Origin of the sequence: Streptomyces rubrogriseus (assembly GCF_027947575.1) — a bacterium.
In the GTDB taxonomy this organism is placed as follows: domain Bacteria; phylum Actinomycetota; class Actinomycetes; order Streptomycetales; family Streptomycetaceae; genus Streptomyces; species Streptomyces rubrogriseus.
Map to the genome: position 1 here is coordinate 1,937,974 of NZ_CP116256.1, position 57,432 is coordinate 1,995,405.

General features: G+C 71.8%; 50 protein-coding genes (1 of these 50 only partly in view). 35 read left to right on the forward strand and 15 right to left on the reverse strand.

Features of this window, described 5'->3' with window-relative positions; translation table 11 throughout:
* The first annotated feature begins 92 nt into the window (after positions 1–92).
* A complete protein-coding gene (locus tag Sru02f_RS08465; protein ID WP_011028137.1) occupies positions 93–500 on the forward strand; it encodes a spore wall synthesis complex protein in 408 nt (135 codons plus the stop codon).
* A gap of 150 nt (positions 501–650) precedes the next feature.
* Here Sru02f_RS08465 and Sru02f_RS08470 read toward each other — a convergent pair whose 3' ends face one another.
* The 4 genes from Sru02f_RS08470 to Sru02f_RS08485 form a co-directional block, all read right to left on the reverse strand.
* Positions 651–3,041 carry a transglutaminase TgpA family protein gene (locus Sru02f_RS08470; RefSeq protein ID WP_167469519.1) on the reverse strand — a complete coding sequence of 797 codons (2,391 nt, stop codon included), beginning with the start codon at positions 3,039–3,041 and terminating at the stop codon, positions 651–653.
* Positions 3,041–4,402, reverse strand: coding sequence for a DUF58 domain-containing protein (locus tag Sru02f_RS08475; protein WP_164270942.1), 1,362 nt, complete (start codon positions 4,400–4,402; stop codon positions 3,041–3,043). Before Sru02f_RS08475 ends, Sru02f_RS08470 begins: the two co-directional genes overlap by 1 nt.
* Positions 4,402–5,475 (reverse strand): AAA family ATPase, encoded by a 1,074-nt coding sequence (locus Sru02f_RS08480; RefSeq protein WP_373103421.1) that lies wholly within the window; start codon positions 5,473–5,475, stop codon positions 4,402–4,404. The genes Sru02f_RS08475 and Sru02f_RS08480 overlap by 1 nt, the downstream gene beginning before the upstream one ends.
* A 255-nt stretch (positions 5,476–5,730) precedes the next feature.
* On the reverse strand, positions 5,731–6,279 hold the full coding sequence (locus Sru02f_RS08485; RefSeq protein WP_003976722.1) for a beta-class carbonic anhydrase: 549 nt from the start codon (positions 6,277–6,279) through the stop codon (positions 5,731–5,733).
* A gap of 427 nt (positions 6,280–6,706) precedes the next feature.
* Between Sru02f_RS08485 and rsmH the strand changes: the two genes are divergently transcribed.
* The 16 genes from rsmH (at position 6,707) to divIVA (ending at position 24,679) form a co-directional block, all read left to right on the forward strand.
* Positions 6,707–7,663: a 16S rRNA (cytosine(1402)-N(4))-methyltransferase RsmH gene (rsmH, locus tag Sru02f_RS08490; protein WP_109031821.1), complete on the forward strand. Its 957-nt coding sequence runs from the start codon at positions 6,707–6,709 to the stop codon at positions 7,661–7,663.
* Positions 7,664–7,736: 73 nt separating this feature from the next.
* Positions 7,737–8,291 (forward strand): FtsB/FtsL family cell division protein, encoded by a 555-nt coding sequence (locus tag Sru02f_RS08495; RefSeq protein WP_167469520.1) that lies wholly within the window; start codon positions 7,737–7,739, stop codon positions 8,289–8,291.
* Positions 8,288–10,252 (forward strand): cell division protein FtsI, encoded by a 1,965-nt coding sequence (gene ftsI / locus Sru02f_RS08500; protein WP_109031823.1) that lies wholly within the window; start codon positions 8,288–8,290, stop codon positions 10,250–10,252. Before Sru02f_RS08495 ends, ftsI begins: the two co-directional genes overlap by 4 nt.
* A gap of 219 nt (positions 10,253–10,471) precedes the next feature.
* Positions 10,472–11,992, forward strand: coding sequence for a UDP-N-acetylmuramoyl-L-alanyl-D-glutamate--2,6-diaminopimelate ligase (locus Sru02f_RS08505; RefSeq protein ID WP_109031824.1), 1,521 nt, complete (start codon positions 10,472–10,474; stop codon positions 11,990–11,992).
* Positions 11,993–12,052: 60 nt separating this feature from the next.
* Complete coding sequence (locus Sru02f_RS08510) at positions 12,053–13,468, forward strand: UDP-N-acetylmuramoyl-tripeptide--D-alanyl-D-alanine ligase (protein ID WP_109031825.1); 1,416 nt, start codon at positions 12,053–12,055, stop codon at positions 13,466–13,468.
* Positions 13,468–14,559 carry a phospho-N-acetylmuramoyl-pentapeptide-transferase gene (gene mraY, locus Sru02f_RS08515; RefSeq protein ID WP_003976728.1) on the forward strand — a complete coding sequence of 364 codons (1,092 nt, stop codon included), beginning with the start codon at positions 13,468–13,470 and terminating at the stop codon, positions 14,557–14,559. The genes Sru02f_RS08510 and mraY overlap by 1 nt, the downstream gene beginning before the upstream one ends.
* A gap of 8 nt (positions 14,560–14,567) precedes the next feature.
* A complete protein-coding gene (gene murD, locus Sru02f_RS08520; protein ID WP_109032103.1) occupies positions 14,568–15,983 on the forward strand; it encodes a UDP-N-acetylmuramoyl-L-alanine--D-glutamate ligase in 1,416 nt (471 codons plus the stop codon).
* A 77-nt stretch (positions 15,984–16,060) separates the two neighbouring features.
* Positions 16,061–17,431: a putative lipid II flippase FtsW gene (gene ftsW, locus Sru02f_RS08525; RefSeq protein WP_109031826.1), complete on the forward strand. Its 1,371-nt coding sequence runs from the start codon at positions 16,061–16,063 to the stop codon at positions 17,429–17,431.
* 6 nt (positions 17,432–17,437) lie between these two features.
* Entirely contained in the window at positions 17,438–18,532 is a 1,095-nt protein-coding gene (gene murG, locus Sru02f_RS08530; protein WP_109031827.1) for an undecaprenyldiphospho-muramoylpentapeptide beta-N-acetylglucosaminyltransferase, read from the forward strand.
* A 25-nt stretch (positions 18,533–18,557) separates the two neighbouring features.
* Positions 18,558–19,352, forward strand: a complete 795-nt coding sequence (gene ftsQ, locus Sru02f_RS08535) for a cell division protein FtsQ (protein ID WP_109031828.1) — start codon at positions 18,558–18,560, stop codon at positions 19,350–19,352.
* Positions 19,353–19,640: 288 nt separating this feature from the next.
* On the forward strand, positions 19,641–20,840 hold the full coding sequence (gene ftsZ / locus Sru02f_RS08540) for a cell division protein FtsZ (protein WP_109031829.1): 1,200 nt from the start codon (positions 19,641–19,643) through the stop codon (positions 20,838–20,840).
* Positions 20,837–21,565: a peptidoglycan editing factor PgeF gene (gene pgeF / locus Sru02f_RS08545; protein ID WP_109031830.1), complete on the forward strand. Its 729-nt coding sequence runs from the start codon at positions 20,837–20,839 to the stop codon at positions 21,563–21,565. The genes ftsZ and pgeF overlap by 4 nt, the downstream gene beginning before the upstream one ends.
* Before the next feature lie 6 nt (positions 21,566–21,571).
* Positions 21,572–22,291 carry a YggS family pyridoxal phosphate-dependent enzyme gene (locus Sru02f_RS08550; RefSeq protein ID WP_109031831.1) on the forward strand — a complete coding sequence of 240 codons (720 nt, stop codon included), beginning with the start codon at positions 21,572–21,574 and terminating at the stop codon, positions 22,289–22,291.
* 128 nt (positions 22,292–22,419) lie between these two features.
* Positions 22,420–23,061 (forward strand): cell division protein SepF, encoded by a 642-nt coding sequence (locus tag Sru02f_RS08555; RefSeq protein ID WP_109031832.1) that lies wholly within the window; start codon positions 22,420–22,422, stop codon positions 23,059–23,061.
* Positions 23,062–23,142: 81 nt separating this feature from the next.
* Complete coding sequence (locus tag Sru02f_RS08560) at positions 23,143–23,427, forward strand: YggT family protein (RefSeq protein WP_003976737.1); 285 nt, start codon at positions 23,143–23,145, stop codon at positions 23,425–23,427.
* 55 nt (positions 23,428–23,482) lie between these two features.
* Entirely contained in the window at positions 23,483–24,679 is a 1,197-nt protein-coding gene (divIVA, locus tag Sru02f_RS08565) for an apical growth/hyphal branching protein DivIVA (RefSeq protein WP_109031833.1), read from the forward strand.
* Between the two features lie 268 nt (positions 24,680–24,947).
* Here divIVA and ileS read toward each other — a convergent pair whose 3' ends face one another.
* The gene (gene ileS, locus Sru02f_RS08570; protein ID WP_109031834.1) at positions 24,948–28,091 is read right to left on the reverse strand and encodes an isoleucine--tRNA ligase; all 3,144 of its coding nucleotides are present in this window, start codon (positions 28,089–28,091) and stop codon (positions 24,948–24,950) included.
* A gap of 554 nt (positions 28,092–28,645) precedes the next feature.
* Here ileS and Sru02f_RS08575 point away from each other — a divergent pair.
* The 5 genes from Sru02f_RS08575 to Sru02f_RS08595 all read left to right on the forward strand — a co-directional run bounded on the left by Sru02f_RS08575 (position 28,646) and on the right by Sru02f_RS08595 (position 33,279).
* Complete coding sequence (locus tag Sru02f_RS08575; RefSeq protein ID WP_109031835.1) at positions 28,646–29,383, forward strand: TraR/DksA family transcriptional regulator; 738 nt, start codon at positions 28,646–28,648, stop codon at positions 29,381–29,383.
* A 68-nt stretch (positions 29,384–29,451) separates the two neighbouring features.
* A complete protein-coding gene (gene lspA / locus Sru02f_RS08580; RefSeq protein ID WP_109031836.1) occupies positions 29,452–30,066 on the forward strand; it encodes a signal peptidase II in 615 nt (204 codons plus the stop codon).
* 108 nt (positions 30,067–30,174) lie between these two features.
* Positions 30,175–31,119 carry an RluA family pseudouridine synthase gene (locus tag Sru02f_RS08585; RefSeq protein WP_109031837.1) on the forward strand — a complete coding sequence of 315 codons (945 nt, stop codon included), beginning with the start codon at positions 30,175–30,177 and terminating at the stop codon, positions 31,117–31,119.
* Entirely contained in the window at positions 31,116–31,604 is a 489-nt protein-coding gene (locus Sru02f_RS08590; RefSeq protein WP_109031838.1) for a GNAT family N-acetyltransferase, read from the forward strand. The genes Sru02f_RS08585 and Sru02f_RS08590 overlap by 4 nt, the downstream gene beginning before the upstream one ends.
* Positions 31,605–31,692: 88 nt before the next feature.
* Positions 31,693–33,279: a Na+/H+ antiporter gene (locus tag Sru02f_RS08595; RefSeq protein ID WP_109032104.1), complete on the forward strand. Its 1,587-nt coding sequence runs from the start codon at positions 31,693–31,695 to the stop codon at positions 33,277–33,279.
* 21 nt (positions 33,280–33,300) lie between these two features.
* Here Sru02f_RS08595 and Sru02f_RS08600 read toward each other — a convergent pair whose 3' ends face one another.
* A complete protein-coding gene (locus Sru02f_RS08600; RefSeq protein ID WP_109031839.1) occupies positions 33,301–34,449 on the reverse strand; it encodes a mechanosensitive ion channel family protein in 1,149 nt (382 codons plus the stop codon).
* A gap of 105 nt (positions 34,450–34,554) precedes the next feature.
* On the opposite strand from Sru02f_RS08600, the gene Sru02f_RS08605 reads away from it, so the two are divergent.
* Positions 34,555–35,145: a dienelactone hydrolase family protein gene (locus Sru02f_RS08605; RefSeq protein ID WP_109031840.1), complete on the forward strand. Its 591-nt coding sequence runs from the start codon at positions 34,555–34,557 to the stop codon at positions 35,143–35,145.
* On the opposite strand, the gene Sru02f_RS08610 is transcribed toward Sru02f_RS08605, so the two are convergent.
* The 4 genes from Sru02f_RS08610 to Sru02f_RS08625 form a co-directional block, all read right to left on the reverse strand.
* Positions 35,130–36,785: an alkaline phosphatase D family protein gene (locus Sru02f_RS08610; RefSeq protein ID WP_109031841.1), complete on the reverse strand. Its 1,656-nt coding sequence runs from the start codon at positions 36,783–36,785 to the stop codon at positions 35,130–35,132. The two genes, Sru02f_RS08605 and Sru02f_RS08610, sit on opposite strands and share 16 nt — an antisense overlap.
* Positions 36,786–36,916: 131 nt before the next feature.
* The gene (locus Sru02f_RS08615) at positions 36,917–37,717 is read right to left on the reverse strand and encodes a DsbA family protein (RefSeq protein WP_109032105.1); all 801 of its coding nucleotides are present in this window, start codon (positions 37,715–37,717) and stop codon (positions 36,917–36,919) included.
* A 100-nt stretch (positions 37,718–37,817) separates the two neighbouring features.
* Positions 37,818–38,528, reverse strand: a complete 711-nt coding sequence (locus tag Sru02f_RS08620) for a hypothetical protein (RefSeq protein WP_109031842.1) — start codon at positions 38,526–38,528, stop codon at positions 37,818–37,820.
* 86 nt (positions 38,529–38,614) lie between these two features.
* Entirely contained in the window at positions 38,615–39,955 is a 1,341-nt protein-coding gene (locus Sru02f_RS08625; RefSeq protein ID WP_109031843.1) for a DUF2252 domain-containing protein, read from the reverse strand.
* A 202-nt stretch (positions 39,956–40,157) separates the two neighbouring features.
* Here Sru02f_RS08625 and dnaE point away from each other — a divergent pair, with 202 nt between their 5' ends.
* Complete coding sequence (dnaE, locus tag Sru02f_RS08630; RefSeq protein WP_109031844.1) at positions 40,158–43,697, forward strand: DNA polymerase III subunit alpha; 3,540 nt, start codon at positions 40,158–40,160, stop codon at positions 43,695–43,697.
* Between the two features lie 66 nt (positions 43,698–43,763).
* Here dnaE and Sru02f_RS08635 read toward each other — a convergent pair whose 3' ends face one another.
* Positions 43,764–43,931: a hypothetical protein gene (locus tag Sru02f_RS08635; RefSeq protein ID WP_003976752.1), complete on the reverse strand. Its 168-nt coding sequence runs from the start codon at positions 43,929–43,931 to the stop codon at positions 43,764–43,766.
* Between the two features lie 224 nt (positions 43,932–44,155).
* Between Sru02f_RS08635 and Sru02f_RS08640 the strand changes: the two genes are divergently transcribed.
* The 4 genes from Sru02f_RS08640 to Sru02f_RS08655 all read left to right on the forward strand — a co-directional run bounded on the left by Sru02f_RS08640 (position 44,156) and on the right by Sru02f_RS08655 (position 48,191).
* Entirely contained in the window at positions 44,156–45,367 is a 1,212-nt protein-coding gene (locus tag Sru02f_RS08640) for an NYN domain-containing protein (protein ID WP_109032106.1), read from the forward strand.
* A gap of 166 nt (positions 45,368–45,533) precedes the next feature.
* Positions 45,534–46,508 carry an ABC transporter ATP-binding protein gene (locus Sru02f_RS08645; RefSeq protein ID WP_109031845.1) on the forward strand — a complete coding sequence of 325 codons (975 nt, stop codon included), beginning with the start codon at positions 45,534–45,536 and terminating at the stop codon, positions 46,506–46,508.
* 107 nt (positions 46,509–46,615) lie between these two features.
* On the forward strand, positions 46,616–47,440 hold the full coding sequence (locus Sru02f_RS08650; RefSeq protein ID WP_109031846.1) for an ABC transporter permease: 825 nt from the start codon (positions 46,616–46,618) through the stop codon (positions 47,438–47,440).
* Positions 47,441–47,474: 34 nt separating this feature from the next.
* Entirely contained in the window at positions 47,475–48,191 is a 717-nt protein-coding gene (locus tag Sru02f_RS08655) for an AAA family ATPase (RefSeq protein ID WP_109031847.1), read from the forward strand.
* 131 nt (positions 48,192–48,322) lie between these two features.
* Here the strand turns inward: Sru02f_RS08655 and ybaK are convergent, their stop codons facing one another.
* The 4 genes from ybaK to Sru02f_RS08675 form a co-directional block, all read right to left on the reverse strand.
* Complete coding sequence (gene ybaK, locus Sru02f_RS08660) at positions 48,323–48,832, reverse strand: Cys-tRNA(Pro) deacylase (protein WP_109031848.1); 510 nt, start codon at positions 48,830–48,832, stop codon at positions 48,323–48,325.
* A gap of 13 nt (positions 48,833–48,845) precedes the next feature.
* Complete coding sequence (locus tag Sru02f_RS08665) at positions 48,846–49,586, reverse strand: LON peptidase substrate-binding domain-containing protein (RefSeq protein ID WP_109031849.1); 741 nt, start codon at positions 49,584–49,586, stop codon at positions 48,846–48,848.
* An 11-nt stretch (positions 49,587–49,597) separates the two neighbouring features.
* The gene (locus Sru02f_RS08670; RefSeq protein WP_109031850.1) at positions 49,598–50,668 is read right to left on the reverse strand and encodes a serine/threonine-protein kinase; all 1,071 of its coding nucleotides are present in this window, start codon (positions 50,666–50,668) and stop codon (positions 49,598–49,600) included.
* Between the two features lie 200 nt (positions 50,669–50,868).
* Entirely contained in the window at positions 50,869–52,446 is a 1,578-nt protein-coding gene (locus Sru02f_RS08675; RefSeq protein WP_109031851.1) for an oxidoreductase, read from the reverse strand.
* Between the two features lie 199 nt (positions 52,447–52,645).
* Between Sru02f_RS08675 and hisD the strand changes: the two genes are divergently transcribed.
* The 7 genes in view from hisD to Sru02f_RS08710 are tightly spaced (at most 17 nt apart) and all read left to right on the forward strand, a layout consistent with a single transcriptional unit that may run on beyond the window.
* Positions 52,646–53,971 carry a histidinol dehydrogenase gene (hisD, locus tag Sru02f_RS08680; RefSeq protein WP_109031852.1) on the forward strand — a complete coding sequence of 442 codons (1,326 nt, stop codon included), beginning with the start codon at positions 52,646–52,648 and terminating at the stop codon, positions 53,969–53,971.
* Positions 53,968–55,077: a histidinol-phosphate transaminase gene (locus tag Sru02f_RS08685; RefSeq protein ID WP_109031853.1), complete on the forward strand. Its 1,110-nt coding sequence runs from the start codon at positions 53,968–53,970 to the stop codon at positions 55,075–55,077. The genes hisD and Sru02f_RS08685 overlap by 4 nt, the downstream gene beginning before the upstream one ends.
* A complete protein-coding gene (hisB, locus tag Sru02f_RS08690) occupies positions 55,074–55,667 on the forward strand; it encodes an imidazoleglycerol-phosphate dehydratase HisB (RefSeq protein WP_003976763.1) in 594 nt (197 codons plus the stop codon). The genes Sru02f_RS08685 and hisB overlap by 4 nt, the downstream gene beginning before the upstream one ends.
* A 3-nt stretch (positions 55,668–55,670) precedes the next feature.
* Entirely contained in the window at positions 55,671–55,835 is a 165-nt protein-coding gene (locus Sru02f_RS08695; protein WP_003976764.1) for a hypothetical protein, read from the forward strand.
* Entirely contained in the window at positions 55,832–56,479 is a 648-nt protein-coding gene (gene hisH, locus Sru02f_RS08700; RefSeq protein ID WP_109031854.1) for an imidazole glycerol phosphate synthase subunit HisH, read from the forward strand. The genes Sru02f_RS08695 and hisH overlap by 4 nt, the downstream gene beginning before the upstream one ends.
* A gap of 17 nt (positions 56,480–56,496) precedes the next feature.
* The gene (priA, locus tag Sru02f_RS08705; protein WP_109031855.1) at positions 56,497–57,219 is read left to right on the forward strand and encodes a bifunctional 1-(5-phosphoribosyl)-5-((5-phosphoribosylamino)methylideneamino)imidazole-4-carboxamide isomerase/phosphoribosylanthranilate isomerase PriA; all 723 of its coding nucleotides are present in this window, start codon (positions 56,497–56,499) and stop codon (positions 57,217–57,219) included.
* Between the two features lie 16 nt (positions 57,220–57,235).
* On the forward strand, positions 57,236–57,432 hold the 5' end (the start) of the coding sequence (locus Sru02f_RS08710) for a RidA family protein (RefSeq protein ID WP_109031856.1). It continues 208 nt past the right edge of the window; 197 of the gene's 405 nt are visible here — the first part of the coding sequence; its start codon is at positions 57,236–57,238; its stop codon lies off the right edge, out of view.

Genomic DNA, 57,432 nt, shown 5'->3' on the forward strand with positions numbered 1-57,432 from the left:
CGCAGAGGGGCGGGTTTCACGGGGGCGATTCCCTGCCTATCCTGAAGGGACCCCCCGGGTCGCCCCGGCGACTGCACGATGAGGAGGACTCCGTGCCGCTCTCGGAGCACGAGCAGCGCATGCTCGAGCAGATGGAGCGAGCGCTGTACGCCGAAGATCCCAAGTTCGCGACAGCGCTCGAGGGAAGCGGGCTGCGTACGTACACCCGGCGACGGGTCTACCAGGCGGTCGCGGGCTTCCTTGTAGGTATTGCGCTCCTCATGGCCGGTATGGTCGCCCAGCAGGTGTGGCTCAGCGTGGTGGGTTTCCTGGTCATGCTGGGGTGCGCGGTGCTCGCCGTGACCGGCTGGCGCAAGGCCCCCAAACCGGGCGAGCAGCAGCAGGCGGCCGGTGCCGGACCGCAGGCCGCGCGCCGCCAAGGACGACAGAAACGCTCGATGATGGACCGCATCGACGAGCGCTGGCAGCGCCGCAGGGACGAGCAGCAGGGCGGTCAGTAGCGCCGCCCGAGCAGCCGCTCACCAGCACATGCGCGTGAGGGGGTGACCACCGTCCGGGTGGTCACCCCCTCACGCGTACCCATGAGCGCCCGTCGGCGCCCCGAGACACCGGCCGGGGCGCCGACCCGCGGGGGCCGGCGCCCGTTCGGCTCAGCCCTGCTGGTCCGACGTCCTGCGCCACTGGGGCCGGGCGGCCGCGGCCCGCCGTTTCAGGGCCGTCCACCGGGCCGACACCGTCCAGGTCACCCGGATGGCCGAACGCGGGGCGAACCGTGCGCGCAGCCGCGTTCCGCGGCCGACCGCGGCCCGCAGCCCGGCGGTCGCCAGCCGCACGTCCTCCGCCAGCCCCGCCGCCGGGCGCGGGTGGGGCGCGTAGAGGACCTGCTCCACGGCGTCCGCGACCCGGTGCACCGCCTGTGCGGCCGTCGGCTCGAGCCTGCCCAGCCGGACGATGCGGGCCGCCGCCTTGCGCGGGGTCTGCGACTCCTGGGGCAGGATGCCGAGGTCCCACGCGGCGTCGGTCAGCTCCTGCCACACCGCGAGGGTGTGCGGGCCGACGTCCGCCGCCCCCCGGCCGTGCGCCCCGAGCCGTACCGCCCTGGCGCGCAGCCGCCACAGCATCGGTGCCAGCGGGAGCAGCAGCACCACGAGCCCGGCCAGGACCCAGGCCGGCAGCGCGTACCACTTCGGTCCGTCGTCGCCGGTGACGGGCACGGCCACCGCGGACTCGTTGGAGCAGGCGTCCAGCTTCTTGTCCTGCGGGGCGCAGGTGTCGCTCGACGAGGGCGCCGCGGACGGCTCCGCCTGCGCGCTCTGCGACGGGACGGCCGGGTCGGGCACCGAGCTGCCCGGCCGGTCCGTGATGGTGTACGACGGGGTCGAGCCACGCGTCGGCGTCGGCTCGAAGCGGGTCCAGCCCACGCCCTCGAAGTACACCTCGGGCCACGCGTGCGCGTCCCGCAGCCCCACCGACACCGAGCCGTCCGCCTGCGGGGAGCCCGGCGCGAAGCCGACCGCGACCCTGGCCGGAATGCCCAGGGAACGGGCCATCGCAGCCATGGCGAAGGAGAAGTGGACGCAGAAGCCCTCCTTGTCCTTCAGGAACCGGGCGATCGCCTCCGAGCCGCTGCCGACCTTGACCTGGGTGTCGTACTCGAAGCCGCCGTTGACCGCGAAGTACTCCTGGAGCTTGACCGCCTGCTCGTAGGGGTTCGCGGCGCCGGCGGTGACCTCGCGGGCGGTCCGGAAGACCACGTCGGGCAGCGAGTCCGGCAGCTCCGTGTACTCGCGAGTGAGGGCCGCCGACGGCGGCGGCGCCGCGGCGAGCTGCTCCGCGGTCGGCTGCACGTTCAGGCTGCGTACCTCGTACTTCAGCCCGCGGGTGTTCTGGCCGTGGTCGCCGACCAGGGTCATGCCGACGGGTTCGAAGCGCCAGTTGCCCGCGACGCGCACGCCGCTGGGCGGATAGGGCATCGGCAGCCAGTCCTGGGCGTACCAGTCCGCGGCCGAGATCAGGGCCCGGGACTCCGTGCGCTTGATGTCGGGGCCGAGCCCCACCGGGGTGGGGAACGTGCCGTCCGGCACGGCGGTGATGCGCCGCTTGGACGGCTTCCAGGTGGTGCCGTCGAAGTCGTCCAGGGACACGATGCGCAGGTACAGGTCGGACAGGTCCTCGGAGTCCGTCTGGACGGAGAGGACCTGGCGGTCCTCGTTGACGTTCAGGCTGTCCCGCAGGGAGACCAGCGGGTTCACCGCGGAGATCGTGCCGCCGCCACCGGTGCCGGAGCCCACCCCGCCGCCGGCGCCGTCCAGCAGCCCGCCGTCCATCGCGGGCAGGGCGAGCGGCACCACCAGCGCGATGCCCAGCGCGAAGGCGCCGATGCGCCGTCCGGTGCGGACCGGGGCCAGGGCGCGCCCCTGCTCCGGGCCCGGTGGGCGCGGGGAGCCGCCGAAGACCCGGCCCCACTGCGAGAGCCGGTCACGTCCCTCGGCCAGGAGCAGCATCAGATAGCCGACCGCCGCGATCAGGAACCAGAGCCAGTCGGCGCCGCCCTCGGACAGCCCCGCGGCCACCGAGTAGAGGGCGAGCAGGGGCAGGCCGGCCGGGGCGGCACTGCGGAAGGTCACCGCGAGGGCGTCCACCAGCAGCCCGATCACCAGGACGCCGCCGACCAGCATCAGCCGGATGCCGTCGGACTCCAGCGGCGCCGGGATCGCGTACCGGGCGATGTCGTCGCCGCCCTGCTGGAGCAGGTCGGCGAAGCGCTGGAAGGCCTGCGGGCCGGGGACCAGCCCGGCGAGCGCCTGCTGCCGGGCGAAGACCAGGGTCAGCAGTACCAGCGTGACCAGGGCCTGCGCCGCGATGGTCAGCGGCCGGGCCAGCGGCACCCGCCGGGCCACCGCGCCCACCCCCGACTGCACCGCCAGCAGGACCGCCGCCTGGAGGATCCACGTGGCCGGTTCCACCAACGGCAACAAGGCACAGGCCGCCATCAACGTGGCCGCCCAGGCACACACCGCCAACCGCGCGCGCCCGCTCATCACGCCCCCTCTCCGCCGGCCGGCGCCGCGAGGGTGGTGCGTTCGTGGTCGGCCAGGCGCCACACTTCCTCCACGGTGGCGCCCCGGGGGACCGCCACGGCGGTCCAGCCCGCCTCGCGGAGCATCCGCAGCCGCTCGTCGCCTCCGGCCGACGGGCCGGGCACGTCGGCCGGCTCCCGGGCCCACGTCTCGCTGTCCAGGACGAAGGCGACGGCGCCGCCGCCCCGCTGCCGCATCTTCGCCACCACCGTGGCCTGCTCCTCGTCCAGGTCGCCGAAGAACGCCACCAGCAGCCCCTCGTTCCCGCCGCGCAGCATGTCGTACGCCCGCGACAGACTCGTGTCGTCGCAGTGGTCGATCACGGCGAGGGTGTCCATCATCAGACCGGCCGCGTCGGCCGTCCCCTGGCTCGCCCCCGCGAAGCCGTCGGCACCCTCGCCCGGCACCGCGTCGCCGTTGCCGGTGAGCAGCCGGACGGAGAAGCCCCGCTCCAGCATGTGCACCAGCACGGACGCCGCGCCGGACACCGCCCACTCGAAGGCCGAGTCGGGGCCCGCGCCCTCGAAGGCCACCACCCGGGTGTCGAGCAGCACCGTGCAGCGGGCCCGCTGCGGCTGTTCCTCGCGGCGCACCATCAGCTCGCCGTAGCGTGCGGTGGAGCGCCAGTGCACGCGGCGCAGGTCGTCGCCGTAGCGGTACCCGCGCGGGATCACGTCGTCGTCACCGGCCAGGGCGAGCGAGCGCTGCCGTCCCTCGCCGTACCCCTTCGCCTCACCGCTCAGCCGCACCGGCGGCAGCGCCTCCACCCGCGGGATCACCGTCAGGGTGTCGTACGTAGAGAAGGAGCGGGTCAGCTCGCACAGGCCGAACGGGTCGGTCAGGCGCAGCTGCAACGGGCCCAGCGGGAAGCGGCCGCGCAGGTCGGAGCGGACCCGGTAGGACACCTCGCGGCGACCGCCCGGCTCCACCCGGTCGAGCACGAAGCGCGGACGCGGACCGAGTACGTAGGGCACCCGGTCCTGGAGCATCAGCAGACCGGTGGGCAGCCGGGAGACGTTGTCGACGCGCAGGTGCACCCTGGCCTCGCTGCCCGCGGGCACCCGCCCGGGGGAGAGCCGGCGACTGCCCGCGACCCGGTAGCGCGTGCGGTAGAGCACGGCCGCGCAGACCAGGGGCAGGGCGCCCAGGAGCAGCCCGACGCGCAGCAGGTCGCTCTGGCCCAGGACGTACGCGCAGACCGCGGCCGCGATGCCGGCGGCCAGGAAGGAGCGTCCGCGGGTGGTCAGACCGGAAAGGGCGGTCCGGATGCCGCCGCCCTCGCCCCCGTCGGCCTCGGACCGGTCCGTCCCCCCGGCGTCCATCACAGCCTCCGCGGCGGCTGCTGACCGTACGCCGACGTGCCGCGGCCCACGCCGAAGCCCGTCTGCTGCTGGGGCTCCGCGGGCACCGCGGTGCGCTGCAGGATCTCCTGGACGACCTGCTCGGCGGTGCGGCGGTTGAGCTGGGCCTGCGCGGTCGGCAGCAGCCGGTGGGCCAGGACGGCGACCGCGAGGGCCTGCACGTCGTCCGGCAGCGCGTAGTCCCGGCCGCCCAGGGCGGCGGACGCCTTCGCCGCGCGCAGCAGGTGCAGGGTGGCACGCGGCGAGGCACCGAGTCTGAGGTCCGGGTGGGTGCGGGTGGCGGCGACCAGGTCCACCGCGTACCGCCGGACCGGATCCGCCACGTGGACGCCGCGGACCGCCTCGATCAGCTTCAGGATGTCGTGCGCGTGCGCCACCGGCTGGAGGTCGTCCAGCGGGCTGGCCCCGCCGTGCACGTCGAGCATCTGCAACTCGGCCTCCGGGCTCGGATAGCCGATGGAGACCCGGGCCATGAAGCGGTCCCGCTGGGCCTCCGGAAGCGGGTAGGTGCCCTCCATCTCGACCGGGTTCTGCGTCGCCACCACCATGAAGGGACTGGGCAGCTCGTAGGTCTGGCCGTCGATGGTGACCTGACGCTCCTCCATCGACTCGAGCAGCGCCGACTGCGTCTTCGGCGACGCGCGGTTGATCTCGTCGCCGATCACCACCTGGGCGAAGATCGCGCCCGGCTTGAACTCGAAGTCGCGCCGCTGCTGGTCCCAGATCGACACCCCGGTGATGTCCGAGGGCAGCAGGTCCGGCGTGAACTGGATCCGGCGCACGGAACAGTCGATGGACCGGGCCAGCGCCTTGGCCAGCATGGTCTTGCCGACGCCCGGCACGTCCTCGATCAGCAGGTGCCCCTCGGCCAGCAGCACGGTCAGCGAGAGCCGGACGACCTCGGGCTTGCCCTCGATCACGTCCTCCACCGAACCGCGGACCCGCTCGACCACGGCGGTCAGATCTTCCCCCACGCTTCCGTACGCTCGCGCGGCGGTGCCTCCACGGCTCGCCTGATCGTCATAGGTCGTCACCCGGCCCTCCTCGGCCTTTCCCCGCACTCCCTGGGAAGTGGAGGTACCCCAACTTGCCGGCCGGCCCCGCACCGCGGACCGGCCCACCCCAATCACGGACACCGCGCCGAAAAAGTTCCGCGCGACACCACTTCCCGCATTCTTGCCGCCGTTACCGATTCGTGTCACTCGCCTGTGGACAACTGGCCGCGATATGTCGGCGCTTACGGCCTTTGCGGAGCTTGCACGGCGGGATCGTCGGGGCGGGCCGCCGGATCAGGCGGGGTCGACCTCGCGCAGCAGCCCGGTCTTCACGTCGAAGACGAAACCGCGCACGTCCTCGGTGTGCAGCAGGAACGGCGAGGTGCGCACCCGCTCGATCGACTGCCGCACGTCCTGGTCGGCGTCCCGGAAGGCCTCCACCGCCCACGCGGGACGCTGGCCCACCTCCAGCTCCAGGTCGTGCCGGAACTCCTCGGTGATGGTCTCCATGCCGCAGCCCGTGTGGTGGATGAGGGCCACGCTGCGGGTGCCGAGCGCCCGCTGGCTGATCGTCAGGGACCGGATCACGTCGTCGGTGACGACACCGCCCGCGTTGCGGATGGTGTGGCAGTCGCCGAGCTTCAGGCCGAGCGCGGCGTGCAGGTCCAGGCGGGCGTCCATGCAGGCCACGACGGCGACGCGCTGTACGGGACGGGCGTCCATGCCGGGGTCGGCGAACGCCGCGGCGTAGCGTTCGTTCGCCTCGACGAGTCGGTCGGTGACCGTGTGGTCGGCCACTGTGGCGGATTCGGAGGCGGCGGGTACCGATGCAGAAGTCGTCATATCCATGACGTTACTGGCCGTCCCGGCCCGTGGCCCGCTGTGAAGCGGGACAAAGAACGTCATCGACGCTTGTTGTGAGCCAACCCACAGGGTGGCGGGATCGCGGCCGTACGAGTGAAAAGCCGTGCGATGCCGGTTTGCTGACACCGGTGTCCGCGACGCGCAGGCCGGTTGATTGACCGGGCGACACCGTGGACTAAAGTGACGCGAAGCGGGAGGCGAGGCCTCCCTGCTGGACTGAATTCCCCGGAGACCTGGGCGACGTCCCGCCAGATCTCCCCACGTGCGCGGCGCGTACGTACGGCTCGGCCTCCTCCCGCTCCTGGCCGGCCGACGCTTTTGGCGCCGGCAGGCCTCCCCTTCAGATGCGAGCGGGAGGGGACCCGGCAGTGCGTGACGCCGCGCCGGACCTGAGAGGCCGCCCCACTTGAGCCAGAGTCGACACGTCCCGGTGATGCTCCAGCGGTGTCTGGACCTGCTGGCACCCGCCCTCCAGGAGCCGGGAGCCGTGGTCGTCGACTGCACGCTGGGGCTCGGCGGGCACAGTGAGGCGCTCCTCGAACGCTTCCCCGAGGTCCGGCTCGTCGCCCTCGACCGCGACAAGGAGGCCCTGCGCCTGTCCGGCGAGCGGCTCGCCCCGTACGGCGGACGCGCCACCCTCGTGCACGCCGTCTACGACGAGTTGCCCGACGTGCTCGACCGGCTCGGCGTCCCCCGTGTCCAGGGGGTGCTGTTCGACCTCGGCGTCTCCTCCATGCAGCTCGACGAGGCCGACCGCGGCTTCGCCTACGCCCAGGACGCCCCGCTCGACATGCGGATGGACCAGAGCACCGGCATGAGCGCCGCCGAGGTCCTCAACACCTACCCGCCCGGCGAACTCGTCCGCATCCTGCGGGCGTACGGCGAGGAGAAGCAGGCCAAGCGGATCGTGTCCGCCGTCGTGCGCGAGCGGGAGAAGGAGCCGTTCACCAACAGCGCCCGCCTGGTGGAGCTGATCCGCGCGGCGCTGCCGCAGGCCGCCAAGCGCACCGGCGGCAACCCGGCCAAGCGCACCTTCCAGGCCCTGCGCATCGAGGTCAACGGCGAGCTGTCCGTCCTGGAGCGGGCGATCCCGGCCGCCGTCGAGTCCGTCGCGGTCGGCGGGCGGATCGCCGTGCTGTCGTACCACTCGCTGGAGGACCGGCTGGTCAAACAGGTGTTCGCGGCCGGCGCCGCCAACACCGCGCCGCCCGGCCTGCCCGTCGTCCCCGAGCAGTACGCACCGCGGCTCAAGCTGCTCACCCGCGGTGCCGAACTCCCCACCGAGGAGGAGATCGCCGAGAACCGTCGCGCGGCACCGGCACGGCTGCGCGGCGCCGAGCGCATCAGGGAGTCCCTCGGGTGAAGGGAGTCCCTCGGGCGGAGCGAGCGAGGCAGGCCGGGCACCGGTGCGGACGACACCCCCTAGGGGAGGGCGTGTGAGCAGGAAACCCGAACTGAAGGGCAGGGCGGCCCGGCTGGCCCGGCTCCTGCCCACCGGCGGGCCTCGGGGCCAGGCGGCCCGGGCGCCGTTCGTCCTCCTGGTCGTCGTCCTGCTCGGCGGCGGCCTCATCGGGCTCCTCGTGCTGAACTCCGCCCTGAGCGAGGGCTCCTTCCAGCTGGAGGACCTCAAGCAGCGGACCAAGGAGCTCACCGACGAGGAACAGGCGCTCCAGCGGGACATCGACGCCTACTCCGCCCCCCGGGCCCTCCAGCGCCGCGCCCGCGAACTGGGCATGGTGCCCGGCGGCGACCCCGCCTTCCTCGACCCCGACGGCACCGTCAAGGGCGTGCCCAGCCCCGCCCCCGCCGCGGCCACCCCGCTCGTCCTCGCCCCCGAGGCGCTGGCCTCGACGTCCGCCGGCGCGTCCACGGTCACACCGTCCCCCTACACCGAGCCCTCCGGCCCGGCCCCCACCGCGGCCCCGTCCGGCACAGCCGCCACCCCCACCACCGCGGCGCCGCCCACCCCGACCCCGACTCCCGGCAGGTGACGGAAGTGTCCGACAGGGAACCGCCGCGCCGCCGGGTGCCCGGACCCGCGAGGCCCGTCCGCCCCGGCGGCGGGCGCCGCCCGGGACCCGGCGCCCGGCCCACCCGCAGGCCGGGACCGTCCCGCCCGGCGCCCCGCGCCTTCCGGCTGGGCAGCCCGCGCCCCCGGCTGCGCATGATCGGCCTCGCACTGACCCTGGTGCTGGCCGCGTTCGTCGTACGGCTCCTCCAGGTGCAGGCCGTCGACGCCGGCACCTACTCGGCCAAGGCCGAGCAGAACCGCTACGTCGTGCACACCCTGCCCGCCGAACGCGGCGGGATCACCGACCGCAACGGCGTCGCCCTGGCGACCACCGTGGACTCCTACGACATCACCGCCGACCCCACGATGTTCACCCGCGAGCAGCTGAAGGTCGACGACGGACCCGAGCAGGCGGCGGCGCTCCTCGCGCCGATCCTCGGCCAGGACCAGGAGCAGCTGGCCAAGGTGCTCCGCCCGAAGAACAGGGAACTGCGCTACGTCCGCCTCGCGCGCCGGCAGACCCCCCAGGTCTGGAACCAGATCAAGGACCTGAAGACCGCGCTCACCACGAAGGCGGAGACCGACAAGTCGACGGTCAACGTGCTCGCGGGCGTCTTCGCCGACCCCAGCAGCAAGCGGGTGTACCCGGGCGGCGACCTCGCCGCCGGCATCCTCGGCTGGGTCGGCGCCGACGGCAAGGGCGGCGGCGGCCTGGAGCGGAAGCTGGACAAGACGCTGGCCGGCGAGGACGGCAAGATCCGCTACGCGCAGTCCGGCGGGCGCCAGGTGCCCACCGCCGGTTCCACCGAGACGCCCGCCGTGCCGGGCAGCGACGTCGAGCTGACCATCGACCGCGACATCCAGTGGGCCGCCCAGCACGCCATCAGCGAGCAGGTGGAGAAGTCCAAGGCGGACGGCGGCTACGTCATCGTCCAGGACACCACCACCGGCGAGATCCTCGCCATGGCCAACTCGCCTGGCTTCGACCCGGGCGACCTCGCCCACGCCGACCCCGCGGCGCTGGGCAACGCCGCGCTCCAGGACGCCTTCGAGCCGGGCTCCACCGCCAAGGTGCTGTCCATGGCGGCCGTGCTGGAGGAGAACGTCGCCACGCCGGGCACCCACATCACCGTCCCCAACCGGCTCAAGCGCGGCGACCGGCTCTTCAAGGACGACATCGACCACCCGACCTGGTACCTCACACTCAACGGCGTGCTCGCCAAGTCCAGCAACATCGGCACGATCATGGCCACCGGTGAGCTGGGCAAGACCCAGGCCGAGGCCAACAAGGTGCTCTACTCCTACCTGCGCAAGTTCGGCCTCGGCGGCTACAGCGGACTCGGCTTCCCCGGCGAGACCAAGGGCATCCTCGCGCCGCCCGACCAGTGGTCGACCTCGCAGCAGTACACGATCCCTTTCGGCCAGGGCGTCTCCGTGAACGCGCTCCAGGCGGCCTCCATCTACTCGACCGTCGCCAACGGCGGCGTCCGCATCGAACCCACGCTGGTCCGCGGCACGAAGGGCGCCGACGGACGCTTCACTCCGGCCCCGGAACCCAAGAAAACCCGCGTGACCAGCGAGAAGACCGCGAAGACCCTCTCGCAGATGCTGGAGTCCGTCGTCGACGACGAGGAGGGCACCGGCACCAAGGCCCGCATCCCCGGCTACCGGGTGGCGGGCAAGACGGGCACCGCCAACCGGGTGGATCCGGCCACCGGCAAGTACCGCGGCTACACCTCGTCCTTCGCCGGGTTCGCCCCCGCCGACAAGCCCCGGGTCACCGTCTACTGCGCCATCCAGAACGCCACCGAGGGCAGCTACTTCGGCGGCCAGATCTGCGGCCCCATCTACAAGCAGGTCATGGAGTTCGCCTTGAAGACCCTTCAGGTCCCGCCGACCGGGGCCGCCCCCGCGAGGCTCCCGGTCACCTTCAAACCCTGAGCCGTACCGCCCCCTCGCACCGAGCCGTACCGAACCAGCGCCGATTCAGTACCGAGCCACCAGGAACCACCCGTGACAACGATCACCCCCGACCCCGGGAACCAGAGAGCCCCCCAGGCCCCGCCCCAGCCCTCGCTTCGCCGGGAGGCGGGTACTCCCGGTACGCTCACCGCCGTGCCACACCCTGATCAGTCCCAAACCACCCAGAAGGGCCACCCCGTGACATACCCGGGACCGCCCCGGCCGGTGCGGATCTCCGCCACACCCCTCGCGGAACTCGCCGATCAGCTGGGTGTCCCCGCGCCGGACGGCTCCGCCGAGATCACGGGGATCACCCACGACTCGCGCGCCGTCCGCCCCGGTGACCTGTACGCCGCCCTTCCCGGAGCCCGTCTGCACGGCGCCGACTTCGTCACCCAGGCCGCCGGCCTCGGCGCCGCCGCGGTGCTGACCGACCCGGCCGGCGCGGAGCGTGCCGCCGCCGCCGGTCTGCCGGCCCTCGTCGTCGACGACCCGCGCGCGCGGATGGGCGAGCTGGCGGCCACGATCTACGGCCACCCCGGCCGCGACCTGCTCCAGATCGGCATCACCGGCACCTCCGGCAAGACCACCACCGCCTACCTCGTCGAGGGCGGCCTGCGCACGGCGAAGTCCACCGGGCTGATCGGCACGGTCGAGATGCGCATCGGCGACGAGCGCATCAAGTCGGAGCGCACCACGCCCGAGGCCACCGACCTCCAGGCGCTGTTCGCGGTGATGCGCGAGCGCGGCACCGAGGCGGTCGCCATGGAGGTCTCCAGCCACGCCCTGGTGCTCGGCCGCGTCGACGCCTGCGTCTTCGACATCGCCGTCTTCACCAACCTCAGCCCGGAGCACATGGAGTTCCACTCCGGCATGGAGGACTACTTCCAGGCCAAGGCGCAGCTCTTCACCCCGAAGCGCAGCAGGCTCGGCGTGGTCAACGTGGACGACGAGTACGGGCGCCGCCTGGCCAACGAGGCCACCGTCCCGGTCGTCACCTACTCCGCCGAGGGCCACCCGGACGCCGACTGGCGCGCCGACGAGGTCGAGGTCGGCCCGCTGGACTCGACGTTCACCGTGCTCGGGCCGAAGGGCGAGCGGATCACCGCCAAGTCGCCGCTGGCCGGGCCCTTCAACGTGGCGAACACCCTCGCCGCGATCGTCGCCCTGGCCGCCGCCGGGCTCGACCCGCAGAGCGCCGCCGACGGCGTCGCCGCCGTACCGGGCGTGCCGGGCCGCCTGGAGCGCGTGGACGAGGGCCAGCCCTTCTTCGCGGTGGTCGACTACGCCCACAAGACCGACGCCGTCGAGTCGGTCCTGCGGGCCCTGCGCAAGGTCACCGAGGGCAAGCTGCACGCCGTGCTCGGCTGCGGCGGCGACCGGGACACCACCAAGCGGGAGCCGATGGGCGCCGCCGTGGCCCGGTTCGCCGACACCGCCGTACTGACCTCCGACAACCCCCGCTCCGAGGACCCCCTCGCGATCCTCGCCACCATGCTCCAGGGCGCGGCGTCCGTGCCCGCGCACGAGCGCGGCGAGGTGCAGGTCTTCGAGGACCGGGCCGCCGCGATCGCCGCCGCCGTCGCCCGGGCCGAGCCCGGCGACACGGTGCTGGTGGCGGGCAAGGGCCACGAGCAGGGCCAGGACATCGCCGGCGTCGTCCGTCCCTTCGACGACCGCCAGGTGCTGCGCGAAGCCATCAAGAAGACCCAGGGATGAGATCCCGATGAGATCCCGAACGATCCAGCCGATCCTGATCCTGATCCAGGGGACGAACTTGTGATCACCCTCTCACTCGCCGAGATCGCAGAAGTCGTCGGCGGGCGGATGCACGACATACCGGACGCGTCCGCCGAGGTCACCGGGCCGGTCGTCCGGGACTCCCGGGAAGCCGGGCCCGGCAGCCTCTTCGTCGCCTTCGTGGGCGAACGGGTCGACGGCCACGACTTCGCCGCGCAGGTCGTCGAAGCGGGTGCGGTGGCCGTCCTCGGCTCCCGCCCCGTCGGCGTGCCCGCGATCGTCGTGGACGACGTCCAGGCCGCCCTGGGCGCCCTCGCCCGGCACGTCGTGCGACGCCTCGGCACCACCCTCGTGGCCCTCACCGGGTCGGCCGGCAAGACCAGCACCAAGGACCTGATCGCCCAGGTACTGCGTCGCAAGGCGCCCACGGTCTTCACGCCCGGCTCCATGAACAACGAGGTGGGGCTGCCGCTCACCGCGCTCACCGCCACCGACGAGACGAAGTTCCTCGTCCTGGAGATGGGCGCCCGCGGCATCGGCCACATCCGGTACCTGTGCGAGCTGACCCCGCCGAAGATCGGCGCGGTCCTCAACGTCGGCTCCGCGCACATCGGCGAGTTCGGCGGCCGGGAGCAGATCGCCCAGGCCAAGGGCGAACTCGTCGAGGCCCTGCCGCCCGCCGAGGAGGGCGGCGCCGCGATCCTCAACGCGGACGACCCGCTCGTACGGGCCATGGCCTCCCGAACGAAGGCGAAGGTGATCCTTTTCGGAGAGTCCGGCGAAGCGGACGTTCGCGCCGAGAACGTGCGACTCACGGACACCGGACAGCCTTCCTTCAGCCTTCACACACCCTCCGGTGCAAGCGATGTGACCATGCGCCTGTACGGTGAGCACCACGTGTCGAACGCGCTCGCCGCGGCCGCCGTCGCCCACGAGTTGGGCATGTCCGCAGACGAGATCGCCACCGCGCTCTCCGAGGCGGGCTCCCTCTCCCGCTGGCGGATGGAGGTCACCGAGCGCCCGGACGGCGTGACGGTCGTCAACGACGCCTACAACGCGAACCCCGAGTCCATGAAGGCCGCGCTGCGTGCGCTCGTCGCCATGGGAAAGGGGCGCCGTACGTGGGCGGTGCTCGGCAAGATGGCCGAGCTCGGGGACGAGGCGCTCGCCGAGCACGACGCGGTCGGACGGCTCGCCGTCCGGCTCAACGTCAGCAAGCTCGTCGCGGTCGGGGGCAGGGAAGCCCGATGGCTGCAACTGGGCGCATATAACGAGGGTTCGTGGGGTGAGGAGTCGGTGCACGTGTCCGACGCACAGGCGGCGGTCGACCTGTTGCGCAGCGAGTTGCGCCCAGGAGACGTCGTGCTCGTGAAGGCGTCCCGTTCGGTGGGTCTGGAGAGCGTCGCCACGGCGCTCCTCGAGACCGGCGCCGAGGGTGAGGTTGCCGCCCGATGATGAAGCAGATCCTGTTCGCAGGAGTCATTGGCCTCTTCCTCACGCTGGTCGGCACCCCGCTGCTGATCAAGCTCCTGGCCCGCAAGGGCTACGGCCAGTACATCCGCGACGACGGACCGCGCGAGCACGCCAGCAAGCGCGGTACGCCGACCATGGGTGGTATCGCCTTCATCCTGGCGACGGTCGCCGCGTACTTCCTCGCCAAGGGCATCACCAGCTATCTGGACCCCGACATCGACGCGGGGCCGACCTTCTCCGGTCTGCTGGTGCTCGGCCTGATGGTGGGCATGGGCCTGGTCGGCTTCCTCGACGACTACATCAAGATCGTCAAACGGCGTTCGCTGGGCCTGCGGGCCAGGGCGAAGATGATCGGCCAGCTCACCGTCGGCATCGCCTTCGCCGTGCTCTCGCTGCAGTTCGCGGACAACCGGGGCAACACCCCGGCGTCCACGAAGCTGTCGTTCATCACCGACTTCGGCTGGACCATCGGCCCGGTGCTGTTCGTCGTCTGGGCGCTGTTCATGATCCTCGCGATGTCGAACGGCGTGAACCTGACCGACGGCCTGGACGGCCTGGCCACCGGCGCCTCCGTCCTGGTCTTCGGCGCCTACACCTTCATCGGCGTCTGGCAGTTCCAGGAGTCCTGCGCCAACGCGCTGACCCTGACCAACCCGGGCGCCTGCTACGAGGTGAGAGACCCGCTCGACCTCGCGGTGGTCGCGTCCGCGCTGATGGGTTCCTGCCTCGGCTTCCTGTGGTGGAACACCTCGCCGGCCAAGATCTTCATGGGCGACACCGGTTCGCTCGCGCTCGGCGGTGTGCTCGCGGGTCTGGCGATCTGCTCGCGCACCGAACTGCTGATGGCCATCCTCGGCGGCCTGTTCGTGCTGATCACCATGTCGGTGGTCATCCAGGTCGGCTCCTTCCGCCTCACCGGCAAGCGGGTCTTCCGGATGGCGCCACTCCAGCACCACTTCGAACTCAAAGGCTGGTCCGAAGTCCTTGTCGTGGTCCGCTTCTGGATCATCCAGGGCATCTGCGTGATCGTCGGACTCGGCCTCTTCTACGCGGGATGGGCAACGGACAAGTGACCTCCTCGGTGCCTTCGGAATTCAGCGGCAAGCACGTCACCGTCGCCGGACTCGGCGTCTCCGGCGTCCCGGCGGCCAAGGTGCTGCACGGGCTCGGCGCGCACGTCACCGTCGTCAACGACGGCGACGACGAGCGGGCCCGGACGCAGGCGGCGGAGCTGGAACCGCTCGGCGTCACCGTGCGCCTGGGGGACGGGGACACGCTTCCCGAGGGCACCGAGCTGATCGTCACGGCACCGGGCTGGAAGCCCACCAAGCCGCTGTTCGCGGCGGCCGGACAGGCCGGCGTGCCGGTCTGGGGCGACGTGGAACTGGCCTGGCGGCTGCGCGGCCTGGACGGCCGGAAGCCCGCGCCCTGGCTCGCCGTCACCGGCACCAACGGCAAGACCACCACCGTCCAGATGCTCGCGTCGATCCTGAAGGCGGCCGGTCTGCGCACCGCCGCCGTCGGCAACATCGGCGTCTCGCTCCTCGACGCGGTCACCGGCGAGCAGGAGTACGACGTCCTCGCCGTGGAGCTGTCCAGCTACCAGCTCCACTGGGCGCCCTCGCTGCGCGCCCACTCCGCCGCCGTGCTCAACCTCGCCCCGGACCACCTCGACTGGCACGGCTCCATGGAGGCCTACGCCGCCGACAAGGGCCGCATCTACGAGGGCAATCACGTCGCCTGCGTCTACAACGTCGCCGACAAGGCCACCGAGGACCTGGTCCGCGCCGCCGACGTCGAGGAGGGCTGCCGGGCGATCGGCTTCACCCTCGGCACCCCCGGCCCCTCGCAACTCGGCGTCGTGGAGGGCCTGCTGGTCGACCGCGCCTTCGTCGAGGACCGGCAGAAGAACGCCCAGGAGCTGGCCGAGGTCTCCGACGTCAACCCGCCGGCCCCGCACAACATCGCCAACGCCCTTGCCGCCGCGGGTCTCGCCCGCGCCTTCGGCGTCTCCGCGGCCGCCGTACGCGACGGGTTGCGCGCCTTCACGCCGGACGCCCACCGGATCGCGCACGTCGCCGACGTGGACGGGGTGGCCTACGTGGACGACTCCAAGGCCACCAACACCCACGCCACCGAGGCGTCCTTGGCGGCCTACGAGTCGATCGTGTGGATCGCGGGCGGGCTGGCCAAGGGCGCGACCTTCGACGAGCTGGTCGCGGGCGCGGCGAAGCGGCTGCGCGGCGCCGTCCTCATCGGCGCCGACCGCGCCCTGATCCGCGAAGCCCTGGCGCGACACGCGCCCGAAGTACCCGTGGTCGACCTCGACCGGACCGACACTGGTGCGATGCTCCAGGCCGTCCAGGAGGCGCGGCGGCTCGCCCGGCCCGGTGACACGGTGCTGCTGGCCCCGGCCTGTGCCTCCATGGACATGTTCACCAACTACAACCAGCGCGGTGACGCGTTCGCGCAGGCCGTTCGCGAACTCGGCGCCTGACCCGGCCGCCTCCTGCCGCCGGGTGAACTCGGGAGGACGCGTGGGACGGTCCATGCCGACGTACAGCGGAGGCCGCGATGCCCGGTAGTCCCCAGAGCCGCACCGGACGTCCGCCCGTGCAGCGGACCGTCAAGCGGCCCGCCGCACCCGGGCCGCCGCACGACAACGGCGTGCTCCGCCTCTACCACCGGCTGCGCCGCGCCTGGGACCGGCCGCTGACCGCGTACTACCTGATCTTCGGCGGCAGTCTGCTGATCACCGTGCTCGGCCTGGTGATGGTCTACTCGGCGTCCCAGATCACCGCACTCCAGCTGTCGCTGCCCGGCTCGTACTTCTTCCGCAAGCAGGCCCTCGCCGCGCTCATCGGCGCCGGTCTCCTGGTCGCCGCGATGAAGATGCCGGTCAAGCTGCACCGGGCGCTGGCCTATCCGATCCTCGCCGGTGCCGTCTTCCTGATGATCCTGGTCCAGGTGCCCGGGATAGGAGTCGCGGTCAACGGCAACCAGAACTGGATCTCGCTGGGCGGCTCCTTCCAGATCCAGCCCAGCGAGTTCGGCAAGCTGGCCCTGGTGCTGTGGGGCGCGGACCTGCTGGCCCGCAAGCACGACAAGAAGCTGCTGACCCAGTGGAAGCACATGCTGGTACCGCTGGTGCCCGCCGCGTTCATGCTGCTCGGGCTGATCATGATCGGCGGCGACATGGGCACCGCGATCATCCTCACGGCGATCCTGTTCGGCCTGCTCTGGCTGGCCGGCGCGCCCACCCGGCTGTTCGCGGGCGTGCTCTCGATCGCCCTGCTGCTCGGCTTCATCCTCATCAAGACCAGCGCGAACCGGATGGCCCGGCTCAACTGCCTCGGCGCCACCGACCCGGGCCCCGGCGACTCCTGCTGGCAGGCCGTGCACGGCATCTACGCCCTGGCCTCCGGCGGACTGTTCGGTTCCGGGCTCGGTGCCAGTGTGGAGAAATGGGGCCAACTCCCCGAAGCACACACCGACTTCATCTTCGCCGTCACCGGTGAGGAACTGGGCCTGGCGGGGACGCTGTCGGTGCTCGCCCTGTTCGCGGCTCTAGGCTATGCGGGTATCCGCGTGGCCGGACGCACGGAGGACCCCTTCGTGAGGTATGCCGCGGGAGGCGTGACCACCTGGATCACGGCCCAGGCCGTGATCAACATCGGTGCGGTCCTCGGGCTGCTGCCGATCGCCGGTGTCCCGCTCCCGCTGTTCTCCTACGGGGGTTCCGCCCTGCTGCCGACCATGTTCGCCATCGGTCTGCTGATCGCCTTCGCGCGTGACGAACCCGGTGCGCGGGCGGCGCTTGCGCTGCGGCAACCTCGCTTTGGTAGAAAGCGGGGAGCCGGGGGACCCGCGGCCAAGCGGAGCCCCGGGAGTTGGAACACGATGCGACGGCGCGCCTCGGCGGCGCGTTCGTCCGGAGAGCGGTGAATTTCGGTGCATGTCGTACTCGCCGGCGGAGGAACCGCGGGCCACATCGAGCCCGCGCTCGCCCTCGCGGACGCCCTGCGCAGGCAGGATCCGACCGTGGGGATCACGGCCCTGGGCACGGAACGCGGCCTGGAGACCCGCCTGGTGCCCGAGCGGGGTTACGAGCTGGCGCTGATCCCGGCCGTACCGCTGCCGCGCAAGCCCACCCCCGAGCTGATCACCGTCCCGGGCCGGCTGCGCGGGACGATCAAGGCGACCGAGCAGATCCTGGAGCGCACCAAGGCGGACGCGGTGGCAGGCTTCGGCGGCTACGTGGCGCTGCCCGCCTACCTCGCGGCCAAACGGCTCGGCGTGCCGATCGTCGTGCACGAGGCCAACGCCCGTCCCGGCCTGGCCAACAAGATCGGCTCGCGCTACGCCGCCCAGGTCGCCGTCTCCACTCCCGACAGCAAGCTGCGCAACTCCCGCTACATCGGCATCCCGCTGCGCCGCTCCATCGCCACCCTCGACCGGGCCGCCGCCCGTCCCGAGGCCCGCGCGATGTTCGGTCTCGACCCCAACCTGCCGACGCTGCTGGTCACCGGCGGCTCGCAGGGCGCCCGCCGCCTCAACGAGGTCATCCAGCAGGTCGCGCCCTGGCTCCAGCAGGCCGGCATCCAGATCCTGCACGCGGTCGGACCCAAGAACGAACTGCCGCAGGTCCACCAGATGCCGGGAATGCCCCCGTACATCCCGGTAAGTTATCTGGACCGGATGGACCTCGCGTACGCCGCCGCCGACATGATGCTCTGCCGTGCGGGCGCGATGACCGTCGCCGAACTCTCCGCCGTCGGGCTTCCGGCCGCCTACGTCCCGCTGCCCATCGGCAACGGCGAACAGCGGCTCAACGCCCAGCCGGTGGTCAAGGCCGGCGGCGGACTGCTGGTCGACGACGCGGAACTCACGCCGGAGTGGCTCCAGCAGAACGTCCTGCCCGTGCTCGCCAACCCGCACCGGCTGTACGAGATGTCCCGCGCCGCCGCCGAGTTCGGCCGCCGGGACGCCGACGACCTCCTCGTCGGCATGGTGTACGAGGCGATCGCCGCCCGTGCGCGCCGCTAGACACGTCTGACGGAAGGCAGGGAGCGTGGCCGGACCGACCACCGCCGAGCGCGGTGCACGCCAGCAGGAGTCGTCCGGCCCGCCCCGGGTACGCCGGTTCCGCCCGCCCCGTGTTCGTACGATCATCATCCTCGCCGTCGCCCTGGTGCTCGTCGCGGGCGGAACCGTCTGGGTGCTCTACGGCTCGAACTGGACACGTCTGGAACGGGTGTCGGTCTCGGGAACGAGTGTCCTGACGCCCGCGCAGGTGCGCGAGGCCGCCGACGTGCCGGTCGGGGACCCGCTGGTCTCGGTCGACACGGAGGCGGTCGAGGCCCGGCTGCGCCGGAAATTGCCCCGCATTGACGAGGTCGACGTGGAGCGTTCCTGGCCGCACGGAATCGGACTGAAAGTGACGGAGCGTACTCCGGTCCTGATTGTGCAAAAGGGCCGAAACTTCGTGGAAGTGGACGATGAAGGCGTCCGTTTCGCCACGGTTTCCAAGGCCCCGAAAGGCGTGCCCACGCTGGAATTGGAACCGGCACGTTCCGGTTCCGCCGCGGCGAGCCTGCGCCGCTTCGACGACGACCGCCTGGTGCGCGAGGCGGTGCGGGCGGCCGGCCGGCTCCCGGACAAGGTCGCCCGGGACACACGGGTCGTCAAGGTCCGTTCCTACGACGACATCTCGCTGGAGTTGAGCGGCGGGCGGACCGTGTCGTGGGGGAGCGGTGAGCAGGGTGTGCAGAAGGCCCGCGCGCTCACCGCGCTCATGAAAGCGACGCCCGACGCGCGGCACTTCGACGTGAGTGTTGCCACCGCCCCGGCGTCATCCGGGAGTTGACGGGTATACGCGCAGGCCAGCACCCTGGTTGGGCAGCGCTACGGCTGATCACATAGGGTGAAAAGAAAAACGGGAGGTTCGGCGTGTTCGTTGAACGTGCGCCACTTGTCGACTTAGTGTCCTGTTCGGAAGAGTCCAAGGAACAGACACACTGGTAACCCTAAACTTCAGCGTTAGGGTTCGGGTCGGCGCTACGGACCGTCCCAATCGGCATCAGTCGTCGGGTCGCGGGGGCATCAGTGCTTCGGCGGTCGGGCGACACGTAACTCGAGGCGAGAGGCCTTCGACGTGGCAGCACCGCAGAACTACCTCGCAGTCATCAAAGTCATCGGTGTCGGCGGCGGTGGTGTCAATGCCATCAACCGGATGATCGAGGTCGGTCTCAAGGGCGTCGAGTTCATCGCCATCAACACCGACGCGCAGGCGCTGTTGATGAGCGACGCCGACGTCAAGCTCGACGTCGGCCGCGAACTCACCCGCGGACTCGGCGCCGGAGCCAACCCGGCCGTCGGCCGCAAGGCCGCCGAGGACCACCGCGAGGAGATCGAGGAGGTCCTCAAGGGGGCCGACATGGTCTTCGTGACAGCCGGTGAAGGCGGCGGCACCGGCACCGGCGGCGCGCCCGTCGTGGCCAACATCGCCCGCTCGCTGGGCGCCCTCACCATCGGCGTGGTCACCCGCCCGTTCACCTTCGAGGGACGGCGCCGGGCCAACCAGGCCGAGGACGGCATCGCGGAACTCCGCGAAGAGGTCGACACCCTCATCGTCATCCCCAACGACCGGCTGCTGTCCATCTCGGACCGCCAGGTCAGCGTGCTCGACGCGTTCAAGTCCGCCGACCAGGTGCTGCTCTCCGGTGTGCAGGGCATCACCGACCTCATCACCACCCCCGGCCTGATCAACCTGGACTTCGCCGACGTGAAGTCGGTCATGTCCGAGGCGGGTTCGGCCCTCATGGGCATCGGCTCCGCCCGCGGCGACGACCGCGCGGTGGCCGCCGCCGAGATGGCGATCTCCTCGCCGCTGCTCGAGGCGTCCATCGACGGCGCCCGGGGCGTGCTGCTCTCCATCTCCGGCGGCTCCGACCTCGGCCTGTTCGAGATCAACGAGGCCGCCCAGCTGGTCAGCGAGGCCGCCCACCCCGAGGCCAACATCATCTTCGGCGCGGTCATCGACGACGCCCTCGGCGACGAGGTGCGGGTCACCGTGATCGCGGCCGGCTTCGACGGGGGGCAGCCGCCGTCCAAGCGGGACAACGTCCTCGGGTCCTCCTCGGCCAAGCGCGAGGAGCCCACCCCGGCCCGGCCGTCCGAGAGCCGGCCGTCCTTCGGCTCGCTCGGCAGCGTCAAGCCCAAGGAGGAGCCGGAGCAGGCGCCCGCGCCGGAGCCGGTCGCCGACCTGCCGGTCTCCCCGCCGCCGGTTCCGCCGTCGCGGACCTACTCGGACAGCGCGGCCGAGGAACTGGACGTGCCGGACTTCCTGAAGTGATAGGACAGCGCGACACCGTGAACGGCGCGCACTTCGGCTTCACCGACAGGTGGGGCGGAGTGAGCGCCGTTCCGTACGAGGAGCTCAACCTCGGCGGCGCGGTCGGCGACGACCCCGGCGCCGTCACGGCCAACCGGGAGCTGGCGGCCAAGTCGCTGGGCGTCGACCCGGCCCGGGTGGTCTGGATGAACCAGGTGCACGGGGCCGACGTCGCCGTGGTCGACGCGCCCTGGGGGGACCGCCCGGTCCCGCGGGTCGACGCCGTCGTCACCGCCGAGCGCGGTCTCGCCCTCGCCGTCCTCACCGCCGACTGCGTGCCGGTCCTGCTCGCCGACCCGGTCTCCGGCGTCGTCGCCGCGGCGCACGCGGGCCGGCCGGGCCTGGTCGCCGGGGTCGTCCCCGCGGCCGTACGGGCCATGGCCGAACTCGGCGCGGACCCCGCCAGGATCGTCGCCCGCACCGGGCCCGCCGTGTGCGGCCGGTGCTACGAGGTGCCCGAGGAGATGCGCGCCGAGGTGGCCGCCGTCGAGCCGGCCGCGTACGCCGAGACCGGTTGGGGCACCCCGGCCCTCGACGTGAGCGCCGGAGTGCACGCTCAGCTCGAGCGCCTCGGGGTGCACGACCGGGCGCAGTCGCCGGTGTGCACCCGGGAGTCGGCGGACCACTTCTCGTACCGACGCGACCGCACCACCGGGCGGCTCGCGGGCTATGTGTGGCTGGACTGATGGGGCATGACGGACCGTAAGCACGAACTCGCCGCGAACCTGGCGAAAGTGGAACAGCGCATCACCGACGCGTGCGCGGCCGCGGGCCGCCCGCGGGAGGACGTGACCCTCATCGTGGTCACCAAGACCTACCCGGCGGACGATGTGCGCATTCTCTCGGAACTCGGGGTGCGCCACGTCGCGGAGAACCGCGACCAGGACGCGGCGCCCAAGGCCGCCGCCTGCTCGGATCTGCCGCTTTCGTGGCATTTCGTCGGACAGTTGCAGACCAACAAAGTGCGGTCCGTGGTCGGTTACGCGGATGTCGTGCAGTCCGTCGACCGGGCCCGGCTGGTCACGGCGCTGTCGAAGGAGGCCGTACGGGCCGGACGCGAAGTGGGCTGTCTCCTCCAGGTGGCTCTCGACGCGGAGGAGGGCGGGCGTGGGGAGCGCGGCGGCGTCCCGCCCGCCGGAATCGAAGAGTTGGCCGACCTGGTCGCCGGATCGGAGGGGCTGCGCCTCGACGGACTGATGACCGTGGCCCCGCTCACCGGCGAGTACGCCGGACGCCAACAGGCGGCGTTCGAGCACCTCATGGATTTGTCGACCCGCGTGCGCCGGACCCATCCGGCTGCCAACATGGTCTCCGCGGGGATGAGTGCGGACCTCGAGCAGGCCGTGGCCGCCGGAGCGACACATGTACGCGTCGGCACTGCGGTACTCGGAGTCCGACCCAGGCTCGGGTAACGTCGCCAAGAAGTCGGACCACAGCAGAAAATATGGTCATTACCGCCGAAAGGCGGACGCAACGACCTCGTGGATCGCAGGCACTTGGAGTCGTCAGCAGATCCACCACAGAGCGGAGGACTCAGAGCATGGCCGGCGCGATGCGCAAGATGGCGGTCTACCTCGGCCTCGTGGAGGACGATGGGTACGACGGCCGGGGGTTCGACCCCGACGACGACTTCGAACCCGAACTGGACCCGGAACCCGAGCGGGATCACCGGCGCCACGAACCGGCGCACCAGTCACATGGTGCGCATCAGTCCCAAAGGGACGAAGAGGTACGAGTCGTACAACCGCCCGCGCAGCGCGAGCCGATGCCCCGTTCCGCTTCGCTCGCGGCGGAATCGAGCCGTCCGGCGCGCATCGCGCCCGTGGCGTCCATCACACAAGAACGCGCAAGCCTGGAAAAGAGCGCACCGGTCATCATGCCCAAGGTCGTGTCCGAACGAGAGCCCTACCGGATCACCACGCTTCACCCCCGGACCTACAACGAGGCCCGTACCATCGGGGAACACTTCCGTGAGGGCACTCCGGTGATCATGAATCTCACTGAGATGGATGACACAGATGCGAAGCGACTTGTCGACTTTGCGGCCGGTTTGGTGTTTGGTCTTCACGGCAGTATCGAGCGGGTGACGCAGAAGGTGTTCCTGCTGTCTCCTGCTAACGTCGATGTCACGGCGGAGGACAAGGCCCGTATCGCAGAGGGCGGGTTCTTCAACCAGAGCTGAGACGCACTACCGGTACAGAGCAAGAACACGGGCCCGGGACAGGGTCCGAGAGATGGTTCAGGGGAGAGGGAAGCACAGGTCATGAGCGTGGTCCTGGATGTCGTCTACATCGCGCTGATGTGCTTCCTCATCGTGCTCATCTTCCGGTTGGTCATGGACTACGTGTTCCAGTTCGCCCGCTCGTGGCAACCCGGCAAGGCGATGGTGGTCGTTCTGGAGGCCACCTACACTGTCACCGATCCACCGTTGAAGCTTCTGCGGCGGTTCATCCCGCCGCTGCGTCTCGGGGGCGTGGCGCTCGACCTGTCCTTCTTCGTACTGATGATCATCGTCTACATCCTGATCTCGATCGTGAGCCAGCTGTGAGCGATGAGAGAGATACGGGCTTGCCGAATGCCGACGACAACGTTGAGGTGAAGAGATGCCGTTGACCCCCGAGGACGTGCGGAACAAGCAGTTCACGACCGTCCGCCTCCGAGAAGGCTATGACGAGGACGAGGTCGATGCCTTCCTCGACGAGGTCGAAGCCGAACTGACCCGACTGCTCCGCGAGAACGAGGACCTGCGCGCCAAGCTGGCCGCGGCCACGCGTGCGGCCGCGCAGAACCAGCAGAACATGCGCAAGCCTCCGGAACCTCCGCAGGATCAGCAGCACCAGCAGGGTCCGCCGCAGCACCAGCAGGGCCCGCCGCAGCAGGGCGGTATGCCCCAGCAGGGCATGCGAGGTCCCGGCGCTCCGGTGCCCGCCGGCATATCGGGCCCGCCGCAGCAGCAGATGGGTGGCCCCATGGGTGGTCCGCCCCAGCTGCCGAGCGGTGCCCCGCAGCTGCCCGCCGGCCCCGGCGGACAGGGTGGCCCGCAGGGTCCCGGCCCGATGGGTCAGGGTCCGGGGCCGATGGGCCAGGGCCCGGGTCCGATGCAGGGCCAGATGGGTCCCGGTCCGATGGGCGGCCCCATGGGCGGTCCGCAGGGCCCCGGTGGCCCTGGTGGTCCCGGCATGCCCGGTCAGGGCGGCCCCGGCGGCGACAGCGCCGCGCGCGTGCTGTCGCTGGCTCAGCAGACCGCCGACCAGGCGATCGCCGAGGCCCGTTCCGAGGCCAACAAGATCGTCGGCGAGGCCCGTTCGCGTGCCGAGGGTCTGGAGCGGGACGCCCGTGCCAAGGCGGACGCCCTGGAGCGGGACGCGCAGGAGAAGCACCGCGTCGCGATGGGCTCCCTGGAGTCCGCCCGCGCCACGCTGGAGCGCAAGGTCGAGGACCTGCGGGGCTTCGAGCGCGAGTACCGGACGCGACTGAAGTCGTACCTGGAGTCGCAGCTGCGCCAGTTGGAGACCCAGGCCGACGACTCGCTCGCCCCGCCGCGGACGCCCGCGACCGCCTCTCTGCCGCCGTCCCCGGCGCCCTCGATGGCACCGGCCGGCGCGAGCGCTCCGTCCTACGGCGGCAACCAATCGATGGGCAGCGGCCCGGGCCAGTCCGGTCCGTCCTACGGCGGCCAGCAGCAGATGTCGCCCGCGATGACCCAGCCGATGGCACCGGTGCGGCCGCAGGGGCCGTCGCCGATGGGGCAGGCGCCCTCGCCGATGCGCGGGTTCCTGATCGACGAGGACGACAACTGATCTGTAGTACGGCGTAGCCTTCGGCAACGTTCAGGGCGGGCCCCGGGTTTCTGACCCGGGGCCCGCCCTTGTGTCTACGCAGCCTGCGGGCAGTCGTGCCTCCCCCAGTGCCTGAACGGCCTGGGAGGTACCCCCAGGCGGCACGGGTGGGCGCAGCGGCACCCGGCAAGCGCCGGTGCGCGAACCCCGCCCTCGGCCCACACCGACGGACAGCACTGGGCCCGGCGCCCCTCGCGTGAGGGAGGCCGGGCCCAGGTGCTGCCAGGGGCTACTGCTTGCGCAGTCGGAAGACCAGGGACAGGCCCTCGTCCGTGAACGGGGCGCCGTACGTGTCGTCCGCCTCGCCCTGGGCGAAGTCCGTCGCCAGGACCTCGTCGGAGATCAGGCCGGAGTGGTCGGTCAGGGCGGCGATCGTCGCCGGGTCCGTGGCCGTCCAGCGCAGGGCGATCCGGTCGGCGACGTCGAGGCCGCTGTTCTTGCGGGCCTCCTGGATCAGGCGGATCGCGTCCCGGGCGAGGCCCGCCCGGCGCAGCTCCTCCGTCAGCTCCAGGTCGAGTGCCACCGTCGCGCCCGAGTCGGAGGCGACCGACCAGCCTTCGCGCGGCGTCTCCGTGATGATCACCTCGTCCGGAGCGAGGGTGACCGTCTCGCCGTCGACCTCCACCGAGGCCGTGCCCTCGCGCAGGGCGAGGGACAGCGCGGCGGCGTCCGCGGCGGCGACCGCCTTCGCCACGTCCTGGACCCGCTTGCCGAACCGCTTGCCCAGCGCCCGGAAGTTGGCCTTCGCCGTCGTGTCGACCAGGGAGCCGCCGACCTCGCTCAGCGAGGCGAGGGACTCGACGTTCAGCTCCTCCGTGATCTGCGTGTGCAGCTCCGGGGAGAGCGTGCCGAAGCCCGCCACCGCGATCAGCGCCCGGCTCAGCGGCTGCCGGGTCTTGACGCCGGACTCCGCGCGCGTGGCACGGCCCAGCTCCACCAGGCGGCGGACCAGGACCATCTGCTTCGACAGCTCCGGGTCGATCGCCGTCAGGTCGGCCTCCGGCCAGGAGGACAGGTGGACCGACTCCGGGGCACCCGGGGTGACCGGCACGACCAGGTCCTGCCAGACCCGCTCGGTGATGAACGGGGTCAGCGGGGCCATCAGCTTGGTGACCGTCTCGACGACCTCGTGCAGGGTGCGCAGCGCGGCCTTGTCGCCCTGCCAGAAGCGGCGGCGGGAGCGGCGCACGTACCAGTTGGACAGGTCGTCGACGAACGCGGACAGCAGCTTGCCGGCCCGCTGGGTGTCGTAGGCGTCCAGCGCCTGCGTCACCTGGTCGGTGAGCGCGTGCAGCTCGGAGAGCAGCCAGCGGTCCAGGACCGGGCGGTCGGCCGGGGCCGGGTCGGCCTCGCTCGGGGCCCAGCCCGTGGTGCGGGCGTACAGGGCCTGGAAGGCGACCGTGTTCCAGTACGTGAGGAGCGTCTTGCGGACGACCTCCTGGATGGTGCCGTGGCCGACCCGGCGGGCCGCCCACGGGGAGCCGCCGGCCGCCATGAACCAGCGGACCGCGTCGGCGCCGTGCTGGTCCATCAGCGGGATCGGCTGGAGGATGTTGCCCAGGTGCTTGGACATCTTGCGGCCGTCCTCGGCGAGGATGTGGCCGAGGCAGACCACGTTCTCGTAGGACGACTTGTCGAAGACCAGGGTGCCGACCGCCATCAGCGTGTAGAACCAGCCGCGCGTCTGGTCGATGGCCTCGGAGATGAACTGCGCCGGGTAGCGGCTCTCGAACAGCTCCTTGTTCTTGTACGGGTAGCCCCACTGCGCGAACGGCATCGAACCCGAGTCGTACCAGGCGTCGATGACCTCGGGCACGCGCACCGCTTCGAGGGAGCAGCCCTCGTGGGTGCAGGTGAAGGTCACGTCGTCGATGAACGGGCGGTGCGGGTCCAGGGACGACTGGTCGGTGCCGGACAGCTCGGTCAGCTCCGCGCGGGAGCCGACGACCGTGAGGTGGTCCTCCGCGCAGCGCCAGATCGGCAGCGGGGTGCCCCAGTAGCGGTTGCGGGACAGGGCCCAGTCGATGTTGTTGTTCAGCCAGTCGCCGTACCGGCCGTGCTTGACCGCGTCCGGGTACCAGTTGGTCTTCTCGTTCTCCTGGAGGAGGCGGTCCTTGATGGCGGTGGTGCGGATGTACCAGGACGGCTGCGCGTAGTAGAGCAGGGCCGTGTGGCAGCGCCAGCAGTGCGGGTAGCTGTGCTCGTACGGGATGTGCTTGAAGAGCAGGCCCCGGGTGTCCAGGTCCTCGGTGAGCTTCTCGTCGGCCTTCTTGAAGAAGACGCCGCCGACCAGCGGGACGTCCTCCTCGAAGGTGCCGTCGGGGCGGACCGGGTTGACCACGGGCAGTCCGTACGCGCGGCAGACCTTGAGGTCGTCCTCACCGAAGGCGGGGGACTGGTGGACGAGGCCGGTGCCGTCCTCGGTGGTGACGTAGTCGGCGTTCACCACGTAGTGGGCCGGCTCCGGGAAGGCCACCAGCTCGAACGGGCGCTGATACGTCCAGCGCTCCATCTCGGCGCCGGTGAAGGACTGCCCGGTGGTCTCCCAGCCCTCGCCGAGCGCCTTGGCGACCAGCGGCTCGGCGACGACCAGCTTCTCCTCGCCGTTCGTGGCGACGACGTAGGTGACCTCGGGGTGCGCGGCGACGGCCGTGTTGGAGACCAGGGTCCACGGGGTCGTCGTCCAGACGACCAGTGCGGCCTCGCCGGCCAGTGGTCCCGAGGTGAGCGGGAAGCGGACGTAGACGGACGGGTCGACGACCGTCTCGTAGCCCTGGGCCAGCTCGTGGTCGGACAGGCCGGTGCCGCAGCGGGGGCACCAGGGGGCGACGCGGTGGTCCTGGACCAGCAGGCCCTTGTTGAAGATCTCCTTCAGCGACCACCAGACGGACTCGATGTACTCCGGGTCCATCGTGCGGTACGGGTCCTGGAGGTCGGCCCAGTAGCCCATGCGGGTCGTGAGCTCTTCGAAGGCGTCGGTGTGGCGGGTCACCGACTCGCGGCACCTGGCGTTGAACTCGGCGATGCCGTACGCCTCGATGTCCTGCTTGCCGGAGAAGCCCAGTTCCTTCTCCACGGCCAGCTCCACCGGCAGGCCGTGGCAGTCCCAGCCGGCCTTGCGGCCCACGTGGTAGCCGCGCATGGTGCGGAAGCGGGGGAAGACGTCCTTGAAGACGCGCGCCTCGATGTGGTGGGCGCCGGGCATGCCGTTGGCGGTGGGCGGGCCCTCGTAGAACACCCACTCGGGGCGGCCCTCGGACTGCTCCAGGCTCTTGGCGAAGATCTTCTGCTCGCGCCAGAAGTCGAGCACCGCGTGCTCGAGCGCGGGCAGGTCGACCTGGGCGGGTACCTGGCGGTACTGAGGCGTTGTCATCAGCGAGCTTCCTCCGGCGGACGTGCTGCCTTCCGTCGGAGGGACGAGAGCCGTGCTCCCGCGGTACCACCCTCCTTGGCCCGGCCGGTGCGTCGTGTGCTCCGGCGAGCCCCCTCATTGGGGTCGCGAGCCGGTTCTACTCACCGTGACCGTTCTGCCACGGCTTTCTTCCGGCGACTCCGGGGTGATCTTCGCGTCGCGCTCGCCCCCGGGCTCACACCGTCCCCGGGTCGCTCTGGGCTGCTGACGCCGCTACTCGTCCCCATCCATGCCTTTCGCTGCGCCCAGTGTACGGCGCCGCGCGGACAACGGCCGACCGGTTTCGGCGTGACCCGAATACCGCCGTCCGGGGGTCGGTCCCCGCACGTGCGGCCCGGGGGGCGTTCCGGCGGATTACCGGGCGGGGAGCTGGGCACAACGCATGCATGCTCGCCGCGTGGCGCACGGTGGGCGGGCGAATCGGGCGGCGTGCCCCGTTGCCGCGGGACCGGAGTCGATTTATCGTCCCAGCACGATTCGCGCGCAAGATCACAATATGTGAAGGGGCCGCGGCCATGGTGGCGAAGAAGAAGACGACGGCCGCGAAACAGGGCGCCGCCGAGGAGAGCGCCGCCGAGCAGGACCCGGCGAGGAAGAAGGCGGCAGAGAAGACCGCGGCGAAGCAGAACCCGGCAAGGAAGACCGCGGCGAAGAAGAGCCCGGCAGAGAAGACCGCGGCGAAGAAGAGCACGGCGAAGAAGAGCACGGCGAAGAAGAGCACGGCCAAGAAAGTGGGCGCGGCCGAGGCCGCGGAGCAGACGGGAGCCACGACGGTGGTTGCGAAGAAGACTCCTGGCACGGCCACGGCGGCCAAGACCGCTGTTCCCAAGGCCCGCGGCACCGCCGCCGCGGACCCCGGCGACCTCGCGGTACGCCCCGGCGAGGAACCCTGGACCCCGGAAGAGGTCGAGGAGGCGCGCGGCGAGCTGCAGTCCGAGGCCGACCGGCTGCGCACCGAGATCGACACCTCCGAGCGGTCGTTGCAGGGCATGATGCGGGACTCCGGCGACGGCGCGGGCGACGACGAGGCGGACACCGGCAGCAAGAACATCACGCGCGAGCACGAACTGGCGCTGGCCGCCACCGCGCGCGAGGTGCTGACCCAGACCGAGCGAGCCCTGGAACGCCTGGACGCGGGCACCTACGGCCTGTGCGAGAACTGCGGCAACCCGATCGGCAAGGCGCGGATGCAGGCCTTCCCGCGGGCCACCCTGTGCGTCGAGTGCAAGCAGAAGCAGGAGCGCCGGTACTGAGCCGCAGCCGGGACGGGAAGTGTGCCGTACCCTCGTGCTCAGTCAAGGACCTAGGCTGAGGGACTCACGTGGCAGAGGCGGAGCGCATCATCGGTACTCCGGACACCCCGGACGCGGCGGGGGAGGGGCAGGAGCGGCCCGACGCCGAGCCGGAGCGGGAGCAGCAGGAGCAGGAGCAGGCTCCTGAGCGCACTCGGGGCAAGCGGCGGGTCGCCGTGCTGTTCGCGGTCGCCCTGTTCGCGTACCTGCTCGACCTGGGCAGCAAGATGCTGGTGGTCGCCAAGCTGGAGCACCACGAGCCGATCGAGATTATCGGCGACTGGCTGCGGTTCGCCGCGATCCGCAACGCGGGTGCGGCCTTCGGCTTCGGCGAGGCGTTCACGATCATCTTCACGGTGATCGCCGCCGCCGTGATCGTCGTGATCGCCCGCCTCGCTCGCAAGCTGCACAGCCTGCCCTGGGCGATCGCGCTCGGCCTGCTGCTCGGCGGTGCCCTCGGCAACCTCACCGACCGGATCTTCCGTGCTCCCGGGGTCTTCGAGGGCGCGGTCGTGGACTTCATCGCGCCCAAGCACTTCGCCGTCTTCAACCTCGCCGACTCGGCGATCGTGTGCGGCGGCATCCTGATCGTGATCCTCTCCTTCCGGGGCCTGGACCCGGACGGGACCGTCCACAAGGACTGACCCCGCCGGTCCGGCCGTCCACAGGCGCCGGTTGTCCGCAGGGACCGGTTGTCCACAGGGACCGGGCGCGCGTTCGGGAGTGTCCGGTCCGTCCGGCATACTCGACGGGTGAGCACGATTCCCGAGATCCGTACCCTGCCCGTGCCGGACGGCCTGGAGGGCGAGCGCGTCGACGCCGCCATCTCCCGCATGTTCGGCTTCTCCCGTACCAAGGCCGCGGAGCTCGCCGCGGCGGGCAAGGTGCAGGTCGACGGATCGGTGGTCGGCAAGTCCGAGCGCGTCCACGGCGGTGCCTGGCTCGAGGTCGAGATGCCGCAGGCGCCCGCGCCCGTGCAGGTGGTCGCCCAGCCCGTCGAGGGCATGGAGATCGTGCACGACGACGAGGACGTGGTGGTCGTCGTCAAGCCCGTCGGCGTCGCCGCGCACCCGTCCCCCGGTTGGAACGGGCCGACCGTCATCGGCGGGCTGGCCGCCGCCGGGTACCGCATCTCGACGTCCGGTGCCGCCGAGCGCCAGGGCATCGTGCACCGCCTCGACGTCGGCACCTCCGGCCTGATGGCGGTGGCCAAGTCGGAGCGCGCCTACACCTCGCTCAAGCGCCAGTTCAAGGAGCGCACGGTCGACAAGCGCTACCACACGCTCGTACAGGGCCACCCCGACCCGACCAGCGGCACCATCGACGCCCCCATCGGCCGCCACCCGCAGCACGACTACAAGTGGGCCGTCACCGCCGAGGGCAAGCCCTCCGTCACGCACTACGACCTCATCGAGGCCTTCCGTGCCGCCTCCCTGCTGGACGTGAAGCTGGAGACCGGCCGCACCCACCAGATCCGCGTCCACATGGCAGCCCACCGCCACCCCTGCGTCGGCGACCTGACCTACGGCGCGGACCCCACCCTCGCCAAGCGGCTGCGGCTGACCCGCCAGTGGCTGCACGCCGTGCGGCTCGGCTTCGAGCACCCCGGCACCGGCGACTGGGTGGAGTACGCCAGCGAATACCCCGAGGACCTCCAGCAGGCCCTCGACCTGGTCCGCGAGGAGACCTACGGATGAGCGGGCCGAGCCGGGCCCCGGCCGCCTACGAGGTGCGCGTCGCCGAGGACCCCGCCGACCGCGAGGCCTGCTTCGCCGTGCGCAAGGACGTCTTCGTCGCCGAGCAGAAGGTCCCCGAGGACATCGAGTACGACGTCTACGACGACGACGCGGTGCACGTCCTCGCGATCCGGGCGGACGGCGTGCCGCTCGGCACCGGCCGGCTGCTGCACGGCGCGGCCGCCGCCGCGAAGAACGGCGACGGCGACCCGGCCGTCGGCTCCCTGGGGCGGCTCGCGGTGACCGCCGCGGCCCGCGGCCGGGGCGTCGGGGCCGCGCTGGTCCAGGCCGTCGAGGAGGCGGCCCGCGCACGGGGACTCACCGCCGTGGACCTGCACGCGCAGACCCACGCCCTGGGATTTTACGAACGTCTGGGGTACCAGGCCTACGGACCCGAGTTCCCGGACGCCGGGATTCCGCACCGCGCGATGCGGCGAGCCCTGTAGCCGGGGCGGCGAACGGGCTGGTGAGACCGGTCGCGTGGCACGCTTGAGGTCCGCCGTGTAACGCCGAGACCCCACCGGAGCGGTGACCGTGGATCAGCTGGCCCTGTTGTTCATGCTGTTGCTCGGGGCCCTGCTGAGCGTCCCGATCGGTGCCCGGCTCGGGCTGCCGGCGCCGGTGCTGATGACGCTCCTCGGGATCGTCCTGGCGCTGCTCGACTTCGTGCCCAACGTCGACATCCCGCCCGAGCTGATCCTGCCCGCGCTGCTGCCGCCGCTGCTGTACGCCGCCGTGCGGCGCACCTCCTGGCGGCAGTTCGCGGCCAACAAGCGTCCCATCTTCCTGCTGGCCGTCGCGCTGGTCTTCGTCACCATGGTCTGCGTGGCGTCCGTGGCCCACGCGATCGTGCCGGGGCTGCCGCTCGCCGCCGCCTTCGCGCTGGGAGCGCTGGTGGCGCCGCCCGACCCGGTCGCCGCGACCGCCGTCGCCGGGCAACTGGGGCTGCCGCGCCGCCTGGTGTCCATCCTGGAGGGCGAGGGGCTCTTCAACGACGTGACGGCCATCGTCCTGTACCACGTGGCCATCGCCGCGGCGGTCGGCGGCTCCTTCTCGCCGTGGAAGGCGGGGTTCGACCTCGTGCTGTCCGCCGTCGTCGCCGTCGCGATCGGACTTGCCCTCGGCTGGGGCTCCAACAAGCTCATGAGCGTGCTGGGCGACCCGACGCTCCAGATCGGGCTGACCCTGCTGGTGCCGTTCGTGAGCTACGTCGCCGCCGACGAACTGCACGGCTCGGGCGTGCTCGCCGTGCTCACCACCGCCATGTTCCTCGCCGAGTACGCCTCGGACGCCGACGACGTGATGACCCGGCTCGGCGGCCACACCGTCTGGGACGTGGTCGACACCCTGGTCACCGGGGTGGCCTTCGGCCTGATCGGACTGGAGCTGCACAACGCCGTGCGCACCGCCTCCGGCCGGTGGACCGAGCTGCTCGGCTGGGCGGCGGCGATCCTCGTCGTCGTCGTCCTGGTCCGGCTGCTGTACCTGCTGCCGGCCACCTGGCTGACCCAGCGGCTGCACGCCAGGCGCGACCAGGACGAGGACATCCCGACGAGCTGGCGCGAGACCGTGGTCATGTGGTGGGCCGGGATGCGCGGCGTGGCCTCCGTCGCGCTGGCCCTGGCGATCCCGCTGGAGACGGACGACGGGGCGCCCTTCCCGCACCGGGACGAGATCGTCTTCATCGCGTTCGGAGTGATCATGGGCACGCTGCTGCTGCAGGGGCTGACGCTGCCCTGGCTGGTCGGCCGGCTCGGGGTCCGGGCGGACACCGAGCGGGAGCAGGAGTTCGAGCGCGACCTGGCCCTCCGGGCGGCCCGGGCGGCCAAGCAGCGGCTCAAGGAGATCGAGTCGGTGGAGGAGCTGCCGGAGGAGCTGTCCGAGCAGATGCTGCGGCGCGCCTTCGACATCGGCGTACGCATCAGCCCGGACCTCGGGGACGAGGAGCGGCGGGAGGCGCAGGAGCAGCGGGCCCGGCGGTTCAAACGGGTCCGGCGCATCCAGGGCGAGATGCTGAGCGCCGCCCGGCACGAGGTGCTGGCCGCCCGCAGCGAACCCGGCGCCGACCCGGAGATCGTCGACCGGGTCCTGCGCCACCTGGACGTGCGCAGCCTGCGCTGACCCCGGCGCGCGACCGCGCGGTCACAGGCTCTTGGCGGGGCGGCCCGGGAATCGGCGGGCTTCCCCGTCGGAGGAGCGGCCGGCGGCCGGGTCCGGGGCGTGGCGGGCGTGCGGGAAGCCGTCGTGGGACGGGCGCAGGGCCGCGTCCGCCGTGTTGACCCGGGGCAGCGCGTACGGGTGCTCGTCGGCCAGCCAACGGAGCATCCCCTCGCGGACCGTGACCCGCACCGTCCAGATGTCGTCCGCGTCCTTCGCCGTCACCAGGGCCCGCACCTCCATGGTGGTCGGGGTGGTGTCGGTGACGGTCAGGTTGTAGTTGCGCCCGTCCCAGGCCGGGCACTCGCGCAGGATGTCGCGCAGCCGCGCGCGCATCAGGTCCATCGGCGCCGAGTGGTCGAGGTGCCAGAACACGGTTCCGGTCATCTGCGGGGTGCCGCGCGACCAGTTCTCGAACGGCTTGGAGGTGAAGTACGACACCGGCATCGTGATCCGGCGCTCGTCCCAGGTACGCACGCTCAGATACGTCAGCGTGATCTCCTCGACGGTGCCCCACTCGCCGTCCACCACGACCGTGTCGCCCATGCGCACCATGTCGCCGAAGGCGATCTGGAACCCCGCGAACAGATTGCCCAGCGTGGACTGGGCCGCCACACCGGCGACGATGCCGATGATGCCGGCCGAGGCCAGCAGCGAGGCGCCCGCCGCCCGCATCGCCGGGAACGTCAGCAGCATCGAGGACACCGCGACCACGCCCACGACCGCCGTGACCACCCTCATGATCAAAGACACCTGGGTCCGCACCCGCCGGACCCGGGCCGGGTCCCGTTCGGCGTGGGCGTGCGCGTAACGGGAGTAGGACGTCTCGACGACCGCCGCGGCGATCCGGACCACCAGCCAGGCCGCCGAGCCGATCAGCAGCAGGGTCAGCGTCCGGCCGACCCCGGTCCGGTGCTCGGGGAACACCCCGGCCTCGACGTAGGACCCTCTCAGCAGGCCCGCGCAGAGCACGATCTGGTAGGGCACGCGGGCGCGCCGCAGCAGCCCCCACAGCGGTGTCTCCGGGTGGCGTCCGTCGGCCTTGCGCAGCAGCAGGTCGGTGGCCCAGCCGATGACCACGGTCAGCAGTACCGAGCCGCCGACCACGATCAGCGGGCGGAGTATCGTCTCCATCCCTCGAACGTAACCGGCCGCGCGGTGCTGTGAACCTGTGAGGTATCTCCCGCCCGGGGTATCGCCGGGCGCGGGTCTGTCACACCCGGCTGGCACCATGGCCCCATGAACATCGTGCTCTTTCACTCGACCCTCGGCCCGAGGCCCGCGGTGCGGCAGGCCGCCGACCGGCTGCGCGACGCCGGGCACCAGGTGTGGACCCCGGACCTCTTCGAGGGCCGTACCTTCGACTCGGTCGAGGAGGGCATGGCCCATCAGGACGGGATCGGCCGGGAGGAGCTGCTGAAGCGGGCGGTGCTGGCCGCCGCGCCCTACTCGGAGCGCGGGCTGGTGTACGCCGGGTTCTCGCTCGGCGCCTCGATCGCCCAGACCCTCGCCCTCGGCGACCACCGGGCGCGCGGGCTGCTGCTCCTGCACGGCACTTCGGACCTCGCGGCCAACGCCTCGGTCGACGAGCTGCCGGTCCAGCTGCACGTGGCCGAGCCGGACCCCTTCGAGACGGACGACTGGCTCAGCGCCTGGTATCTGCAGATGGGCCGGATCGGCGCCGACGTCGAGGTGCACAGATATCCCGGCGCCGGTCACCTGTACACCGACCCGGGGCTGGACGACTACGACGCGGAGGCGGCCGAGGCCACCTGGCGGGTGGCGCTCGGCTTCCTCGAGTCCCTCCAGGAGGCTCAGGCGGGGGAGTAGACGCGCTCGACGCGCTGCGTGCCGGTGCGGGTGCGGTAGGAGCGGGTCCACTCGGAGGCGGCCCGCGGGTCGGTGCGGTCGGAGACCACGTAGTAGTCCATCTGCGCCCGGTCCGCGGTGATGTCCAGCACGCCGTAGCCGTGCCGGTCCGTGTCGACCCAGCGCACGTGCCGGTTCGCGGCCCGGATCACCGGCGCGGCGATCGCCGAGACGGTGCCCTCGGGGACCTTCACGATGTCGTCGAGGTTGTCGGAGGTCACCGACGTGACGACGAACTCCGTGGCCGCGGAGGCGGACAGCGGGTAGGTCCCGGCGTTGTACGGCACGTCGTTGGCCCAGGCCATGTGGATGTCGCCGGTCAGGAACACGGTGTTGCGGATCGCGTGCGCGCGCAGGTGGGCCAGCAGCTCGCGGCGGTCGTCGGTGTAGCCGTCCCACTGGTCGGTGTTGAGGGCGATGCCCTCCTTCGGCAGCCCGAGCAGTTCGGCGAGCGGCCGGAGCAGTGACGCGGGGAGCGAGCCGACCGCGAACGGCGAGATCATCACCGGGTTGCCGACCAGCCGCCAGGTGGCGTCGGAGGACGCGAGACCCGACTTGAGCCAGTCGAGCTGGGCGCGGCCGGTGAGGGTGCGGTCCGGGTCGTCGACGTCGCCGTTGCCGAGCGCCACCTGCTGGGACCGGAAGGAGCGCAGGTCGAGCAGCGAGAGGTCGACCAGCTTGCCGAACCGCAGCCGCCGGTAGGTGGTGCCGGCGATCGCCGGGCGCACCGGCATCCACTCGAAGTAGGCCCGCTTGGCGGCGCTCTGCCGCTCCGCCCAGCTCCCCTCGGCGCCCTCGGTGTGGTTCTCGGCGCCGCCCGACCAGGTGTCGTTGGCGATCTCGTGGTCGTCCCAGATCGCCACCACCGGAGCCGTGGCGTGCAGGGCCTGGAGGTCGGGGTCGGTCTTGTAGCGGCCGTGCCGGATCCGGTAGTCGGCGAGGGTGAGGATCTCGTGGGCCGGCGCGTGCGGACGCACCACCGTGTCGCGGGTGCCGTACTCCCCGGTGCCGTACTCGTAGATGTAGTCGCCCAGGTGCAGCCAGGCGTCCAGGTCGCCGCGGGCGGCGAGATGGCGGTACGAGGAGAAGTACCCGGCCTCCCAGTTGGCGCAGGAGACCACGCCGAAGCGCAGGCCGGTGACGGCCGCGTCGTGCGCGGGGGCGGTGCGGGTGCGGGCGACGGGGGAGTCGGTGGGGCCCGCGGAGAAGCGGAACCAGTAGTCTGTGGCGGGTGCGAGGCCGCGGACGTCCGCCTTGACGGTGTGGTCGGCGGCGGCCGTGGCGGTGACGGAGCCCTTGGCGACGACGTTCGTGAGGGCCTTGTCCGTGGCGACCACCCAGCTCACCACGGTGTCCGGACCGGTACCGGAGCCCGGTATGGCCTCGGGCGTCGGGGTCACCCGGGTCCACAGCAGGATCCCGTCGGGCAGGGGATCGCCGGAGGCGACGCCGTGCAGGAAGGCGGGGGCCGCGTCGGCGGCGCCGGCGGGCAGCGCCGCGGCCAGCGGGGCGGCGAGCGCGGCACCGGCCGCCGCGGCCTTGACGACCGTACGGCGGCTCGGGGTGCGGGAGTTCTCGGAGGCTCTGTGTCGACTGGTCACGGCCGATCAGGTTACTGATCGGTACGCGCGCGAGTGGGCGAACTCGCAAAAGTTCGCCCACTCGTCGGACGGCGATCACCGGAACCGGCCACCGGGGCCGGTCACCCGGGACCGGCGGCGGGATCAGCGGGTCACTTGGTGACGCCCGCGTCCTTCAGCGCCTTCTGCCACGCGTCGGGCGTGCTCGGGGTCTCGACCACCTTGTCGTTGATCTTGATGGTCGGGGTCGACTCGACGCCCTCGGCCTTGTCGAAGGACTTGCTCATCCGCATCGCCCAGGCGTCGTAGGTGCCCTTCTCCACGGCGTCCTGGAACTTCTTGTTGCCCTTCAGGGCGTCGACCGAGTCCGCCACCTTGATCAGGTAGTCGTCCTTGGCGAACTCGTCGGTCGACTCCTCGGGGTGGTACTTCGTGGAGTAGAGCGCGGTCTTGTAGTCGACGAACGCCTCGGGGCTGACGTTCAGCGCGGCGCCGAGCGCGCTCAGCGCGTTCTTGGAGCCCTCGCCGCCCAGGTTGCCGTCGAGGAAGGTGCCGACGGTGAAGGAGAGCTTGTAGTCGCCGTCCTCCATGCCCTTGTTGACGGTCTCGCCGATGCTCTGCTCCATCGCCGCGCAGCCCGGGCAGCGCGGGTCCTCGTAGAGGTGGATGACGTTGTCGGACTTGGACTCGCCGATGACGACGGTGGTGCCGTCCTTGCCGGAGGTGTTGGCCGGGGCCACCACCTTCGCCTCGGCGGCCTTGTCCCAGCCGCTGGGCTTGTTGCCCTGCACGACGGCGTAGCTGATGCCGCCGGCTATCGCCAGCACGCCGACGATGGAGGCGGCCACGATGACCTGGCGCCTGACCTTGTCGCGCTTGGCCTGGCGCTCGCGCTCCTGGCGCAGGCGCTCACGGGCCGCCGTCTTCGCCGCCTGGCTGTTCCGCTTGCTCATGATGGTGATCTCTCCGGGGACGCGCACACGGGGGTGTGCGGAAGTTCGTATGGGGGGACTGCCGTGCTCGGTGTGCTCGTGCGACTCGGCCGGTGCCGGGTCAGACGAGGGTGGCCACCGGGCACGGCGGTCCGCGACGTCCCAGGGAGTGCGTGAGGATCCGCTCGCGGGCACCGGCGGCGCGGCGGGCCGGGGGAGCCGGGCGGCGCACCGCCGGGGCCCGGCGCACGCCCACGGCGGCGACGGCGAGCAGCAGCGGCCGGAAGGTGGTCGCGGCCACCGCGCCGAGCAGCTGGGCCAGCGCCCGCTCGCCGCGCCGCAGCCAGGCCGCCGCCAGCAGCCCGACCCCGACGTGCGCGCCGAGCAGCAGCCAGGCGGTGCCGGGGTCGGCCTGGGCCAGCACCGACGCCATCCGGTCGGTCTCGGCCCCGGTCACCCGGGTCAGCGGCGCGGTCACCCCGGCGTGGATGCCGGTCCCGTCGCCGCACAGCACGTCGAAGCCGACCGAACGCAGCGGGCCCGCGACCGGGCCGCCCGCCCGGCCGTAGCAGACGTGCTGGCCGGTGGTGAAGACCGTGTCGGCGGCCAGCTCCAGCGGGATCAGCAGGGCGGCGATCCGCCCGAAGCCGCGCTCGCGCCGCCCGGCCAGGGCGTACGCGATCAGGAACACGGCGGCCGCGACGGCGGCCACCGTGGGCAGCGGCAGCGGAACCCCGGACAGCAGCACGTGCGACGCGGTGCTGAGAGTCACGGCGAGTGCCGTGAACAGCGCCGCGCGTACGGCTCTGAGCGGGGTTCCGGATATGTCCATAGCAGTAGAAGAGTGTGTCACGGGGTCCGGTAAGGGACCCCTAAAGGGTTCCTGTGAGACGGCCGACGGTTACCGAACCGGAATGGTCACAGACCCGGGATCCGGCCGTTGCGGAACAGGTCGACGAAGGTCTGGTGGTCGCCGCGCGCGCGTGCGCCGTAGCGGTGCGCGAAGTCGACCAGCAGCGGCGCGAAGCCCTCCTCGTCGGCCGCGATCGCCGCGTCGATGGCCCGCTCCGTGGAGAACGGCACCAGGGACTCCCCGGACTGGTCGTCGGCCGCCGCGTGCATGGTCGCGGTGGCCCGGCCCAGGTCGGCGACGACCTCGGCGATCTCCTCCGGGTCGTCGATGTCGCCCCAGTCCAGGTCGACCGCGTACGGCGAGACCTCGGCGACCAGCTGTCCGGCGCCGTCCAGCTCGGTCCAGCCCAGCCACGGGTCGGCGTGCGCCTGGAGGGCGCGCTGGGAGATCACCGTGCGGTGGCCCTCGTGCCGGAAGTAGTCCCGGATGGCCTGGTCGGTGATGTGCCGGGAGACGGCCGGGGTCTGGGCCTGCTTGATGTAGATCACGACGTCGTTCTCCAACGCGTCGCTGTTGCCCTCCAGGAGGATGTTGTACGAGGGCAGGCCGGCCGAGCCGATGCCGATGCCCCGGCGGCCGACGACGTCCTTCACCCGGTAGGAGTCGGGGCGGGCCAGGGAGGACTCGGGGAGCGTCTCCAGGTAGCCGTCGAAGGCCGCGAGCACCTTGTAGCGCGTGGCGGCGTCCAGCTCGATGGAGCCGCCGCCGGGGGCGAAGCGGCGCTCGAAGTCACGGATCTCGGTCATCGAGTCCAGCAGCCCGAAGCGGGTCAGCGAGCGGGCCACCCGCAGCGCGCCGAGCAGCGGGCCCTCCGCGGTGTCCAGCGTGAAGGGCGGCACCTCGTCGCTCTTGGCGCCGGTGGCCAGGGCGTGGATCCGCTCGCGGTACGCGCCCGCGTACACCCGCACCAGCTCGGTGATCTGCTCGTCGCTGAACGCCTTCGCGTACCCGATCAGCGCGACGGAGGCGGCGAAGCGCTTGAGGTCCCAGGTGAACGGGCCGACGTAGGCCTCGTCGAAGTCGTTGACGTTGAAGATCAGCCGGCCGGTGGAGTCCATGTACGTGCCGAAGTTCTCCGCGTGGAGGTCGCCGTGGATCCACACCCGGGAGGTCCGCTCGTCCAGGTAGGCGCCGCCGTGCTGATCACCGAAGTCCGGATCCTCGGTCAAATCGCGGTAAAAGAGACCAGCGGTGCCGCGGTAGAACGCGAAGGCGGAGGCCGCCATCTTCCGGAACTTCACTCGGAACGCCGCGGGATCCGCGGCCAGCAGCTGGCCGAAGGCGGTGTCGAAGACGGCGAGGATCTCCTCGCCGCGGTGCTCCTCGTTGAGCTGCGGGACCGACATGCCTGGTGCCTCCTGGTGCGGGTGGTGCCTCACGGATGGAGCGGATCTCCACTCGGGCCAACGTTCGAAGGGGTGCGGGAGTGCCCGCCCCAGAAGGTACGCGTGGTGGCCCTCGGAGTGTCAGTGCAGAGGCATAGACTTCGACGCTGACCCCCCGGATCGACCGCCGCCAGTCGACCCCAGTTTTCCCAGGAGGCCGCACGTGTCAAAGCCGCCGTTCACGCACCTGCACGTCCACACCCAGTACTCGCTGCTGGACGGTGCCGCGCGGCTCAAGGACATGTTCGAGGCGTGCAACGAGATGGGCATGTCGCACATCGCCATGTCCGACCACGGCAACCTGCACGGGGCGTACGACTTCTTCCACTCCGCGAAGAAGGCCGGAGTCACCCCGATCATCGGGATCGAGGCGTACGTCGCGCCCGAGTCCCGGCGCAACAAGCGCAAGATCCAGTGGGGCCAGCCGCACCAGAAGCGGGACGACGTCTCGGGTTCGGGCGGTTACACCCACAAGACCATGTGGGCGACGAACAGCACCGGCCTGCACAACCTCTTCCGCCTCTCCTCCGACGCGTACGCCGAGGGCTGGCTGCAGAAGTGGCCGCGGATGGACAAGGAGACCATCAGCCAGTGGTCCGAGGGCATCGTCGCCTCCACCGGCTGCCCCTCCGGCGAGGTGCAGACCCGGCTGCGCCTCGGCCACTTCGACGAGGCCCTGAAGGCCGCCGCCGACTACCAGGACATCTTCGGCAAGGACCGGTACTTCCTGGAGCTGATGGACCACGGCATCGAGATCGAGCACCGGGTCCGCGACGGACTCCTGGAGATCGGCAGGAAGCTCGGCATCCCGCCGCTGGTGACGAACGACTCGCACTACACCTACGCGCACGAGGCGACCGCCCACGACGCCCTGCTGTGCATCCAGACCGGCAAGAACCTCTCCGACCCGGACCGCTTCCGCTTCGACGGCACCGGCTACTACCTGAAGTCGACGGACGAGATGTACGCCATCGACTCCTCCGACGCCTGGCAGGAGGGCTGCGCCAACACGCGCCTGATCGCCGAGATGATCGACACCACCGGCATGTTCGAGAAGCGCGACCTCATGCCGAAGTTCGACATCCCCGAGGGCTTCACGGAGATCACCTGGTTCCAGGAGGAGGTCCGCCGCGGCATGGAGCGCCGCTTCTCGGGCCAGGTCCCCGAGGACCGCCAGAAGCAGGCCGAGTACGAGATGGACGTCATCATCCAGATGGGGTTCCCGGGGTACTTCCTGGTGGTCGCCGACTTCATCATGTGGGCCAAGAACCAGGGCATCGCGGTCGGCCCCGGCCGAGGCTCCGCGGCCGGCTCGATCGTGGCCTACGCGATGGGCATCACCGACCTCGACCCCATCCCGCACGGCCTGATCTTCGAGCGGTTCCTCAACCCCGAGCGCGTCTCCATGCCCGACGTCGACATCGACTTCGACGAGCGCCGGCGCGTCGAGGTGATCAGGTACGTGACGGAGAAGTACGGCGCCGACAAGGTCGCCATGATCGGCACCTACGGCAAGATCAAGGCGAAGAACGCCATCAAGGACTCCGCGCGCGTGCTGGGCTACCCGTACGCGATGGGCGACCGGCTGACCAAGGCCATGCCCGCCGACGTCCTCGGCAAGGGCATCGACCTCAACGGCATCACCGACCCGACGCACCCGCGCTACAGCGAGGCCGGCGAGATCCGCTCGATGTACGAGAGCGAGCCCGACGTCAAGAAGGTCATCGACACCGCCAAGGGCGTCGAGGGCCTGGTCCGGCAGATGGGCGTGCACGCGGCCGGCGTGATCATGTCCAGCGAGCCCATCGTCGACCACGCCCCGATCTGGGTCCGGCACACGGACGGCGTGACCATCACGCAGTGGGACTACCCGCAGTGCGAGTCGCTCGGCCTGCTGAAGATGGACTTCCTCGGCCTGCGCAACCTCACGATCATGGACGACGCCGTCAAGATGGTGAAGTCCAACAAGGGCATCGACCTCGACCTGCTGTCGCTGCCGCTGGACGACCCCACGACCTTCGAACTGCTCCAGCGCGGCGACACGCTCGGCGTCTTCCAGTTCGACGGCGGCCCGATGCGCTCCCTGCTGCGGCTGATGAAGCCCGACAACTTCGAGGACATCTCCGCCGTCTCCGCGCTCTACCGCCCCGGCCCCATGGGCATGGACTCGCACACCAACTACGCGCTGCGCAAGAACGGCCTCCAGGAGATCACGCCGATCCACAAGGAGCTGGAGGAGCCCCTCCAGGAGGTCCTCGCGGTCACCTACGGCCTGATCGTCTATCAGGAGCAGGTGCAGAAGGCCGCCCAGATCATCGCGGGTTACTCGCTCGGCGAGGCCGACATCCTGCGCCGCGTGATGGGCAAGAAGAAGCCCGACGAACTGGCGAAGAACTTCGTCCTCTTCCAGGCCGGAGCCAGGAAGAACGGCTACAGCGACGAGGCCATCCAGGCCCTGTGGGACGTGCTGGTCCCCTTCGCCGGCTACGCCTTCAACAAGGCGCACTCGGCCGCCTACGGCCTGGTCTCGTACTGGACCGGCTACCTGAAGGCGAACTACCCGGCCGAGTACATGGCCGCCCTGCTCACCTCGGTCAAGGACGACAAGGACAAGTCGGCCGTCTACCTGAACGAGTGCCGGCGCATGGGCATCAAGGTGCTGCCGCCCAACGTCAACGAGTCCATGTCGAACTTCGCCGCCCAGGGCGACGACGTGATCCTCTTCGGCCTCTCCGCCGTGCGCAACGTCGGCACCAACGTCGTCGAGTCGATCATCAAGTGCCGCAAGGCCAAGGGGAAGTACGCGTCCTTCCCCGACTACCTGGACAAGGTGGAGGCGGTCGTCTGCAACAAGCGGACGACGGAGTCGCTGATCAAGGCGGGCGCCTTCGACGAGATGGGACACACCCGCAAGGGCCTCACCGCGCAGTACGAACCGATGATCGACAACGTGGTCGCGGTCAAGCGCAAGGAGGCCGAGGGCCAGTTCGACCTCTTCGGCGGCATGGGCGACGAGCAGAGCGACGAGCCCGGCTTCGGACTCGACGTGGTCTTCGGCGAGGACGAGTGGGACAAGACCTATCTGCTCGCCCAGGAGCGGGAGATGCTCGGTCTCTACGTCTCCGACCACCCGCTCTTCGGCCTGGAGCACGTGCTGTCCGACAAGGCCGACGCGGGCATCTCCCAGCTCACCGGCGGTGACTTCGGCGACGGCGCGGTCGTCACCATCGGCGGCATCATCTCGGGCCTCCAGCGCAAGATGACCAAGCAGGGCAACGCCTGGGCCATCGCCACCGTGGAGGACCTGGCCGGCTCGCTGGAGTGCATGTTCTTCCCGGCGACGTACCAGCTGGTGTCCACGCAACTGGTCGAGGACGCCGTGGTGTTCGTCAAGGGGCGCCTCGACAAGCGGGAGGACGTGCCCCGGCTGGTCGCGATGGAGCTGATGATCCCCGACCTGTCCAACGCGGGCACCAACGCCCCCGTCGTCCTCACCATCCCGGCGACCCGCATCACGCCGCCGATGGTCAGCAGGCTCGGTGAGATCCTCACCCACCACCGGGGCGACAGCGAGGTGCGGATCAAGCTCCAGGGGCCGACGAAGACGACGGTGCTGCGCCTGGACCGGCACCGGGTGAAGCCCGATCCGGCGCTGTTCGGCGACCTGAAGGTGCTGCTCGGGCCGTCCTGCCTGGCCGGCTGAGCGGCACCCCGGACCACGACGAGCGAGGGCGCACCCGGTTGCCGGGTGCGCCCTTCGTCGTGGCTGTCAGTTGTGGCCGAAGCGCTTGTTCCGCTTGCGGGCGGCCGCGTCGCCGGGCGTCGTCAGCTGCGGGGAGTGCTGCTCCTCGCGGTCCAGTACGGCCGACTCGGCGGCCTGCGGGGAGCGCTCGGCCTGCGGGTGCTTACGATCACGGTTGTTCTTGTTCTTGGCCATGGTGATCTACCTCCTGAGGGGGATCTAGGGGCCAGGGCCGGAACCAGATTCACATAGGCCAACAAAGAACGCATATCGGGCAATTACCGTCCGTGACGCGGTCCGAGCGGTCGCGGGGTGTCGAAACGCCACGCCGAAGATCGAGTTCGGGCCGTTAACCTCCGCGTGGTCGGGCAGACTCGAAGGAAGCCCGAAGCAAACCTCCCGGAAAGAGGGTGGACCGCGTGGACCGCTGCATCGTCCTGGTGGACGCCGGGTATCTGCTGGGGGCCGCCGCGAGTCTCCTGGCGGGGGAACCCTCGCGTTCGCGCATCACCGTCGATCACTCCGCCCTCATCCAGGGGTTGCGCGACCGCGCCGAGTCCGACACGCAACAGCCCCTGCTGCGCATCTACTGGTTCGACGGCGCCCCCGACCGCGTCCCGCAGCCCGAACACCGGCGGTTGCGCGTGATGCCCAGGGTCACCGTCCGGCTCGGTGCGCTCACCCGCAGTGACGGGCGGTGGGCGCAGAAGGGCGTGGACGCCGCCATGCACGCCGAACTGACCGAACTGGCCCGCAACCGCGCCTGTTCCGACGTCGTCCTGGTGACCGGCGACGGCGACCTGCTGCCCGGGATGATGGCCGCCAAGGAGCACGGCGTCGCCGTCCACCTGTGGGCCGTGCAGGCCGCCGACGGCGACTACAACCAGTCCGAGGACCTGGTCGCCGAGGCCGACGAACGCCGCGTCCTGGACCGTACGTGGATCACCAAGGCCGTGCGCGCCAAGGAACTCGGCGGCATCTGCGCGCCGCCGCCCGTACCCCGCCCCGAGATCGCCGCGATCCTCTCCGCGCCGCTGCCCGAGTCCGCTCTCTCCGCCGCCCAGCGCCCCGCCGAGGCGCCCGAACACCCCACCACGGCCGCCGCGGGACCGACCGGCACCGAGGAACGGGTACCGCCCGCCAAGGGCGTCCCCACCCCCAAGGACCTCGCCGCCCTGCGCGCCCCCGGCGCGCACCCCGCCCCGCAGCCGACCAACGCCACCCTGCGCTGGTCCTCCGACAAGGGCTGGGTCGACCGGCCCGCCGCCGAGCCCGCCGAGGCCGCCACCCTGCCGACGCTGGCCCAGCTCACCACGGCCGAGCAGCGCTGGGCCGACCGCGAGGAGGACATCACCACGGTCGGCGGCGACCCGTACGAGGTGGGGCAGGTCTTCGCCCGGCGCTGGCTGGAACGGCTCGGCGACCACGGCCACCTGCAGAAACTGTCCGGGATGTACCCGCGCATCCCGCACCGCGTCGACGGTGAGCTGCTGCGCTACGCGGCCCGCTTCGGGCTGCTCGCGCACAAGGACGACCAGATCGACGAGCACGACCGGTACGCCATCCGGGCCGGGTTCTGGCGGGAGATCGACGTGCGCACGGCGACCGAACGCACGCCCGCCGCCGAGTGAGACGCCCCGGCGCCCCCGGTGCTTCCCGGCGCTCCCGGGCCGAACCGACACCTGCTGAATCGACACTTATGGGCGGACCCGGGAGCGGGCCGAGGGGACCGACCCCGTAGTCTCCTCCCTTGTGAGTACGCGCGCGGCACAGGCACCTCGACCCGGTGGCGATGCCGTGTGCGTGGTGCGCTCACTGACCAAGACCTATCCGGCGGTGCGCGGCAGGCGCGGGGTACCCGCCACCCCCGAGGTGCGGGCCACCGACGACGTCACCCTGGACATCCGCCGCGGTGAGATCTTCGGTCTGCTCGGACCCAACGGTGCCGGCAAGTCCACCCTCGTCCGCCAGCTCACCGGGCTGATGCGGCCCGACGGCGGCAGCGTGGAGATCCTCGGGCACGACATCGTGCGCCACCCGGAGCGGGCCGCGCGGATCCTCGCCTACCTGGGGCAGGAGTCCAGCGCCCTGGACGAGCTGACCGTGTCGCTCGCCGCCGAGACCACCGGGCGGCTGCGCGGCCTCGAGGTGCGCCGGGCCCGCGCCGAGCGGGACGCCGTGCTCGAGGAACTGGGCCTGACCGGGCTCGCCGCCCGCCCGATCAAGAAGCTCTCCGGCGGCCAGCGCCGCCTGGCCTGCTTCGCCGCCGCACTGGTGGGGGAGCGGCCGCTGCTCGTGCTGGACGAGCCGACCACCGGCATGGACCCGGTGGCCCGGCGCGCGGTGTGGTCGGCCGTCGACCGGCGGCGCGCCGAGCACGGCGCCACCGTGCTGCTCGTCACCCACAACGTCATCGAGGCCGAGACCGTGCTCGACCGGGTCGCCGTCCTCGACCGGGGACGCGTGATCGCCTGCGACACGCCCGCCGGGCTCAAGGAGCAGGTCGCCGGAGAGGTCCGCGTCGACCTGGTGTGGCGCGAGAGCGCGCCGCTGAACGTCCCGGAGGTCGCCGCCCTGCGCGACCGCGTCGTCGAGTCGGGGCGCCGCTGGACCCTGCGGCTGGCCCCCGAGGAGGCCCGCGCGGTCGTCGCCACCGTCACCGGCGGCGCCGCCTTCGCCGCCCTGGACGACTTCACCCTGGCCACGCCCAGCCTGGAGGACGTGTACCTGGCGCTGGGCGGCGCCGCGCGGCAGGGGCTGGTGAGGACGTGAGCACGCGAGCGATGAGAACACCGGCTGCCGCATCCGTACCCGTCGGGGCGAGTGCCCCCGCCCGGGCGACCGCTTCGAACGACCCGAGCGAAGGGGAGCTGCGCGACGTGAGTGTCGTACCCGCCGATGCCCTGCGGGGTGCCGCCCCGGCGGCCGAGGGGCGGCGCGCGGCCGGTCCGGCCGAGCTGGGGCCGAAGGCACGGCTGTGGCCCTCGCTGGTGGCCGTGTACCGGGCGCAGCTGTCCCGGGCGCGGGTCGCGCGCATCCCGCTGCTGTTCGTGGCGACCTTCCAGTCCATCGGCATCATGATCCTGATGCGCGGCGTCGTGGACGGCGGCGGCGAGGCACGGGCCGTGGTCGCCGGATCCGCGGTGCTCGTCGTGGCCTTCGTCGCGCTGAACCTCCTCGCCCAGTACTTCGGCCAGCTGCGCGCCAGCGGCGGCCTCGACCACTACGCGACGCTGCCGGTTCCGCCGGCCGCGGTGGTGCTGGGCGCGGCGGGCGCCTACGCGTCCTTCACCGTGCCCGGGACCGTGGTGACCGCGGTGTTCGGATGTCTGCTGTTCGGGCTGCCGATGACCCACCTGTGGGTGCTGGTGGCCGTGATCCCGCTGGCGGGCGCCGCCCTCGCGGGGCTGGGCGCGGCGCTGGGGCTGCTGGCCCCCCGGCCCGAGTTCGCCACCCTCCTCGGCCAGCTCGGCATGTCGGCGGCCCTGCTGCTCGGCGTGCTGCCCCCGGAACGGATGCCGCAGGTGGTCCGCCTGGCCCGGGACCTGCTGCCCTCCACGTACGGCGTGGAGGCCTTCGCGCGCACCTTCGGCGAGCGGCCCGACTGGGGCTTCGTCCTCGGCGACCTCGCGGTGTGCGCCGCGGTCGGGGTGATCTCGCTGGCCGTGGCCACCTGGGCGTACCGCCGGGCCGCCGTCCGGTGACGCGCCGCACAGGCGGGTTTGGCACGATGGCACGGTGACCGCACCCTTGACCCCGCCACCGCCGCCGAACGAACGCCCGTCGTACCAGGGCGGGCCGGTGGCGCCGCCCGTCGGCGCACACGCGGTGGGAGCCGCGCCCGGCGGTTCCCACGACCCTTACGGCACGTACGGCGAACAGGACGGCCCCGGGATGTTGACCGAAGTGCGGCAGGCCGCCGTGACCGCGCTGGCTGTCGCGCTCTCCGGTGCGCTGCTGGGCGTGCTGTGGTGGAAGCTGGCACCGAGCGTGCCGCTGGTGGGTGAGATCCTCGACGACAGCTGGGTCGTCTACCTCAAGGACTCCGAGGGCGAGCAGGCGATCGGCGTCGACGGAACGTTCACGCTGCTCGCGCTGGCGTTCGGGGCGCTCAGCGCGGTCGTGGTGTTCCTGCTGCGGCGGCGCGGGGGCGTGCCGCTGGTGGTGGCCCTCGGTGTCGGCGGGCTGCTCGGATCGCTGCTGGCGTGGCGGCTCGGGGTGTGGCTCGGGCCGACCCAGGACGTGATCGCGCACGCGAAGGACGTCGGCAAAGGGGTGACGTTCTCCGCTCCGCTCAAGCTGGGCGCCAAGGGCGCGCTGCTGGCCTGGTCGCTCGCGGCACTGGTGGTCCACCTGGGGCTGACGGGACTGTTCGGGCCCCGGGACCCGGAGCCGGACCCCTGGCCCGCACCGGGGCAGTACCCGTCGGCGCCGTACGGGGACAAGCCGGCCTAGGCCGGGCGGCGGCCGTGGTTCGCCCGGCCCTTCCTGGTGCGCCACCGGCGTTTGCGTGTTCGCTTCGACATGTCCTGTCTGATTAGCCGACATTGGGACATCCGTCGAGAGGTCCCGCACGTCCGCTCGGCTCAGGTACGCCCGACCGGCGCCAGTACCGCGTCCGTGAGCCTGGCCAGGTCGTCGGGGGACAGCTCGACCTCCAGGCCGCGGCGGCCCGCCGAGACGCAGATCGTGGCGTGCCCGGAGGCCGACGCGTCCAGGACCGTCGCCAGCCGCTTGCGCTGGCCCAGCGGGGAGATGCCGCCGCGCACATAGCCCGTGGTGCGCTCGGCCAGGGCCGGGTCGGCCATCGCCGCGCGCTTGCCGCCCACCGCCGCCGCCAGCGCCTTGAGGTCCAGCTGGCCCGCCACCGGCACCACCGCGACCGTGAGGGCGCCGTCGACGTCGGCCACCAGCGTCTTGAACACCCGCTCCGGCGACACACCCATCGCCTCGGCCGCCTCCTCGCCGTAGGACGGGTGGGCCGGGTCGTGCTCGTAGGCGTGGACCGTGTACGCCACCCCGGCCGCCGTGAGCGCCACCGTCGCGGGCGTGCCGCCCGGCTGCTGCTTCTTCGCCTTGCTCGGCTTCTTCGCCATGCGGGCCAGTACCTCAGTTGAGACTCGTCGGGCCGCGCGTCAGTTCCTGCGCGGGCAGGGACGGCAGCGTACGGATGATGGCGGTCTCCGAGCGAAGGAGTTTCAGCTCGTCCCGCAGCCGCGAGGCGGTGTCCGGGGCCTGGAGCAGGCGCTGCTTCGTCGGCGTGTCCAGCATCATCGCGGCGGCGACCAGGTAGGAGACCACACCCGGTTCGTCCGGCAGGTCGGCGCCGGTCGCCAGTGACCGTTCGCGGGCCCCCGCCAGCCGCTTCTGGTACTGCCGGAAGGACCGCAGCACGCCCTCCGCCAGGGCGCCCGCCTCGTCGCCCGGCTCCTCGGGCAGCGGCTCCAGCTCGGCCGTCAGGAACGGCCCCGAGGCCTCCACCGAGAGCAGCCGCATCCGGGTCGTGCCGGTCGCCAGCACCTCGAAGGTGCCGTCGGCCCGCTCCCGGACCGTCGCCGCGTCCGCGACACAGCCCACCTTGTGGAACGCCTTGAGCGGGTCGGCCCCGAACCCGGCGGTCGGCCCGCGCTCGAGGGCGGCCGTGGGATCGGGCAGGCCGGGGGCGGTCTGGGCCACCTCGAAGCCGTCGCGGATCGCCACGACGGCGAACCGGCGTGGTTCGTCCTCGGGGGTCTTCAGCAACTCGCGCATCATGGCGCGATAGCGCTCCTCGAAGATGTTGAGCGGGAGCACCAGCCCCGGGAACAGGACCGAGTTCAGGGGGAAGAGGGGGAGCCGGACGGTGGTCACGACGCAGAAGCCTAATGGTCGCCGGGGCGGACGCGTTCGCCGTGCCCGTTCCGCGGCCGCCCCGCAGCCGCCGTACCGGTCGCGGAGGCAGCTTCCCCGGGGTGCGCACGGACGTCCGCGCGCACCCGCAGGAAGCCGCCGAGCGGGTCGTCCGTGTCCCGGTCCCACGGGAAGGACGTGACGTACGGGCCGGTCAGCCGCAGCTGCTCCGCCGCGTCCTGGTGGCGTTCCAGGCGTACGAGGACGTAGACGAGCAGGTTCCGCAGTTCCGCCGCCCAGGGATCGGCCGCGGGGTGGGCCGCCGAGAGGCTGATCGCGCGGTCGGCGGCGGCATCCAGACGGGGGCGGTGGGTGCGTACGGCGGCCGTGGTCCCGCCGCCGGTGCGGGCGTCGTTGCCGGTGCCGGCGGCAGTCAGACAGGTGAAGGCCGCGTGCAGCGGCAGCGCCCGCACGAGCGCCTCCTCGGGCGCCTCCTGGGCGGCCGTCTCCGCGAAGTCGAGGCACTCGCCGTGGGCGTCGGACGAGGCGGCGGCCAGGTACTCCAGGGCGGCGACGTGACTGCCGTAGTGGTGCGGGCTGCGGCGGACCGCCTGCTCCCACAGACGCTCGAACTCGGCGTGCTCGGCGCCCGCGCCCCGTGCGGCGTCCAGCGCGGTGCGCCAGGGCACCGGGTCGGCGGGACCGGCGGTCTCGGCGGCGGCGACCACGCTGGGGATCACCTGGCGCAGTAGCTCGGTGCGGGCCGGTGAGTCCCAGTGGCGGCGGACCGCCAGACGGGCCGCGACCAGCAGGGCGTCCGGATCGTCCGGGGCGGTGGCGCGCCAGGTGTCGAGCCACTCGGAGCGGAAGCGCGCGAAGGCGGCGAGCCGGGTCGCGTAACGGTCGCGGTGGTCCCATTCGGCGTCGTGGCGGGTACCGGCGAGGAGGCGTGCCGCGGGGCCGTGCTCGCCGTGGGCCGCGGCGACGAGGGCCGGGGCGAGGCGGTCGTCGGGGGCGTCGAGGAGCACGTCGTCGTCTTGGGCGGGCCGGGGCGACCGGGAGCGGGCCCGGGCAGCCGCGGTCCGCAGGAACGCGCGCAGCATGGCCAGTACGACGGCCGAGGGTTCGGGATGGTTGTGCGGCCCGGGCTCCGCCGTCGGCCGTTCGGGTTCCCGGCCGCACCACCCGCGCCACCCGTGCGGGTGACCCCGGCGGCTCGTCCCGCCGCCGGCGGCGTTCCGGTGGCGGTCGGGGCGCGCCCTGCGTGGCGAGGGACGGGTGCGCGTGTCCGCGGCCGGAGGGGTCAGCTTCGGCGGAGGAGGCGGGTGGCGCCCGCTGCCACGGTGGTCGCCAGGACCCAGCCCAGCAGGACCAGGGCCGTCGACAGCCACTGCCAGCCGCCGTGCAGCTGCCAGGAGCCGGCCTGGCCCAGGTCGATCACCGGGAGCAGGAGGTCGAGGGCGAAGAGGGCCGGGTTCCAGTCCGGGTGTTCGCCGCTCTTCAGCGGAGGAGGGTCCGCGCGGGCGAAGGCGAGCGAGCCGGCCGCCCACAGCACCGCCATCCACACCGCCGCCCGGCCCGGCCGGTACCCGTAGGCGACCGTCCAGTCCTGCGCGTAGCCCACCAGCTTCGCGGCGACCGGCAGGCTCTCCCGGCGCCTGCGGTGCTTGGCGAGCAGCACCTCGCGGGCGTCCTCGTCCTCGCCGCCGGCCTTCAGCACCGCCGCGAGGCGCTCGTACGGCTCCGGGTTGTACTCGGCGGTCGCGGCGCCCACCCAGCGCAGCCGCTTGGCCAGCGGGAACGGCCCGCGCGGCACCAGGTTCTCGTAGGCGAAGCCGCCCATGTGCAACCGGCCGGGACCCGGCCAGCTGTCCGCCCGGTCCATCAGGTTGACCACCCGCGCCCCCGACAGCACCACCCGCCCGCGCGCCGGACGCTCGCCCAGGAAGCGCAGCTCGGGCGTCTGCACCCGGCGCAGCGACAGCTCCTGGTCGTCGGTGAAGGTGAACCGGGCGTGCTCCAGGTCGAGCGCGTCGCCGAACCGCCCGTCGTCGAGCCGCACCCCGCCCTCGCACTCGAAGCGCTGGATCCGGGTGCCCTGCGCGGGCGTGGTGCCGCGCAGCAGCGGGCTGCCCAGGCCCGCCGGGGTCAGGTACAGCGTGCGCTCCACCGTCAGCTGCGGGGCGTTCAGCGCGTGCCGCGTGTACGGGTTCAGGAGCCGGGCGCCGCGCAGGCTCAGCGACACGCCGACCTGGGCGCTGCGCAGGCTCACCTCGCCGTGCGACTCCAGCATCTCGGCCTGGAGGTCCTGCCCCACCGTCATGCCGTCCGCGGCGATGGAACGCCCGCTGCGGTCCCGGTGCACGATCGCCTGGTTGAGCAGCAGGTCGGTGCCTATCTGCGCGTCCGTGAGCCGGATGCCGCCCGGGAAGCGGGAGCGCGGCAGGTGCAGGTCGCCCTCGGTGTGCAGCCGGGCCGCCTCCAGGCGCGGCACCGCGCAGTCCACCAGCCGCACCGTCGTGAACCGGGTCTCCGGCAGCAGTACCTCCCGCTCGAAGCGGCAGCGGCGCAACTCGACGTAGGGCACCACCGTGCCGCCCGCCAGATCCATCGTGTCGCTGATCCGCACCCCCACCAGTTGCAGCGAGGACACCCGGCCCGCGAGCGCCGGCGGGCCGTCGAGAAGCAGCCAGCACACGACGCGGGCCCGCACGGTCCGCTCCGGCCCCCACGGGTGCCCGCCGTGCGGGTCGTCGACGAGCGCGTCGCCGCTGCTGAGGTCGTACACGCTGCCGTTGCGGAAGGCCTGCCACATGCCGGCCTCCGTCATGGTCAGGTCGTCCGGCAGCTCTCCGTCACGGTGGCCGGCCCCTTCGGTCACGGTGCTTCACTCCCTCCCCAACTACTCGCCGGTCGCTCACTCTTCGTACAACCGTTCATGCCCACTGCGTGACCACCTGAACACTCAAAGTGAGCACGGATTGCGCGAGTTCACCGTGGGCCGTGAGGTCCGTCGCGTTCTGTATCAGCCATTGATACGCGCGGACCGCGCCGGACGCGGGTCTGAGAGAATTGGTTCCGTGATCTCCCGAATCGATCTGCGCGGCGACGCCCTCCCCGAGGGCCCCGCCCTGCGCGACCTGCTGCCCCGAGCCGACTTCGACGTCTCGGTCGCCCTGGAGAAGGTGCGTCCGATCTGCGAGGCCGTGCATCATCGCGGGGACGCGGCGCTGATCGACTTCACCGAGCAGTTCGACGGCGTCCGGCTGGAGCGGGTGCGCGTTCCGGCCGAGGAGCTGACCCGCGCCCTGGAAGGGCTCGACCCGGAGGTGCGCGCGGCCCTGGAGGAGTCCATCCGCCGCGCCCGCCTCGTCCACCGCGAGCAGCGCCGCACCACGCACACCACCCAGGTCGTGCCCGGCGGCTCGGTCACCCAGAAGTGGGTCCCGGTCGAGCGGGTCGGGCTCTACGTGCCCGGCGGCCGGTCGGTCTACCCGTCGTCGGTGGTCATGAACGTGGTGCCCGCGCAGGAGGCCGGGGTCGGCTCGATCGCGCTCGCCTCGCCCGCGCAGGCCGAGTTCGGCGGCATCCCGCACCCCACCATCCTGGCCGCCTGCGCCCTGCTCGGCGTCGACGAGGTGTACGCGGCCGGCGGCGCCACCGCCGTCGCGATGTTCGCGTACGGCACCGAGTCCTGCCCGCCCGCCAACATGGTCACCGGCCCCGGCAACATCTGGGTCGCCGCCGCCAAGCGCTTCTTCACCGGGAAGATCGGCATCGACGCCGAGGCGGGACCGACCGAGATCGCCGTCCTGGCGGACTCGACCGCCGACCCGGTGCACGTCGCCTCCGACTTGATCAGCCAGGCCGAGCACGACCCGCTGGCCGCCGCCGTCCTGGTCACCGACTCCGTGGAGCTGGCCGACGCGGTGGAGAAGGAGCTGGAGCCGCAGGTCGAGGCCACCAAGCACATCGAGGACCGGATCCGCCCGGCCCTGGCCGGCCGCCAGTCCGCGATCGTCCTCGTCGACGGCCTGGACGAGGGCCTGCGGGTCGTGGACGCCTACGGCGCCGAGCACCTGGAGATCCAGACCGCCGACGCCGCGGCCGTCGCCGAGCGCGTCAAGAACGCCGGCGCGATCTTCGTCGGCCCGTGGGCGCCCGTCTCGCTCGGCGACTACGCGGCCGGGTCCAACCACGTCCTGCCCACCGGCGGCTGCGCCTGCCACTCCTCGGGCCTGTCCGTGCAGTCCTTCCTGCGCGGCATCCACATCGTCGACTACACGCGCGACGCGCTCGCCGAGGTCGCACGGCACGTGGTGACGCTGGCCGAGGCGGAGGACCTGCCCGCGCACGGCGCGGCGATCAAGGCGAGGTTCGAGTGGAAGGTCCCGGAGAGCAAGTGACGTTCGGCATCGACGATCTCCCCGTACGGGACGAGCTGCGCGGCAAGTCCCCCTACGGCGCGCCCCAACTGGACGTGCCGGTACGGCTGAACACCAACGAGAACCCCTACCCGCTGCCCGACGCGCTGGTCGAGCGGATCGCCGAGCGGGTCCGCGAGGCCGCCCGCGACCTCAACCGCTACCCCGACCGGGACGCGGTCGAGCTGCGCACCCAGCTGGCCCGGTACCTGACGGACACCTCCGGACACCCGCTGGACGTGAGCAACGTCTGGGCGGCCAACGGCTCCAACGAGGTCATCCAGCAACTGCTGCAGACCTTCGGCGGGCCGGGCCGCACCGCGATCGGCTTCGAGCCGTCGTACTCGATGCACGGCCTCATCGCGCGCGGCACCGGCACCGGCTGGATCTCCGGGCCGCGCCACGAGGACTTCACCATCGACGTGCCCGCCGCCACGCGGGCGATCGCCGAGCACCGCCCGGACGTCGTCTTCATCACCACCCCCAACAACCCCACGGGAACCGCGGTCCCGGCCGAGACGGTCCTCGCCCTGTACGAGGCCGCCCAGGCGGCGAAGCCGTCCATGGTCGTGGTGGACGAGGCGTACATCGAGTTCAGCCACGGCGCCTCCCTGCTGCCCCTGCTGGACGGCCGGCCGAACCTGGTCGTCTCCCGCACGATGTCGAAGGCGTTCGGCGCGGCGGGCCTGCGCCTCGGCTACCTCGCCGCGCACCCGGCCGTCGTCGACGCCGTCCAGCTCGTACGGCTGCCGTACCACCTGTCGGCCGTGACGCAGGCGACCGCGCTGGCCGCCCTGGAGCACACGGACACGCTGCTCAAGTACGTCGAGCAGCTGAAGACCGAGCGGGACCGGCTGGTCGCCGAACTGCGCGCCATCGGTTACGAGGTGACCGAGTCCGACGCGAACTTCGTCCAGTTCGGGCGGTTCGCGGACTCCCACGCGACCTGGCGGAAGATCCTCGACCGGGGTGTCCTGGTCCGGGACAACGGCGTGCCGGGGTGGCTGCGGGTCACCGCCGGCACCCCGGAGGAGAACGACGCGTTCCTCGACGCGGTACGTGAAGTCAAGAAGGAGCAGCACACATGAGCCGCGTAGGGCGCGTGGAGCGCACCACCAAGGAGACCTCGGTCCTCGTCGAGATCGACCTCGACGGCACCGGCAAGACCGACATCGCCACCGGCGTCGGCTTCTACGACCACATGCTCGACCAGCTCGGCCGGCACGGTCTGTTCGACCTGACCGTGAAGACCGACGGCGACCTGCACATCGACTCCCACCACACCATCGAGGACACCGCCCTCGCGCTGGGCGCCGCCTTCAGGCAGGCCCTCGGCGACAAGGTGGGCATCTACCGCTTCGGCAACTGCACGGTCCCGCTGGACGAGTCCCTCGCCCAGGTCACCGTCGACCTCTCCGGCCGCCCCTACCTCGTGCACACCGAGCCCGAGAACATGGCGCCGATGATCGGCGAGTACGACGTGACGATGACCCGGCACATCCTGGAGTCCTTCGTCGCCCAGGCCCAGGTCGCCCTGCACGTCCACGTGCCCTACGGGCGCAACGCGCACCACATCGTGGAGTGCCAGTTCAAGGCGCTGGCCCGGGCCCTGCGCTACGCCTCGGAGCGCGACCCCCGCGCGGCCGGCATCCTGCCTTCCACGAAGGGCGCGCTGTAACCCATGAACGGTACGTCCACCGCACTGATCGTCGTCGGCCTCTTCTTCCTCGGCGGCATCTACTCCTTCGCCAAGCAGCAGATGCCCAAGGGCCTGATCGTGCTGCTCTCCATCGGCGCGGGCATGTGTCTGCTCGCGGGCGTCCTGAGGCTGGAGGTCTGGAGTTGACCCCGGTGAACCCGAAGCGGGTCGTCGTCTTCGACTACGGCTTCGGCAACGTCCGCTCCGCCGAGCGCGCCCTCGCGCGCGCGGGGGCCGACGTCGAGATCACCCGTGACTACGACAAGGCCATGAACGCCGACGGACTGCTGGTCCCCGGCGTCGGCGCCTTCGCCGCCTGCATGGAGGGCCTCAAGGCCGCCCGGGGCGACTGGATCGTCGACCGCCGCCTGTCGGGCGGGCGCCCGGTCATGGGCATCTGCGTCGGCATGCAGATCCTCTTCTCGCGCGGCATCGAGCACGAGGTGGAGGCCGAGGGCCTGGACGAGTGGCCCGGCACGGTCGGACCCCTGCAGGCCGACGTCGTGCCCCACATGGGCTGGAACACCGTCGAGGCACCGGCCGACTCCCAGCTCTTCGCGGGCCTGGACGCGGACGCCCGCTTCTACTTCGTGCACTCCTACGCCGTCCACGAGTGGACCCAGGAGTCGCACAACCCGCTGATCGCCGAGCCCAGGGTCACCTGGTCCACCCACGGCAAGCCCTTCGTGGCCGCCGTGGAGAACGGCGCGCTGTGGGCCACGCAGTTCCACCCCGAGAAGTCCGGCGACGCCGGCGCCCAGCTCCTCACCAACTGGATCGAGACCCTCTAGAGATGAGCCCGGTAGAGATGAGCAAGCTCGAACTCCTCCCCGCCGTCGACGTCCGCGACGGCCAGGCCGTCCGCCTCGTGCACGGCGAGTCCGGCACCGAGACCTCCTACGGCTCCCCGCTGGAGGCCGCCCTCGCCTGGCAGCGCTCCGGCGCCGAGTGGCTGCACCTGGTGGACCTGGACGCGGCGTTCGGGACCGGGGACAACCGCGCGCTGATCGCCGAGGTCGCCAAGGCCATGGACATCAAGGTGGAGCTGTCCGGAGGCATCCGCGACGACGACACCCTCGCCGCCGCCCTCGCCACCGGCTGCACCCGGGTGAACCTGGGCACCGCCGCCCTGGAGACCCCCGAGTGGGTCGCCAAGGTCATCGCCGAGCACGGCGACAAGATCGCGGTCGGCCTGGACGTACGGGGCACCACGCTCCGCGGCCGCGGCTGGACCCGCGACGGCGGCGACCTCTACGAGACGCTGGACCGCCTGAACAAGGAGGGCTGCGCCCGCTACGTCGTCACCGACATCGCCAAGGACGGCACCCTCCAGGGCCCCAACCTGGAGCTCCTGAAGAACGTCTGCGCGGCCACCGACCGCCCGGTCGTGGCGTCGGGCGGCGTCTCCTCCCTGGACGACCTGCGCGCCATCGCCGGGCTCGTCCCGGACGGTGTCGAGGGGGCCATCGTCGGGAAGGCCCTGTACGCGAAGGCGTTCACCCTGGAAGAAGCCCTGGAGGCTACGTCGTGAAATCGGACACCGTGTCATGACATCAGAAGCCGTGCGGCGCGTGCAGAGCGGGAGCCCCTGGGAAGAGTCCTTCGGTTTCGCCCGCGCCGTGGCGGCGGGTGATCGTGTCATCGTGGCGGGCACCACCGCCTTCAAGGGCGACATGCTCTACGGCGAGGGCGACCCGTACGAACAGACCAAGGTGGCCTTCGGCACCGCCGTCGAGGCGATCGC

What these genes read in the sequence shown, in the direction of transcription:
- Sru02f_RS08470 (WP_167469519.1), bottom strand. Translation starts at nt 3,041, where the DNA reads ATGAGCGGGCGCGCGCGGTTGGCGGTGTGTGCCTGGGCGGCCACGTTG.
- Sru02f_RS08475 (WP_164270942.1), bottom strand. Translation starts at nt 4,402, where the DNA reads ATGGACGCCGGGGGGACGGACCGGTCCGAGGCCGACGGGGGCGAGGGC.
- Sru02f_RS08485 (WP_003976722.1), bottom strand. Translation starts at nt 6,279, where the DNA reads ATGACGACTTCTGCATCGGTACCCGCCGCCTCCGAATCCGCCACAGTG.
- mraY (WP_003976728.1), top strand. Translation starts at nt 13,468, where the DNA reads ATGAAGCAGATCCTGTTCGCAGGAGTCATTGGCCTCTTCCTCACGCTG.
- ftsW (WP_109031826.1), top strand. Translation starts at nt 16,061, where the DNA reads ATGCCCGGTAGTCCCCAGAGCCGCACCGGACGTCCGCCCGTGCAGCGG.
- Sru02f_RS08550 (WP_109031831.1), top strand. Translation starts at nt 21,572, where the DNA reads ATGACGGACCGTAAGCACGAACTCGCCGCGAACCTGGCGAAAGTGGAA.
- Sru02f_RS08555 (WP_109031832.1), top strand. Translation starts at nt 22,420, where the DNA reads ATGGCCGGCGCGATGCGCAAGATGGCGGTCTACCTCGGCCTCGTGGAG.
- Sru02f_RS08560 (WP_003976737.1), top strand. Translation starts at nt 23,143, where the DNA reads ATGAGCGTGGTCCTGGATGTCGTCTACATCGCGCTGATGTGCTTCCTC.
- divIVA (WP_109031833.1), top strand. Translation starts at nt 23,483, where the DNA reads ATGCCGTTGACCCCCGAGGACGTGCGGAACAAGCAGTTCACGACCGTC.
- ileS (WP_109031834.1), bottom strand. Translation starts at nt 28,091, where the DNA reads ATGACAACGCCTCAGTACCGCCAGGTACCCGCCCAGGTCGACCTGCCC.
- Sru02f_RS08575 (WP_109031835.1), top strand. Translation starts at nt 28,646, where the DNA reads ATGGTGGCGAAGAAGAAGACGACGGCCGCGAAACAGGGCGCCGCCGAG.
- Sru02f_RS08590 (WP_109031838.1), top strand. Translation starts at nt 31,116, where the DNA reads ATGAGCGGGCCGAGCCGGGCCCCGGCCGCCTACGAGGTGCGCGTCGCC.
- Sru02f_RS08600 (WP_109031839.1), bottom strand. Translation starts at nt 34,449, where the DNA reads ATGGAGACGATACTCCGCCCGCTGATCGTGGTCGGCGGCTCGGTACTG.
- Sru02f_RS08605 (WP_109031840.1), top strand. Translation starts at nt 34,555, where the DNA reads ATGAACATCGTGCTCTTTCACTCGACCCTCGGCCCGAGGCCCGCGGTG.
- Sru02f_RS08615 (WP_109032105.1), bottom strand. Translation starts at nt 37,717, where the DNA reads ATGAGCAAGCGGAACAGCCAGGCGGCGAAGACGGCGGCCCGTGAGCGC.
- Sru02f_RS08620 (WP_109031842.1), bottom strand. Translation starts at nt 38,528, where the DNA reads ATGGACATATCCGGAACCCCGCTCAGAGCCGTACGCGCGGCGCTGTTC.
- Sru02f_RS08625 (WP_109031843.1), bottom strand. Translation starts at nt 39,955, where the DNA reads ATGTCGGTCCCGCAGCTCAACGAGGAGCACCGCGGCGAGGAGATCCTC.
- Sru02f_RS08635 (WP_003976752.1), bottom strand. Translation starts at nt 43,931, where the DNA reads ATGGCCAAGAACAAGAACAACCGTGATCGTAAGCACCCGCAGGCCGAG.
- ybaK (WP_109031848.1), bottom strand. Translation starts at nt 48,832, where the DNA reads ATGGCGAAGAAGCCGAGCAAGGCGAAGAAGCAGCAGCCGGGCGGCACG.
- Sru02f_RS08670 (WP_109031850.1), bottom strand. Translation starts at nt 50,668, where the DNA reads ATGCTGCGCGCGTTCCTGCGGACCGCGGCTGCCCGGGCCCGCTCCCGG.
- hisB (WP_003976763.1), top strand. Translation starts at nt 55,074, where the DNA reads ATGAGCCGCGTAGGGCGCGTGGAGCGCACCACCAAGGAGACCTCGGTC.
- Sru02f_RS08695 (WP_003976764.1), top strand. Translation starts at nt 55,671, where the DNA reads ATGAACGGTACGTCCACCGCACTGATCGTCGTCGGCCTCTTCTTCCTC.
- priA (WP_109031855.1), top strand. Translation starts at nt 56,497, where the DNA reads ATGAGCAAGCTCGAACTCCTCCCCGCCGTCGACGTCCGCGACGGCCAG.